The 57,671-nt window shown below is 72.8% G+C and carries 48 protein-coding genes, 2 rRNA genes and 1 pseudogene (1 of these 51 running past the window's edge); 11 read left to right on the top strand and 40 right to left on the bottom strand.

Annotated elements, in window-relative coordinates; all coding sequences use genetic code 11:
- The 7 genes from EV567_RS25450 to EV567_RS25420 form a co-directional block, all read right to left on the bottom strand.
- Positions 1–108: the 5' end (the start) of a DNA polymerase thumb domain-containing protein gene (locus tag EV567_RS25450; protein WP_130444039.1), read on the bottom strand. Its footprint begins 861 nt before the window's first position; only the first 108 of its 969 coding nucleotides appear in the window; it begins with the start codon at positions 106–108; its stop codon lies off the left edge, out of view.
- On the bottom strand, positions 105–3,638 hold the full coding sequence (locus EV567_RS25445) for a DNA polymerase III subunit alpha (protein WP_130444037.1): 3,534 nt from the start codon (positions 3,636–3,638) through the stop codon (positions 105–107). The genes EV567_RS25450 and EV567_RS25445 overlap by 4 nt, the downstream gene beginning before the upstream one ends.
- Positions 3,639–3,829: 191 nt before the next feature.
- On the bottom strand, positions 3,830–4,912 hold the full coding sequence (locus tag EV567_RS25440; RefSeq protein ID WP_130444035.1) for a S1 family peptidase: 1,083 nt from the start codon (positions 4,910–4,912) through the stop codon (positions 3,830–3,832).
- Positions 4,913–5,166: 254 nt separating this feature from the next.
- Entirely contained in the window at positions 5,167–6,072 is a 906-nt protein-coding gene (locus EV567_RS25435) for a S1 family peptidase (RefSeq protein WP_130444033.1), read from the bottom strand.
- A gap of 441 nt (positions 6,073–6,513) precedes the next feature.
- Complete coding sequence (locus EV567_RS25430; RefSeq protein ID WP_130444031.1) at positions 6,514–7,491, bottom strand: LLM class flavin-dependent oxidoreductase; 978 nt, start codon at positions 7,489–7,491, stop codon at positions 6,514–6,516.
- Positions 7,492–7,532: 41 nt separating this feature from the next.
- Entirely contained in the window at positions 7,533–9,290 is a 1,758-nt protein-coding gene (locus tag EV567_RS25425) for an FAD/NAD(P)-binding domain-containing protein (RefSeq protein ID WP_130444029.1), read from the bottom strand.
- Positions 9,291–9,874: 584 nt separating this feature from the next.
- Positions 9,875–11,089, bottom strand: coding sequence for a DUF5685 family protein (locus EV567_RS25420; protein WP_130444027.1), 1,215 nt, complete (start codon positions 11,087–11,089; stop codon positions 9,875–9,877).
- Between the two features lie 325 nt (positions 11,090–11,414).
- Here EV567_RS25420 and EV567_RS25415 point away from each other — a divergent pair, with 325 nt between their 5' ends.
- On the top strand, positions 11,415–11,852 hold the full coding sequence (locus tag EV567_RS25415) for a cell division protein SepF (RefSeq protein ID WP_130444025.1): 438 nt from the start codon (positions 11,415–11,417) through the stop codon (positions 11,850–11,852).
- Between the two features lie 36 nt (positions 11,853–11,888).
- On the opposite strand, the gene EV567_RS25410 is transcribed toward EV567_RS25415, so the two are convergent.
- Together EV567_RS25410 and EV567_RS25405 are read right to left on the bottom strand one after the other, a co-directional pair.
- On the bottom strand, positions 11,889–13,061 hold the full coding sequence (locus EV567_RS25410) for an acyl-CoA dehydrogenase family protein (RefSeq protein ID WP_130444023.1): 1,173 nt from the start codon (positions 13,059–13,061) through the stop codon (positions 11,889–11,891).
- Between the two features lie 166 nt (positions 13,062–13,227).
- Entirely contained in the window at positions 13,228–14,853 is a 1,626-nt protein-coding gene (locus EV567_RS25405; protein ID WP_130444021.1) for an MFS transporter, read from the bottom strand.
- A gap of 270 nt (positions 14,854–15,123) precedes the next feature.
- Here EV567_RS25405 and EV567_RS25400 point away from each other — a divergent pair, with 270 nt between their 5' ends.
- Both EV567_RS25400 and EV567_RS25395 read left to right on the top strand, forming a co-directional pair.
- Positions 15,124–16,326 (top strand): hypothetical protein, encoded by a 1,203-nt coding sequence (locus EV567_RS25400; protein WP_407071621.1) that lies wholly within the window; start codon positions 15,124–15,126, stop codon positions 16,324–16,326.
- Between the two features lie 201 nt (positions 16,327–16,527).
- Positions 16,528–17,556 (top strand): phosphatase PAP2 family protein, encoded by a 1,029-nt coding sequence (locus EV567_RS25395; protein ID WP_130444019.1) that lies wholly within the window; start codon positions 16,528–16,530, stop codon positions 17,554–17,556.
- Between the two features lie 100 nt (positions 17,557–17,656).
- Here EV567_RS25395 and EV567_RS25390 read toward each other — a convergent pair whose 3' ends face one another.
- Together EV567_RS25390 and EV567_RS25385 are read right to left on the bottom strand one after the other, a co-directional pair.
- On the bottom strand, positions 17,657–17,872 hold the full coding sequence (locus EV567_RS25390; RefSeq protein ID WP_130444017.1) for an I78 family peptidase inhibitor: 216 nt from the start codon (positions 17,870–17,872) through the stop codon (positions 17,657–17,659).
- 447 nt (positions 17,873–18,319) lie between these two features.
- Positions 18,320–19,069, bottom strand: coding sequence for a transglycosylase family protein (locus tag EV567_RS25385; protein ID WP_130444015.1), 750 nt, complete (start codon positions 19,067–19,069; stop codon positions 18,320–18,322).
- 518 nt (positions 19,070–19,587) lie between these two features.
- Here EV567_RS25385 and EV567_RS25380 point away from each other — a divergent pair.
- Together EV567_RS25380 and EV567_RS25375 are read left to right on the top strand one after the other, a co-directional pair.
- Positions 19,588–20,367 carry a hypothetical protein gene (locus EV567_RS25380; RefSeq protein ID WP_130444013.1) on the top strand — a complete coding sequence of 260 codons (780 nt, stop codon included), beginning with the start codon at positions 19,588–19,590 and terminating at the stop codon, positions 20,365–20,367.
- Positions 20,368–20,419: 52 nt separating this feature from the next.
- Positions 20,420–20,866 carry a hypothetical protein gene (locus EV567_RS25375; RefSeq protein ID WP_130444011.1) on the top strand — a complete coding sequence of 149 codons (447 nt, stop codon included), beginning with the start codon at positions 20,420–20,422 and terminating at the stop codon, positions 20,864–20,866.
- Positions 20,867–20,956: 90 nt separating this feature from the next.
- On the opposite strand, the gene der is transcribed toward EV567_RS25375, so the two are convergent.
- The 4 genes from der to EV567_RS25355 form a co-directional block, all read right to left on the bottom strand.
- A complete protein-coding gene (gene der, locus EV567_RS25370; protein ID WP_130444009.1) occupies positions 20,957–22,435 on the bottom strand; it encodes a ribosome biogenesis GTPase Der in 1,479 nt (492 codons plus the stop codon).
- A gap of 71 nt (positions 22,436–22,506) precedes the next feature.
- A complete protein-coding gene (locus tag EV567_RS25365; RefSeq protein WP_207228854.1) occupies positions 22,507–23,199 on the bottom strand; it encodes a 1-acyl-sn-glycerol-3-phosphate acyltransferase in 693 nt (230 codons plus the stop codon).
- Positions 23,157–23,843: a (d)CMP kinase gene (gene cmk, locus EV567_RS25360; protein ID WP_130444007.1), complete on the bottom strand. Its 687-nt coding sequence runs from the start codon at positions 23,841–23,843 to the stop codon at positions 23,157–23,159. Before cmk ends, EV567_RS25365 begins: the two co-directional genes overlap by 43 nt.
- A gap of 115 nt (positions 23,844–23,958) precedes the next feature.
- A complete protein-coding gene (locus EV567_RS25355) occupies positions 23,959–25,044 on the bottom strand; it encodes a prephenate dehydrogenase (RefSeq protein ID WP_130444005.1) in 1,086 nt (361 codons plus the stop codon).
- A gap of 348 nt (positions 25,045–25,392) precedes the next feature.
- On the opposite strand from EV567_RS25355, the gene EV567_RS25350 reads away from it, so the two are divergent.
- The gene (locus EV567_RS25350) at positions 25,393–25,848 is read left to right on the top strand and encodes a Rieske (2Fe-2S) protein (RefSeq protein WP_130444003.1); all 456 of its coding nucleotides are present in this window, start codon (positions 25,393–25,395) and stop codon (positions 25,846–25,848) included.
- A 124-nt stretch (positions 25,849–25,972) separates the two neighbouring features.
- Here EV567_RS25350 and EV567_RS25345 read toward each other — a convergent pair whose 3' ends face one another.
- From EV567_RS25345 to EV567_RS25305, 9 genes are all read right to left on the bottom strand, one after another.
- Positions 25,973–27,094 (bottom strand): pseudouridine synthase, encoded by a 1,122-nt coding sequence (locus EV567_RS25345; RefSeq protein WP_130444001.1) that lies wholly within the window; start codon positions 27,092–27,094, stop codon positions 25,973–25,975.
- A complete protein-coding gene (scpB, locus tag EV567_RS25340) occupies positions 27,094–27,747 on the bottom strand; it encodes an SMC-Scp complex subunit ScpB (RefSeq protein WP_130443999.1) in 654 nt (217 codons plus the stop codon). Before scpB ends, EV567_RS25345 begins: the two co-directional genes overlap by 1 nt.
- Positions 27,744–29,033 carry a ScpA family protein gene (locus EV567_RS25335; RefSeq protein ID WP_130443997.1) on the bottom strand — a complete coding sequence of 430 codons (1,290 nt, stop codon included), beginning with the start codon at positions 29,031–29,033 and terminating at the stop codon, positions 27,744–27,746. Before EV567_RS25335 ends, scpB begins: the two co-directional genes overlap by 4 nt.
- 18 nt (positions 29,034–29,051) lie before the next feature.
- Positions 29,052–29,642: a hypothetical protein gene (locus EV567_RS25330; RefSeq protein ID WP_130443995.1), complete on the bottom strand. Its 591-nt coding sequence runs from the start codon at positions 29,640–29,642 to the stop codon at positions 29,052–29,054.
- Entirely contained in the window at positions 29,627–30,619 is a 993-nt protein-coding gene (locus EV567_RS25325) for a ParA family protein (protein WP_242621006.1), read from the bottom strand. Before EV567_RS25325 ends, EV567_RS25330 begins: the two co-directional genes overlap by 16 nt.
- Before the next feature lie 545 nt (positions 30,620–31,164).
- A complete protein-coding gene (gene ald, locus EV567_RS25320; protein WP_207228853.1) occupies positions 31,165–32,289 on the bottom strand; it encodes an alanine dehydrogenase in 1,125 nt (374 codons plus the stop codon).
- Between the two features lie 134 nt (positions 32,290–32,423).
- Positions 32,424–34,481 (bottom strand): tetratricopeptide repeat protein, encoded by a 2,058-nt coding sequence (locus EV567_RS25315; protein WP_130443991.1) that lies wholly within the window; start codon positions 34,479–34,481, stop codon positions 32,424–32,426.
- Positions 34,482–34,637: 156 nt separating this feature from the next.
- The gene (locus EV567_RS25310) at positions 34,638–35,264 is read right to left on the bottom strand and encodes an NUDIX hydrolase (RefSeq protein WP_130443989.1); all 627 of its coding nucleotides are present in this window, start codon (positions 35,262–35,264) and stop codon (positions 34,638–34,640) included.
- Positions 35,265–35,361: 97 nt separating this feature from the next.
- On the bottom strand, positions 35,362–37,047 hold the full coding sequence (locus EV567_RS25305; RefSeq protein WP_130443987.1) for a CTP synthase: 1,686 nt from the start codon (positions 37,045–37,047) through the stop codon (positions 35,362–35,364).
- Positions 37,048–37,591: 544 nt separating this feature from the next.
- On the opposite strand from EV567_RS25305, the gene EV567_RS25300 reads away from it, so the two are divergent.
- Positions 37,592–39,394, top strand: a complete 1,803-nt coding sequence (locus EV567_RS25300; protein ID WP_130444305.1) for a glycoside hydrolase family 15 protein — start codon at positions 37,592–37,594, stop codon at positions 39,392–39,394.
- Positions 39,395–39,421: 27 nt separating this feature from the next.
- On the opposite strand, the gene EV567_RS25295 is transcribed toward EV567_RS25300, so the two are convergent.
- From EV567_RS25295 to nadC, 3 genes are all read right to left on the bottom strand, one after another.
- The gene (locus EV567_RS25295) at positions 39,422–39,718 is read right to left on the bottom strand and encodes a DUF1330 domain-containing protein (RefSeq protein ID WP_130443985.1); all 297 of its coding nucleotides are present in this window, start codon (positions 39,716–39,718) and stop codon (positions 39,422–39,424) included.
- Between the two features lie 66 nt (positions 39,719–39,784).
- Positions 39,785–40,642, bottom strand: coding sequence for a PhzF family phenazine biosynthesis protein (locus EV567_RS25290; RefSeq protein ID WP_130443983.1), 858 nt, complete (start codon positions 40,640–40,642; stop codon positions 39,785–39,787).
- Positions 40,630–41,523, bottom strand: coding sequence for a carboxylating nicotinate-nucleotide diphosphorylase (nadC, locus tag EV567_RS25285; protein WP_130443981.1), 894 nt, complete (start codon positions 41,521–41,523; stop codon positions 40,630–40,632). The genes EV567_RS25290 and nadC overlap by 13 nt, the downstream gene beginning before the upstream one ends.
- Positions 41,524–41,759: 236 nt before the next feature.
- Here nadC and EV567_RS25280 point away from each other — a divergent pair, with 236 nt between their 5' ends.
- Together EV567_RS25280 and EV567_RS25275 are read left to right on the top strand one after the other, a co-directional pair.
- The gene (locus EV567_RS25280; RefSeq protein ID WP_130443979.1) at positions 41,760–42,128 is read left to right on the top strand and encodes a helix-turn-helix domain-containing protein; all 369 of its coding nucleotides are present in this window, start codon (positions 41,760–41,762) and stop codon (positions 42,126–42,128) included.
- A gap of 45 nt (positions 42,129–42,173) precedes the next feature.
- On the top strand, positions 42,174–43,823 hold the full coding sequence (locus EV567_RS25275; RefSeq protein ID WP_130443977.1) for a PucR family transcriptional regulator: 1,650 nt from the start codon (positions 42,174–42,176) through the stop codon (positions 43,821–43,823).
- 51 nt (positions 43,824–43,874) lie between these two features.
- Here EV567_RS25275 and EV567_RS25270 read toward each other — a convergent pair whose 3' ends face one another.
- The 5 genes from EV567_RS25270 to EV567_RS25250 all read right to left on the bottom strand — a co-directional run bounded on the left by EV567_RS25270 (position 43,875) and on the right by EV567_RS25250 (position 49,226).
- Positions 43,875–44,996, bottom strand: a complete 1,122-nt coding sequence (locus EV567_RS25270; protein ID WP_242620999.1) for a glycosyltransferase family 4 protein — start codon at positions 44,994–44,996, stop codon at positions 43,875–43,877.
- A 394-nt stretch (positions 44,997–45,390) separates the two neighbouring features.
- Positions 45,391–47,118, bottom strand: a complete 1,728-nt coding sequence (gene recN / locus EV567_RS25265) for a DNA repair protein RecN (RefSeq protein ID WP_130444303.1) — start codon at positions 47,116–47,118, stop codon at positions 45,391–45,393.
- 100 nt (positions 47,119–47,218) lie between these two features.
- Positions 47,219–48,124 (bottom strand): NAD kinase, encoded by a 906-nt coding sequence (locus tag EV567_RS25260; protein WP_130443973.1) that lies wholly within the window; start codon positions 48,122–48,124, stop codon positions 47,219–47,221.
- Positions 48,121–48,936, bottom strand: a complete 816-nt coding sequence (locus EV567_RS25255) for a TlyA family RNA methyltransferase (RefSeq protein ID WP_130443971.1) — start codon at positions 48,934–48,936, stop codon at positions 48,121–48,123. Before EV567_RS25255 ends, EV567_RS25260 begins: the two co-directional genes overlap by 4 nt.
- Positions 48,937–48,971: 35 nt before the next feature.
- Positions 48,972–49,226 (bottom strand): hypothetical protein, encoded by a 255-nt coding sequence (locus EV567_RS25250; RefSeq protein WP_130443969.1) that lies wholly within the window; start codon positions 49,224–49,226, stop codon positions 48,972–48,974.
- Between the two features lie 42 nt (positions 49,227–49,268).
- Here EV567_RS25250 and EV567_RS25245 point away from each other — a divergent pair, with 42 nt between their 5' ends.
- A complete protein-coding gene (locus tag EV567_RS25245; RefSeq protein ID WP_130443967.1) occupies positions 49,269–49,616 on the top strand; it encodes an SCP2 sterol-binding domain-containing protein in 348 nt (115 codons plus the stop codon).
- A gap of 36 nt (positions 49,617–49,652) precedes the next feature.
- Here EV567_RS25245 and EV567_RS25240 read toward each other — a convergent pair whose 3' ends face one another.
- The 4 genes from EV567_RS25240 to EV567_RS25225 all read right to left on the bottom strand — a co-directional run bounded on the left by EV567_RS25240 (position 49,653) and on the right by EV567_RS25225 (position 53,884).
- Positions 49,653–50,531, bottom strand: coding sequence for an ABC transporter ATP-binding protein (locus tag EV567_RS25240; protein WP_130443965.1), 879 nt, complete (start codon positions 50,529–50,531; stop codon positions 49,653–49,655).
- On the bottom strand, positions 50,528–51,547 hold the full coding sequence (locus tag EV567_RS25235) for an iron chelate uptake ABC transporter family permease subunit (RefSeq protein ID WP_242621005.1): 1,020 nt from the start codon (positions 51,545–51,547) through the stop codon (positions 50,528–50,530). The genes EV567_RS25240 and EV567_RS25235 overlap by 4 nt, the downstream gene beginning before the upstream one ends.
- 92 nt (positions 51,548–51,639) lie before the next feature.
- Positions 51,640–52,683 (bottom strand): iron ABC transporter permease, encoded by a 1,044-nt coding sequence (locus EV567_RS25230; protein WP_130443961.1) that lies wholly within the window; start codon positions 52,681–52,683, stop codon positions 51,640–51,642.
- A gap of 139 nt (positions 52,684–52,822) precedes the next feature.
- Positions 52,823–53,884, bottom strand: a complete 1,062-nt coding sequence (locus tag EV567_RS25225) for an HAD-IIA family hydrolase (RefSeq protein WP_130443959.1) — start codon at positions 53,882–53,884, stop codon at positions 52,823–52,825.
- Between the two features lie 73 nt (positions 53,885–53,957).
- Between EV567_RS25225 and EV567_RS25220 the strand changes: the two genes are divergently transcribed.
- Positions 53,958–55,241, top strand: a complete 1,284-nt coding sequence (locus EV567_RS25220) for a DUF1015 domain-containing protein (RefSeq protein ID WP_130443957.1) — start codon at positions 53,958–53,960, stop codon at positions 55,239–55,241.
- A gap of 88 nt (positions 55,242–55,329) precedes the next feature.
- Here the strand turns inward: EV567_RS25220 and EV567_RS28005 are convergent, their stop codons facing one another.
- The 4 genes and pseudogenes from EV567_RS28005 to EV567_RS25205 form a co-directional block, all read right to left on the bottom strand.
- Entirely contained in the window at positions 55,330–56,061 is a 732-nt protein-coding gene (locus EV567_RS28005; protein ID WP_207228855.1) for a tetratricopeptide repeat protein, read from the bottom strand.
- A gap of 54 nt (positions 56,062–56,115) precedes the next feature.
- A pseudogene (locus tag EV567_RS28640) lies at positions 56,116–56,901 on the bottom strand (hypothetical protein); the annotation flags it as partial.
- 478 nt (positions 56,902–57,379) lie between these two features.
- Positions 57,380–57,496 (bottom strand): 5S ribosomal RNA (rrf, locus tag EV567_RS25210).
- 102 nt (positions 57,497–57,598) lie between these two features.
- Positions 57,599–57,671: ribosomal RNA gene (locus EV567_RS25205) — 23S ribosomal RNA — on the bottom strand; the annotation flags it as partial.

Raw genomic sequence — 57,671 nt, 5'->3', positions numbered from 1 at the left:
CGGCAGCGCCTCGACGACGGGCGTGAACTCCTCCAGCAGGCCGAGAAGTTCGGGAAACGCCGTCTCGTGCGCCGACGGCAGCTGGAAACGTACGCAGAGGATGGTCATCCCGCACTCCCCGGACTCTGGTGCCACAACTTCCTTCCCACCGCGGGCCCTTCGCCCGCGGGACGCAGATCCGCCCAGGGGTGCATCTCGTACCCCGTGGGCAGGCGGATGCGCCGCCGCTCCATCGCGTCCTGGGCCGCGGAACCGGCCGGCGCGGGCAGCCCGTCCGAACCGGAGAGCCGCCTGTGCGCCGGACCGTCGGCACCGGCTTCGGCGTCGGCGTCGGCGTCGGGCGCGGGGCCGGGAGGTTCCGCGAGCCGGGACGCGACCCCTTCGAGTCCCTCCTCGCGCCGCACCTCCAGCAGTTCGGCCAGGTTCCAGGCGGCGGCGCCCACCACGCTGAGGCTGCGCGGGCCGCGCCGCTGCACCGTCCCGCGCACCAGCAGCAGCCAGGAGTGGAAGACGGTGTGGGCGCAGACGTCGTGGGAGTCGTCGAAGAAGGCGAGGTCGACCAGGCCGGTGCCGTCGTCGAGGGTGCTGAAGATGACCCGTTTGCCGGAGCGGATCGGCGGGGTCTGGGTAGCCGCCTTGGCGCCCGCCACCAGCACCGTCTCCCCGTGCCGCGTCTCACGCAGCCGTCGCGCCGACACCACGCCCAGTTCGCGCAGGAACTCCCGGTGGTCGTCCATCAGGTGGCGTGAGGCGTCCATGGACAGCACGCCCAGTTCGGCGCTGAGCCGCTCCGCCGAGGTGAGGTCGGGCAGCCCGGCCGGAGCGGTCTTCCGCCCGCCCGCCAGCGGGAGTTGGCCGCCGCCGCCCCGGGAGCCCCGGTGCAGCTCGGCCAGGTGCAGTTGCAGATCACGGCGGTTGGCCCCGAAGTCGTCCAACGCGCCCACCTGGGCGAGGCGTTGGGCGAGCGGCCGGCTCGGCCGCGCCCGCTCCCAGAAGTCGAGCAGCGAGGTGTAGGGCTGCCCGTCCGCGATCCGCCGCGCCTCGGCCTCGCTGATGCCGTGCACGTCGGAGAGGGCGAGCCGAAGCCCCCACACGCCGGAAGGCCCGGCCGACCCGGAGTCAGACACCAGTTCGATACGATGTCCGGCCCCCGACCGGTTCACGTCCAACGGCAGGACCGGCACCCCCCGCCGCCGCGCGTCCGCCAGCAGCAGCCGCTTGGGGTACATCCCGGGGTCGTGGGTGAGCAGCCCCGCGTAGAAGGCGGCCGGGTGGTGCGCCTTCAGCCACGCCGACTGGTACGTCGGCACGGCGAAGGCGACCGCGTGCGCCTTGCAGAAGCCGTACGAGCCGAAGGCCTCGACGATCTCCCAGGTGCGCTGAATCGTTTCCGCGTCGTAGCCCTTCGCCGCCGCCCGCTGGGCGAACCACACCTTGATCCGCCCCTGCGACTCCGGTTCGGACAGCCCGCGCCGCACCCGGTCCGCCTCGCCGCGCCCGCAGCCGGTCATGACGGCGACGATGTCGATGACCTGCTCGTGGAAGACGACGACCCCGTAGGTGCCCTTCAGCGCCTCCTCCAGGTCGGGGTGCGGGTAACGCACGGGCGCGCGCCCGTGCCGGGCCTCGATGAACGGCCGCACCATGTCGGCGGCGACCGGGCCGGGCCGGAACAGCGAGATGTCGACGACCAAATCGTGGAAGGTCGCCGGCTGGAGCCGTCCGACCAGGTCCCGCTGCCCCGGCGACTCGATCTGGAAGCAGCCGAGCGTCTCGGTGGACCGGATGAGCCGGTACGTCTCCGGGTCCCCCTCCGGGAGCGCGTCCAGGTCGATCCGCTCCCCCGTCGCCCGCGCCACCTCGGCGACCGCGTGCGCCATCGCCGACTGCATCCGCACGCCGAGCACGTCGAGCTTGAGCAGTCCGAGGTCCTCGACGTCCTCCTTGTCGAACTGGGACATGGGGAACCCCTCGCCGCTGGTCGGCACGACCGGCGTGCGGGAGAGCAGGGAGGCGTCGGAGAGGAGCACGCCGCAGGGGTGCATGGCGACGCCGCGCGGGAGGGCGTCGAGGGACTCGACCAGTTCCCACAGCTTCCCGTACTTCTCCCGTTCCCCGGCGAGCGCCCTGAGTTCGGGCAGTTCCTCCAGCGCCGCGCGGGCGTCGCGCGCGCGGATGTGCGGGAAGGACTTGGCGACGCGGTCGATGTCGGCGGGGTCCATGGACAGGGCGGCACCGACGTCCCGGATCGCGTGCCGGACCCGGTACGTCTCCGGCATCGAGACCGTCGCGACGCGCTCGGCGCCGAACCGGCCGATGATCGCGCGGTAGACCTCCAGCCGGCGCGCGGACTCCACGTCGACGTCGATGTCGGGCAGCACGACCCGTTCCCTGGACAGGAACCGCTCCATCAGCAGCCCGTGCTCGATCGGGTCGGCGTGCGCGATGCCGAGGAGGTGGTTGACGAGCGAGCCCGCGCCGGATCCGCGCGCGGCGACCCGGATGCCCATCCGCCGTACGTCGTCCACGACTTGGGCGACGGTGAGGAAGTAGGAGGCGAAGCCGTGGTGGGCGATGACGTCGAGTTCGTGGTGCATCCGCTCCCAGTAGTCGCGCCGTCCGTCGTAGCCGCGCAGCAGCATCCCCGCCGCCGCCCGGGAGGCCAGGGTCCGCTGGGCGGTGCGGCGGCCGGCGCCGACGAGGTGCGGCTCGGGAAAGTGGACGGTCCCGATGCCGAGGTCGTCCTCGGGGTCGACCAGGCACTCGGCGGCCGTGGCCCGGGTCTGCTCCAGCAGGCGGTGGGCGGTGTCGCGGCGGAAGCCGGCGGCCTCAACGATCCGCTCGGCGGCGCGCAGCATGGCGTCCGGCCCCTTGAGCCAGGCCTCCCCCGAGTCCAGTTCCCCGGTCGGGTCGATGGGCACCAGGCGGCGGGCGGCGTCCAGGACGTCGGCGACCGGGCCCTGGCCGGGGTCGGCGTAACGGACGGCGTTGCTGAGCACCGGGCGGATCCGCTGTTCGGCGGCGAAGCCGACGGTGCGGGCGGCCAGGCGCAGCGAGCCGGGTCCGGTGCCGGTGCGGCCGTGCCAGACGGCCTCCAGGCGCAGGGCGTCGCCGTGGACCTCCCGCCAGGGGGCGAGGAGTCTGGCCGCGCGGTCGGGGCGGCCGGCGGCGAGGGCGCGGCCGACGTCGGAGGCGGGGCCGAGCAGGACGGTCAGGCCGTCTCCCCGGTTGTCCGCCCAGGGCAGCAGCGGGGCGCCCTCGCTCCCGTGCGCCGCCGTGACGATCCGGCACAGGTCGGCCCAGCCGCGGGCGCCGTCGCGGGCGAGGAAGGTGACGCGGGGGGCCGACTCGTCGAGGAAGGCGCCGCCGCGCACGGGGGTGCGGCGCCTCTCCCGTCGTACGTCGCTCTCGTGGCGGGGCGGCGCGGCCACCGCGAGGTCCGCCCCGAACAGCGGGCGCACCCCGGCCCGCGCGCAGGCCTTGGCGAAGCGGACCGCGCCGGCGACGGTGTCGCGGTCGGTGAGGGCGAGGGCGTCCATGCCCCGCTCACCGGCGCGCTCGGCCAGCCGCTCCGGGTGCGAGGCCCCGTATCGCAGGGAGAACCCGGAGGCGGTATGCAGATGCGTGAAGCCTGGCACACGCACCTCCCGCGATCCCGCTCTCGAACATCAGTTCCCTAATCCCTCACCCCCACCATAGACCAATTCCCGAACATCTGTACGACGACCGTTCGAGCGTCTCCCACCTGCGGAAACGCACCGAAACAGCCGCAAACGCACCGAGGTCCCGCCCCCGGGCAGGGGGCGGGACCTCGGTGGCGCCGGGAGGGTCAGCCGATCTGTGCGCCCGTCGCCGAGAGCGCCTCCGTCACCGGCTGGAAGAACGTCTCCCCGCCGGCGGCGCAGTCGCCGCTGCCGCCGGAGGTGAGCCCGATCGCGCTGCTCCCCGAGAAGAGGGAGCCGCCGCTGTCGCCGGGCTCGGCGCAGACGTCGGTCTGGATGAGGCCGCTGACGACGTCGCCGTTGCCGTAGTTCACGGTGGCGTCCAGGCCGGTGACCGTGCCGGAGTGCACCTGGGTGGTCGAGCCGCTGCGGGTGACCTGCATGCCCACGGTGGCCTCGGCGGCGCCGGTGATCTTCTGCGTGGAGCCGTCGTAGAGGTTCACCTCGCTCGGGTGGGCGACGTCGGCGGTGTACTTGACCAGGCCGTAGTCGTCACCGGGGAAGCTGGAGGTCTCGTTGGCGCCGATCCGCTTGCCGGAGGAGTCCGACCAGGTGGTGACGGACTCGGTGCAGTGGCCCGCGGTCAGGAAGTAGGGCTCGCCGCCCTTGACCACGTTGAAACCGAGCGAGCAGCGGCTTCCCCCGCCGGTGATGGCGTCGCCGCCCGCGATGAAGGGCTTGTACTCCCCCTTGGTGCGCTGGAGCTCCACCGTGGCGCCGAGGCTCTCGGCGACCTTGGTGAGCTTGGCCCACTCGGCGCCGGAGACCGTGCGGTCGGCGGTGACGACGACCTTGTTGGCGGTGGGGTCGGTGACCCAGGCGGTGCCGGGGACGGCCGCGTCCCTCGCGAGGGTGGTCCGGGCGCTGCGGAGTTCGGCGAGGGAGTTCTCCACCAGTCTCGCCTTGGCCCCGGCCGCCTCGACGGCGTCCGCGGCACTCTCGTCGAGCACGTTCACCACGAGGCTCTTGGTCTTGGCGTCGTAGTAGGTGCCCGCCGCGTCGGCGCCGAGCTCCCGGCCCAGGGTCGAGGCGAGCTTCCCGGCGGCCAGGGCCGTCAGGAGGCGGGGCTGCGGAGCCTGCGGGGTCTCACTCGCGTTCGCGGTCTGGAAGGTGACGCCCGCGGCGACGAGCGCGGCAACGCCCGCTCCCGCCATGACGGCCCGTCGCCCGGCTATGCGTCGGTGCTTCAACTCACGTCCTCCTGTGGGGGGTCGGCGCGCGCGGCGGCAGGCCGCCGCGGGCCGGAAGGTGGGGTGACGGCCGCCCACTCTTCCGAACCGCGCAGGGGGCACACAAGGTCGACCGGCGGACGCGCACACGGTGAGCACAGCGCGCCCTCGACGCCTTCACTCCCCGGTCACAAAAGGCCGAGCCCCCGCACGCGTTCGCGTACGGGGGCTCACCTGCCGCCTCGGTCCGTGCGGGCCGCTGCCCGCCGGCCGGTCTAGAAGACGCTGACGCCGTAGGCGTTCAGGGCCTCCACCACGGGCTGGAAGAACGTCGTGCCGCCCGAGGTGCAGTCGCCGCTGCCGCCGGAGGTCAGACCGTAGGCCACGCCGTTGCTGCCGTAGAGCGAGCCGCCGGAGTCGCCGGGCTCGGCGCAGACGTTGGTCTGGATCATCCCGTAGACGACGTCGCCGCCGCCGTAGTTGACGGTCGCGTTGAGCGCGGTGACGCGCCCGCTGTGGGTGCCGGTGGTCGAGCCGTCGCGGTAGACGGTGGTGCCCACGGTCGGGTTGGCCGCGCGGGTGATGTCGACGCCGCCGGCGGTGCCCGCCTTGGCGATCGAGGTGTTGGAGTACCGGACGATGCCGTAGTCGTTCGTCGGGAAGCTGGAGCCCGTCGTCGGACCGAGCACCGTGCTGCGACCGGAGTTGGAGTACCACGTGCCCGCGCCGTCGGTGCAGTGGCCGGCGGTCAGGAAGTAGTAGTTGCCCGCGCTGTCACGGACGTTGAAGCCGAGGGAGCAGCGCCAGCCGCTCGTGTAGATGGCGTCGCCGCCCTGGATGTACTTCTGGAACCGGCCTTCGGTGCGCTTGATCGTCAGCGCGTCGGCGTCGGCGCCGGCCTGCTTCTTGATCTTCGCTATCTCGGCCGGGGACACCGTGCTGTCGGCCGTGACGACGACCCGGTTGGTCTTGCTGTCGACGGTCCAGGCGGTGCCCGGGACGTCGGCCTTGAGCACCGCGCCGCTGGCGCTGCCGAGTTCGGCGGCGCTGAAGGTGGTGACGTCCGCCGCGCTCGCGTGGGGGATCGCGATGGCGGCCGCGGCCACGAGCCCGGTGGCGACGGCGGTCAGCCGGGTCCGTCTGGTGATGCCGCTGGTGGGGGTGGTGCGCTTGATCCTCACGTTTCGTTCCCTCCCAGGGGAAGTCGGGGGCCCGCGTGGGGTCGGGGCCCGTGAGGCGCAGTCAGAGGGCGCTCGTACGTCCGCAATCCGGACAGATAATGCCCCTGACAAGCGCTGAGGGGGAGTATTCGGCCGAACGGACGGTCGACGCAAGGGTGCCTTTCGGCCGCCGCCCCGCACACCGGCCGGGTGCCGGGCCCGGGTGACGATCGCTCACATCAGGGCGCGCACCTCCGCCTCGGCACGGGCGGCCCTCCCCCGTTCGCCGTGATCGTCACCCCGTCCCCTTCGGCCACCCACGCCCCGGGAATGTCCGGAAGTCGTCCCTCCGGATGATCGGCCGGCGGCCGGTACGTGCTGTCGGCACCGGTGTGCGCGTCCGCCGGCGCGGGCTTCTCCGCGGTGGAACGCGTCCACCGGCTCGCTCGGAACTCCGTGGGTTCACGCGGCTCCCCTGGGCGCCGCGTACCGGTGGGCGGGGCGGGTCAGGCCCAGGTGCTCGCGGAGTGTGCTGCCCGGGTAGAAGGTGCGGAACAGACCGCGGTGCTGGAGCAGCGCGACCGTGCCGTTGACCAGCCGCTCCAGATCACGGCGGGGTTCGACGGGGGTGAGGTGGAAGCCGTCGGCGGCCCCTTCCCGGTGCCAGGTCCCGATCAGTTCGGCGAGGTCGACGGGGCCGCCCCGGTACAGCGGGCCCAGGTCGCTGTACCGGGGGCCGCCTCCGCCGTGGCCCGGTTCGGCGGCGTGCTCGCCCTCCCCGAGGTCGATCAGCAGACCGGCCAGGACGCGCAGGGAACCGGGGTCCCGCCCCGACTCCGCCGCGGCGGCGCGCAGTTCCTCCCGTACGGCGCGGGCCCGGTCGGCGTTCGCCGCCCGCACCAGGGCGACGTCGGCGTACCGGGCGGCGACGGCACGGGCGTGGCCCTCGGTCGCGTCGACGACCCGTACGGGCCGGCTCGACGCGGCCTCACTCCCCCAGCCGCCCCGGCCGGCCCCGGCCGGTCCGCTCGCCTCGCCGGCGCCGGCCGCTTCGGCCGCGTCCGCCTCGCGCCACAGCGCCTCCAGCGGCACGGGAGCGGAGCCGTCCCGGTCCTCGGCCGCGGGCGCGTCGAGCCGCCAGCCGGCCCGGCCCCGGCTGATCCGGTCGAGGGCGGCCACGGCGGCGACGGCGGCGCGGACGCGCGAGGGCCCGGTGTGGGCGGGGACCAGTCCGACGCGGTGCGTGACGGCCGCCGCCCGGGACAGCACGGCCGACGCGTCCGTCCCCGGGCTGCCGGGACAGTCGTCCAGCGTCACGAAGTCGAGCCCGCCGCGCTCGGCGAGCCGTACCAGTTCGACGTGGCGTCCGGCGTCGGCCGCCTCCGCCTGGTCCACGGCGGCGGCCAGGTGCAGCAGGCCCCGGCCGGGCGAGGAAGTCATCTCGGAGTACCCCTTCGGTCCCGATGTGGTCGGTCGGCGGCTCACGCGGCGGCGCGCAGCCCCAGGTCGCGCAGGAAGGCGAGGGCGGCCCGCGCGGTGGCGTCGTTCTGCCGGAACGCGGGCCCTCCGGTGCGCGGCCGGGTGAACGCGCCAGGCGTCCGCCCGTCGGTGTGCGGCCCGAGCGCGAAACGCCGCGGGTGCGGCCGGCCGGACCGGTCGAGGATCCGTCCGTCGGAGCGGTCCACCCGCAGCAGCCCGTCCGGCGTCTCCGCGGCCCCGTCCTCGTGCAGTGCGCGCAGCAGCGCGTCGCGGGCGCGCCGCACCGTCGGCTCGGGCAGCCTGGCCTCCACCAGGGCCCGCGCCTCGACGGTGAAGCCGGGCACGCTGGGGCTCGACGCCCGGAACACCCCGTCCTCGGCCCGCACGGCCATGTCCGCGCCGACGAACATCACCACCCCCGCCCGGGACAGCGCGAGCAGTTGCCGCAGCCTGGGTCCGGGCGGCCCGGAGGCCAGGTAGCTGAAGAACCCGTGCCACCAGGGCCCGATGCCCCCGAGCCGCACCAACTGGCCGTAGACGGACAGCAACGCCAGGAAGACGGCCAGGTCCGTGCTGTGGGCGGCGTCGTGACGGCGGCTCAGGTCACTCTCCACGTACTCCCGCAGCGCCTCCTGAAACTCCTCGGAGGAACCGTGGCGCACCCCGTCCAACGGCCGGTCCAGGGCGTCCAGATCGAGCCGGTCGCGCGGGTCGGGCACCGCGGACGCGACGAGCGCCTCACGCTCCACGGCCCCTTCGGACGCCGCGTACTTCTCCTCGAAGTCGGCCCAGGCGAGAGCGGTCCGCTCGGGGTGCGCGGTGAACAGCCGGTGGTAGTGGGCGAACCCCAGTTCCTTCTCCACCAGCGGCCACACGTCCCGCCGGAAGTCGAACCCGCCGGGCCGCGCGAGCAGCCCGTCGATCTCGGCGGGCCCCAGGAACCGGGGTAGCGGCGGCCGTTCCCCGCTCCAGTCGTAGCCGATCTTCGCGTGGTACGGCACCCCGCGCCGCGAGCCGACGTACAGCACCGGCTCACGGCCGGAGGGGACGTACGCGTCCCCCTCGTACCGCCCGCCGCGCCCCTCGGTGAGGAGCACCATCAGGTCCACGAAGGCGAGTCCGAAGCCACGCACCAGGACGGGTTCGCCGGGCCGCAGCGCGGACAGGTCGCTGTCGGCGGTGAAGTCCGGCGGCAGGTGGACGAGCCCGTGTTCGTCCGCGTACGACGCCAACGCGCGCTGCTCGTCGTCGGGTTCGGAATCGAGGTGACCGAGGGCGAGGACGACCAGGTCGGCCAGGAGCGGCCGGGGCCTGCCCTCCAGCCAGACCTGCTGGCGACCCTCGCGCGGCCCGCCGACCCGCACCGCGCGCCGTCGGTGGTGGTGGACGGTGACCTCGGGGGGCAGGGCGGCGACGGCCTGCTCGTGCACCCAGCGCAGGTAGGAGCCCTGGAGCTGACGGTCGGCGAACAGCCGTCCGTCAACGCCGGCCCACTCGTGCAGGGTGGGCCCGGGGCGCACGGGCCCGGCCATGTCCACGGTCTCGTCGGTGAACATGGTGACGTCCTCGGCGTGCGAGTTCATCAGCAGCAGCGGCGACTGCGCGGCCCGCCAGATGCGTCCCGCGCCGGGCGGATGCGGGTCGACGAGATGGAGGTCGAGGCCGGAACCGGCGTACAGCTCCGGCGCGTTGGCGGCGATCCGCTCGACGAGTCCGGTCCCCCGCGGTCCGGCTCCGACGATCACCAGCGACGGCCTCATCGTGCGGCTCCGCCGAACGTGCGCTCGTGCGGGGCGGGTTCGGCGGGGAGGCGGCCGGGGTCCGGAGGAAGGGCGTCCCGTGCGGCGACCGGCACGGGAGAGGGTGGAGGAAGGGCGGCTGAGGACATGCGAAGGCTCCGTGACGGCAAGTCGGACGGGTGTCCCTCCCGCCCGGACGGAGCCGGGAACGGTGAGGGCGGGTGCCTTCACACCGGTGCGCCGCGCGGCGCGCTACGGCCGAGCCCCTCAGCAGGGCCGTCCCCCGAGACTACGGCGGCGTTCGCCCTCACTGTCAAGGCTGTCCACAGTGTGAGCCGTACGTCTCAGTTCGTTGACGGGACATCGGATGCCTGCTCCACTTGGCCCATGCATCCGCAGCAGTGGCTGGTCACCCGCTCCCACATCGACTTCGGTCGAGTGTGGTCCTGTTCCTGTTGAGCCGACCCCCTGCCGCCCCGTTCCCGGGGCGTTCCCGGCGTTCAGCCGCCTGAGCTCACCCCTTCGCCTTCACCCCGCGCGCCTTCCCCTCCCTCAGCGCTCTCCGCACCGCCCCGGGGTCCACCCGCGGGCGGGACGCGGCCGTGTCAGCAGTCGCAGCCGCAGCCGTCGCAACAGCAGCCGTCTCCGCACTTCCCGCAGCAGTCACAGCAGTCGCAGCAATCCGAGCAGTCGTCGCAGTCGCACCTGTGGCAATAGCCTTCCTTGGGCTCCCGGCTCCAGGGACCTTCGTGCTCGCCGCAGCACAACTGGCACGTGCAGGCGAGGCCCGCCCAGACGGCGCACCCGGCCAGCAGGCCGCGCCGGTCACGACGCGGCGGCTCCGGCGGCGACGGCGGCCCGCCGGGCCCGGCCGGCGCGAACGGGTTGCCCGGCGGCGGCCCGAACTCGCCGTCCGCACGGGCGTGCCCGCACGCGGCCGTGCCGAAGGCCCGGTGAACGGCGTTGCCCAGCTCGTGCACCAGCAGCACATGGGCCAACTTCGCCTCCGCGCCGGGCTTTTCCGAGTCCTTCCCGGGCGCCCACACGACCTCGCGCAGCGCGAGCCGGATGCCGTGCACGGCGTCGTCGGCGAGCCGCCGCGCCTCAGGCAGGGACGTCCCGGTCGCGGTGAGCGGGTTCCACGCGCCCGCGGCGGCGTCGGCCTCCCGGTCCTCCACGGCGTCCAGCAGATGCGCGAGCCGCCCGAAGAGCCGGCCGGCCTCGGCGAGCGGTTCCGCGTTGCCCGGCCGGCCCGCCAGCACGGCGGTGTGCGCGAAGGCCGCCGCGGTGGCCGTCTCGGTCGGTTCGGTGACCGTGAGCAACGGCGTCCCGGGTCCGGCGAGCGCCTCGACGCCGGTCTGCCGGTCCACGGCGTCGACGAGGACGGCCGTGTCGAACCCGACGGCGGATCCGGTGCGGGCCCCCGCCGCGCCCCAGCCCGCGGCCACCCGGCGCGCCGCCGAGGCCACCGGACGGCGGGCCAGCAGCCCGTCCCCGTCGGCCACATGGTCGCGCACCTTCGCTGAGGCCAGCACCAGGGACACGGCGGCCGCGAGCCGCGCGCCCTCGCCCCGCGCCACGGACGCCGTACGCATCCCGCGCAACGGGCAGGGCCCCGCCGTGCGCCGTGCCCCTGCTCCCTGCCCGGCCTGAGCCTCCGTCAGGACGGATATGAGCAGCCCGTCGTAGTTGGTGACGACCCGGGCGAACTGCCCGTGGTCCTTGCGCAGCGCGAGACACAGTCCGCACAGGTGCGCCATCCACTGGGCGCTGAGGCCCTCCCCGAGCCGGTGCCGGCACGGCCTGACGATTCCGAACACGCTCGATCCCCCGTGATCCTCGGTGCGTTGAGTGACGCCGAACCGTGCGCATCGTAGCCGTGGGTGACAGGCGGCCACGGTTCGCCCCTGTTCACCCGTACGCTCCGCCCGTCACCCGGTCGCCGAGAAGAATCATATTTCACTCTCAGTCAGCATCGGTGTACGGCGGGACCCTTGGGGCACCTGGACTCTCGACGGATCGGCTGTGCACCAGTACCGTCACAAACCCCCCGCGCGGCGTCTATCCACTTGGCGCGACATCCGCATCATGGACGACCATGGGGAATGCGGAAAGCAAGAATGACCGCAGTGAGAGGAGGCGTCCATGGGATCGGTACGCAAGGCGAGTGCCTGGCTTGGCCTCGTCGACGACAACGATGACGAGCGTTACTACGACGACGACTATTCCGAGGGGACCGACTCCGGCGACGCCTGGGTCACCGATCCCCGGGTGAAGGTCGCCACCGACTCGGCCGAGGAGAGGGGCCGTCGGATCGGCACCGTGACCCCGGACAGCTTCCGGGACGCTCGGGCGATCGGCGAGCTGTTCCGCGAGGGCGTCCCGGTCATCGTGAACCTCACGGCCATGGAGGCCGGCGACGCCAAGCGCGTCGTCGACTTCGCGGCCGGCCTGATCTTCGGGCTGCGCGGTTCGATCGAGCGGGTCTCCACCCGGGTGTTCCTGCTGACCCCGAACAACACCGAGATCGTCAACGGCGACCCGGCCTCGCACCGGTCGGACGGGTTCTTCAACCAGAGCTGAGGCAGGGCCGCTCGCCGGCCCTGCCTCCGCCCGGGGTCAGCGGAAGGCGTCGAGTCCGGTGAGCGCCTTGCCCAGCACCAGCTGGTGCATCTCGACGGTGCCCTCGTAGGTGAGCACCGACTCCAGGTTGGTCGCGTGCCGCATGACGGGGTACTCCAGCGAGATCCCGTTGGCCCCGAGGATCGTCCGCGCCGTACGGCAGATCTCGATGGCCTCTCGTACGTTGTTGAGCTTGCCGAAGCTGACCTGCTCGGGACGCAGGCGGCCGGCGTCCATGCGCCGCCCGAGGTGGTGGGCGAGCAGGATCCCCTTGTGCAGCTCGACCGCCATGTCGGCGAGCTTGGCCTGGGTGAGCTGGAAGCCGCCGATCGGCCGCCCGAACTGCTCCCGTGTCCTCGCGTAGTCGAGCGCGGTCTCGAAGCAGGACCGCGCGGCTCCCATGGCCCCCCAGACGATCCCGTACCGGGCGTGGGACAGGCAGCTCAGCGGGCCCTTCAGCCCCACCACCCCGGGCAGCACGGCGTCGGCCGGCAGCCGTACGTCGTCGAGGACGAGCTCGCTGGTGACGCTGGCCCGCAGCGACCACTTGTGCTTGATCTCCGGGGCGGAGAAACCGGGGGCGTCCGTGGGGACGACGAATCCCCGGATCCCGTCGTCGGTGTGCGCCCACACCACGGCCACGCCGGCCACGGAGCCGTTGGTGATCCACATCTTGCGGCCGGTGAGGATCCAGTCCGAGCCGTCCCTCTTGGCGTGGGTGCGCATGGCGGCGGGGTCGGACCCGTGGTCGGGCTCGGTCAGCCCGAAGCAGCCGATGACCTCGCCGGCGGCCATGCGGGGCAGCCACCGCTGCTTCTGCTCCTCGCTGCCGAAGCGGTGGACGGCGTACATCGCGAGCGAGCCCTGCACGGAGACGAGCGAGCGGATGCCGGAGTCGGCGGCCTCCAGCTCCAGACAGGCCAGCCCGTACTGCACCGCGCTCGCGCCGGCGCACCCGTACCCCTGGAGCGACATCCCGAGCGCCCCGATCCCGCCGAGTTCGAGGGCCAGCTCCCGGATCCCGGGCAGCTCCCCCTTCTCGTACCACTCGGCGACGTACGGCAGCACCCGGTCCGCGGCCCACGCCCGCACGGTGTCCCGCACGGCGAGATCCTCGGAGTCCAGCAGCTCGTCGACGCCCAGGGGATCAGCAGGATCGAACGACACCATGACGACACCCTCCACCAGCCCAAGAAAACTAACACCGCTAGTCTCCCACCCCACCCCAACCCGCCACCACCACCCACACACACCGCTCCCCGCGCGCACGACCCACCACCCGCACCCGCCGACGGCGAGCGCGCCCCACGGGCGACGTCCACCTTTCAGTGGGCGGTCATGGGCGGCGCGCGGGTGGGGAAACTCCCCCGAAGCTCAGCGCAGCGTCCCCCGCGTCCCGAGGCGCCGGCACCTCCACCGCGGGCGCCTCGCACTGCATCACCCGCGGCAGCCGCAACGCCATCACCGCCCCCAGCAGCAACAACCCCGCGCTCACCAGCAGCGTCACATGCAGCCCGTGCACGAAGGAGTCCCGGGCCGCCCGCCGCAGCACCTCCCCCGCCGGCCCCCCGAGCCGCGCCGCCACCCCGTACGCCTCCCCCAGCGAATGCCCCGCCGCCGCCGACGCGTCGGAGGGCACCCCGGGCACCGACGACAACCCCGGCGCGTACGCCGCGTTCATCACGCTGCCCAGCAGCGCGATCCCGATCCCCGCCCCCAGCTGGTACGACGTCTCCCCGATCGCCGCCGCACCCCCCGCCTGCTCCGGCGGAGCCTCGCTCAGCATCGACTCGTACGCCGCGAACAGCGTCGTCTCCAGCCCGAACCCGAGCAGCACGAACCCGAACAGCAGCAGCCCGGCGTTGTCCGCCTGGCCCATCGCGGTGAGCGTCACCACGGCCGCCGCCGTGAGAACGAACCCCGCGAACACCATCCGCCGCGGCCCGAACCGCCGCAGCAGCCGCGCCCCGGCGAGCCCCGCGGCCATCGCCGCGAACGTCAGCGGCAGCAGCCGCAGCCCCGTCTCCAGCGGCGACAGCCCCAGCACCAGCTGCAGGTACTGCGCCGCGATCAGTTCAAGGCCCACCAGCGCCAGCATGGCCAGCACGATGCACCCCACCGACGTGCTGAACGCCGGCCGCGCGAACATCCGCAGGTCCACCAGGGGATGCCGGCGCCGGCGCTGACGCCGTACGAACAGGACGATCAGCGCCGCGCCCGCCACCAGCGGCGCCACGGTCAGCGCGCCGAGCTCCCCGCCGCCCAGCCGCTTCACGCCCAGCACCACGCCGAACAGTCCGGCCGCCGCCGTCAGCGCGCCGACGACGTCCCACGGGCCGTCCGCCGCGCCGCGCGACTCGGGCAGCAGCAGCCGGCCCACCGGCAGGCTGACCAGCATCAGGGGGATGTTGACGAGGAAGACCGAGCCCCACCAGAAGTGCTCCAGCAGGAAGCCGCCGAGCAGCGGCCCGACGGCCGCGCCGACGGCGGCCACCGCGCTCCAGACGCCGATCGCGAGCGCCCGCTCCCGCCGGTCGGGGAAGACCTGCCGCAGGATGGACAGCGTCGCCGGCATGATCATCGCGCCGCCCACGCCGAGCAGCCCGCGCGCGACGATGAGCACCTCGGCGGTGTGGGCGAAGGCCGCGATCGCGGAGGCGACGCCGAACAGCGCGTAGCCGAACAGCAGGATCCTTCTGCGGCCGACCTTGTCGCCGAGCGTGCCGAACAGGATCAGCAGCGAGGCGCAGACGAGCGGGTAGGTGTCGACGATCCAGAGCAGCTCGATCGCGCCGGGCCGCAGATCCTCGGTGACGGCGGGCACCGCGACGTGCAGCACGGTCGCGTCGACGGCGACCAGGAGCAGGCTGACGCAGAGCACCAGGAGCACGACCCAGCGGTTGGCACCGGCCCCGGCCGCCCGACGGCGCAGCCCGACGGCGGCCGTGGTCGTCCCGGACATGTACGTACCTCCCAGGTGTTTCCTCGGATTCGCCTCGGGTTCGGCGGTCTCGCGGGGGTGCGGCCTCCCCGCGACCCGGCCGGAGAGGAGCGGTGCTCTCCGGCCCGCGCTGCGAACGACGAGTATTCGCAGCGTACGCGAGTTCACGGGCCGGCCACGTGGCGGACCTCTCAGAGGGCGGGGCGACCTGTGTGGTGTACGCCACGTGACGCGACCGCCCTCACGCCACGGCGCTCCGCCGCTCTGCCCGCCCGGTCGATAATCGGGCGCGTGACCGAACTCGAAGCACCCACGACCGCCCGGGCGCCTCGGGCGGCGACCGCCGGCTCGGCGTCCCTGCGCCGGGCGGCCCCGGCTCTGCTGGGGTACGCGGCCGTGCGGATCCTGTGTCTGCTCACGCTGGCCGTGTGGAGCGCGGCGCGCGGAAAGAGCGCGTACACGCTGCTGACCGCCCGCTGGGACGCGCTGTGGTACACCCGTGTCGCCGAGCTGGGGTACGGCTACGAGGTGCGCCTGCCGAACGGCGACGTGCACTCCAACCTGGCCTTCTTCCCGCTGCTGCCGTGGCTGGAGCGTCTGCTGCACGCGGTGACGCCGCTGTCGTACGCCGACGCCGGCTTCGTGGTGTCCCTGCTCGCCTCGCTCGCCGCGGCCTGGGGGATCTCCGCGGTCGCGGACCATGTGTACGGCGGCCGGTACGGCCGTCGGGCCGGGGTGTGCGCGGTGTTGCTGTGGGCCGCCCTGCCGGTGGGGATCGTGCAGTCGATGGCGTACAGCGAGTCGCTGTTCACGGCGCTGGCCGCGTGGTCGCTGTACGCGGTGCTCACCGGCCGGTGGGTGACCGCGGGTCTGCTGGCGTCCGCGGCCGGGCTGACCCGGCCGGTGGGGCTCGCGGTGGTGGCGGCCGTTTGGGTGACGGGTGTGCTCGCGTTCGCGAGGGAGCGCGGCGGAGCGCGTACCGGCGCTCGCGCGGGGCGTGCACGGCGCGCCCTCGGGCTCGCCCTCGCTCCCCTCGGCACGGCCGGTTACGTGCTGTGGGTGGGCCGTCGCACCGGCGGGGGCCTGTTCGGCTATCTCGACGTGCAGGCGGGCTGGCGCAACGGCTTCGACGGCGGCTACGCCTTCGCCCGCTTCGTCGCCGACAAGTTCACGGCGTTCCCGTCGGCCCTCGCCGGGCTCGGCCTGGTGGTCGGGGTCGCGCTGCTGATCCGGCTCTACGTCGTCTGCGTCCGGCAGGGGCAGCCGGTCCCCCTGCTGGTGTACACGGGCGTGGTCCTCGCGCTCGCGCTGTGCGCGTCGAGCTACTTCGGGTCGAAGCCGCGGCTGCTGATGCCGGCGTTCCCGGTGCTGTTCCCCCTCGCCCTGACCCTCGCCCGGCTGCGGACGCGGACGTCGGCCCCGGTGGTGGGCGCTGTCGTGGCGGTGGCGGCCGCGTACGGCGCCTGGTGGCTGAACGGTTCCGGTCCGCCGTGATCACCGCGAATCGATCAGGCTATTTATAAGTTTCCTAAAACAACCCTCCAGAACGATCAAAAGAATTGAAGGGGATGACCGGACGGGATTGCGTAATCCGTAGGAATATCGGCCCCGTTGAGAGCAATCCCACATCACATCGTCATCACAAACCCGTGGAATCGGCCGGGAACAGAGATCACTCGCTGTAACGTCGATTGGGTGCGTACCGAACCAACCCCCACCCGACGGCTGGACCGGGTGTTCGCCAGGCTCGACCGAGAGCCCGAACGCCCGTCACACATCGATGTGCCGAGGATGAGCCGGCACAGGATCGTGCTGTTCTCGGCGACCCTGGCCTTCTACCTGGCGATCGTGTGGCTCGTGGTGATCACGTCGTGGCTGGTCCGCCTCGACTGGCAGGTCATGTTCTTCCGGCCGTACCAGCAGTGGTCGGGGATCCACTGGTTCGTCGACTACTACGTGGTCCTCGGCCAGCGCGGCCCGACCGCGGTGATGGTCGCCGCCTGGCTGGGCTGGAGATCCTGGCGGCAGCACACCCTGCGCCCGCTGCTCACGCTGGGCGCGTCGCTGCTGCTCCTGAACATCACGGTGGGGGCCGCCAAGATCGGCATGGGCCGCCTCGGCCCGCACTACGCCACCACCATCGGCTCGAACGAGATGGGCCTGGGCGGCGATATATTTCCCAGCGGCCACACCGCGAACGCGGTCGTGACCTGGGGAATCCTGGCCTATCTGGCCTCCACCCCGAGAGCGCGGCGCTGGCTGTCCGCGCTCTCCGCGGTGACCTCGCTCGGCGTCGGGCTGGCCACCGTCTACCTCGGCACGCACTGGCTGAGCGACGTGGTCCTCGGCTGGGCCGCGGGGCTGCTGATCCTGCTCGCGCTGCCCTGGTTCGAGCCGCTGATCGCCCGCTCCGAGGTCCGCGTCTTCGAGCTGCGCGACCGCTGGCGCGCCCGCCGCGGGGGCAGGTCCACCTTCCCGGCGCCGGTCCCCGTGCCCGTGTCGCTCATCGCGCGCACCGCGACCGCGGACGAGGCGCAGGTGTCCTGCGACGCCTCGGGCACGACCCGTTCGCCCAGGTCGACGCTGCATCTGGCGCCCGGGTCGCACGGCATCCGCTCCGAGCGCGCTCCGTTCAGCCCGGCCGGCAGCCGCCGCCCGCCGCACTCCGACCGCCTGCCGCGCGGGGCGACCACCTCGGCGGCCCGCCCGGTGACGGGCGGCTGACGGCCCACGCGGGCGCCGGTACGCACCTCGCGGCCCGCACGGCGAAGGCCCCGGTTCCTCATCCAGGAACCGGGGCCTTCGTGATCTCTGCGGAGGCGGTTCAGCCCTTCCAGGCGCGGTTCACCAGGCCGTCGCTCACTTCGAGGTTCAGCCGGCCCACGCGGTACTCCATGGTGATGACCGTGCCGGGCGCGAGCGAGCGCACCGTCGTCCATCCCCGTTCACGGGCGAGCCGCTCGGCGCTCTCGGCGTCGAGGCCGACGTATCCGTCCGGGCTGTCCTGGGGCTCCTCCACGGGAGCGGGATTCGGTGCCATACCGCCCACGCTAGGCGGAGCGCGCGCTCGCGGGAAGCCCGGACAGCGAAGCCCGGACCGGAGATGCGGATCACCCCGGTCACACTTCTGTCACAGGACCACGACACATGTTTGAGGCTTCGGGAATCACCTCGCGGGGCACTGGACCGTCACCCGTACGAGCGGTTTCCTGCGCCTTTCACGCCTATTCGAACGCAATTCCCGCGCGTCACCCGGACGCCCCTGAAAAGGCGGCGGAAAGCGCCCGGAGAACTCTCCCGCCGAGCCCGTTCCCGTCACATTCCGCAGACCTCGCCGACGCCTTCCCGCCATGGGAAATGCACGGCTCCCTCACATCTTGTCCGTACTTCCCCCGTCGGAGCGGGCGGGGGCGCGAGCCTCCTGGCGGCCGGCGAGCCGGGACGGCCCCGCCCGGTCGGGGGCGGGGCCGGTGGGGCGGAAGCCGGCTCAGAAGGCCAGGCGCAGGCCCGGCATGATCAGGTCGGGGTCGCCGCCGATGGCGTCCTTGTTGGCGGCGTAGAGCCGCTGCCAGGTGGTCCCGTTGCGGGCGGCGATGACGCTGAGCGTGTCTCCCTCGCGGACGGTGTAGTCGCCGCCGCGGGAGCTGCCGCGGCTGCTGTGGCCCGACCCCGTCGAACGCTGCGGGCTCTCCGCGCTGTGCGACTTCTCCGAACGCTTCGCCGAGCCGCCGGCGGACGACGACGAGTACGAGGAGTTCGAGGACTTCTTCGACTTGTAGCGGTGCTCCTTGGTGCCGGACGAGCCGGACCCGGTCGAGCCGGAGCCGCCCCCGTGGGACGAGGGAGCGCTTCCGGACGCCCCGGCGCGCCCGGAACAGACGGGCCAGGCGCCCCAGCCCTGGGAGCGCTGGACCTTGGTGGCGACGGAGATCTGCTGCGACCTGCTGGCCTTGTCGGCGGTGGAGGCGTACTGCCCACCGCCGTACGCCCGCCAGGTGGAGGCGGAGAACTGCAGTCCGCCGTAGTAGCCGTTGCCTGTGTTGATGTGCCAGTCGCCGCCGCTCTCGCACTGGGCGATGCGGTCCCACACCCCGCTGTCCGCGGCCGCGGCGTTGCCGCTCGCTGCCAGCAGGCCGAGCGGGGCGAGGAGCACCGCTCCTGCGATGACCGCCGTCGTCCGGGCCCTGTCGGCGCCGGTGCGGGCGGTGGAGCGGGTGTTATCGGCACATTCGGACATGTAGATCCCTCTCTGCGGACCCGGGTCTCCCCCGGAGCGGGGCGCACCGTCCGCGCAAGGACGCGGTGGTGGCGCTCCGCCCCGTCCGCCGGCGGTCGTGCTGCGCTGTCCTGCTCTGCGCGGCCGGCGGACGTTCCCGGGCGGTGCTAGCTGCACACGGCGGAGGAATCTATGGACTCTGACGGTTCGTTAACAACCAACTGAAGGTTTTCGCAGGCCAGTTGGTGGTTACCTTGGGTAACACCCTTGATTGAACGCACCACTTAATGCGTTGATGTCGCCATACGCCCGCCATGCCGCCCATGACGTCTGTGACTCAGCTCACGGAACCAACTCCCGTTGCCATCCCGTTACTTGACGCTGAGTGTTCGTTTCCGCACACCTCGTGACCGTGTGCGCAGGGCGGTTCGATTCGGTTGGGCCGACAGCGTGACTCCCGCCACAGATCCGCCGTTGTCTTCTGCATGAGCCGGGGACTCACCCGGCCCGCCAACGCACCGCATCCGAGGGAGCCACCCGTGCCGCGCATGCTCGACGTCAGCGACGAGGTACGCGCCGAGATCGGCGACGAAGAAGCCGACCGGCTGCTCGCCGGAGAGAACGCCCCGGGCAGTTACGACTGCACGTCCTGCCGCACCCCGGGCGACTCCGCGCACGAGCGCACCAGCACCGTCCTGTTCATCGGGGACGAGACCGCCGTCCTCGCCTTCGCCCACTCCACCTGTCTGCCCTCACAGGTCGTCCAGGTCACCGAGGAGCAGCTCCAGGGCGCGGTCCGCTCCATCAGCGGCGACGCGGCCCGGGTTCCCGCGCAGGCCGCGCCCGAGCAGGCCGTCCTCGGGGTCACCAGCGGACTCGTCCTGATCGCCGGGGAGTTGCACCCCGCCCTCGTCGTCGAGCCGACCACGCCGATCGCACGCCCGGGCTCCTCCGGCCTGGGCGACGACTTCCTGCCGCTCCTCATCGAGCAGGGCTTCATGCCGCTCACCGAGCTGTCCGAGGCGCCCCCGGTGCAGCACGGCTGGTCCGTGCTGCTGGCGATGGGACAGCTGCACGCCGTCCTCCAGCCCTCCGCGGGCGGGGGCCAGCCGGTGGCCTGGTGGCAGGCGCACCAGCCGCTGCAGGTGACGGACGGGTGGCGGGCGGCCGCCAACAAGCACCAGCAGGTGCTGATGTTCGCCGCGCCGGCGGGCTCCATCGGGCGTCAGCCCCGGGAGGACCTGCTGCGGGACGCGCTGGACAAGGCGGCGGCGGGCGGCAAGCTCGTCGGCGCGGCCCTGCCGCTCGCGGGCACCTGAGCCGGGCGGTCCTTCGGCGCATCCCTTCCCGCGCCGGGTCGTTTGGACATACGTGCACACCTACGACGTTCCGCGCCGCCAGGCCTTCCAGTCGGTCCAGTCCTCCCGGCCGGCGGCCCAGGATCCCCAGGGCGGCCCCTCGGCCACGCCGATCTACGACGCGCTCTACGCCGAGTACGTCAAGTCGTTCCGTTCGCTGCCGGGCGATCGCAGCGGGGAGGAAGACCTGGGGTTCACCGCCTTCGGGTACGTCCCGCACAGCACCGGGTCGTTCAGCAGCGGATCGCTCGGCAACTCGTTCAGCAGCGGCTACAGCGCCTACAGCGCGGGCGCGCAGAGCGCCCGCACCGGGCTAGGGCAGCAGTCGCAGTGGCAGCGGGTCGGCCCGCTCACCCCGGCCGGCCGGCAGCCGCAACCGCAGCCACAGGCCCAGCCGCAGGCGCCGACGACCACGCACCACGTCCCCGCGGCCCTGCCGCCGGCCCGAAGAGGCTACTGAGCGGCAGCAGGGCCCGGCGCGGCCTCGGCGGCGCCCGCACACGGCCGGAGGGCGGCCCCCGCGATGGGGAGCCGCCCTCCGGCCGTCATGTCACTTCTTCCTGCCGCGCTTCTCGCGCACCCGCACCGAGATGTGGATCGGCGTGCCGTCGAAGCCGAACTCCTCGCGCAGCCGGCGCTCGACGAAGCGCCGGTAGCCGGCCTCGATGAAGCCGGACGCGAAGAGCACGAACCGCGGCGGCTTGGTGCCGGCCTGGGTGCCGAACAGGATGCGGGGCTGCTTGCCGCCCCGGATGGGGTGCGGGTGGGCGGCGACCAGCTCGCCCAGGAAGGCGTTCAGCCGGCCGGTGGGGACCCGGGTCTCCCAGCCTGCCAGCGCGGTCTCGATCGCCGGGACCAGCTTCTCCATGTGCCGCCCGGTGCGCGCCGAGACGTTCACCCGGGGCGCCCACGCCACCTGGGCGAACTCGGTCTCGATCTCGCGCTCCAGGTAGTAGCGGCGCTCCTCGTCGAGGGTGTCCCACTTGTTGTAGGCGATGACCATCGCACGGCCCGCCTCCACGGCCATGGTCACGATCCGCTGGTCCTGGACCGAGATCGACTCGGAGGCGTCGATGAGGATGACCGCGACCTCGGCCTTCTCCACGGCGGCGGCGGTGCGCAGGGAGGCGTAGTAGTCGGCGCCCTGCTGGAGGTGGACGCGCTTGCGGATACCCGCGGTGTCGACGAACTTCCAGGTGACGCCGCCCAGTTCGATCAGCTCGTCGACCGGGTCGCGGGTGGTTCCGGCCAGCTCGTTGACGACGACGCGCTCCTCGCCCGCCACCTTGTTCAGCAGCGAGGACTTGCCGACGTTCGGGCGGCCGATGAGCGCGATACGGCGCGGTCCGCCGACCACCGTGCCGAAGCTCTGCTCGGGCGCCTCGGGCAGCGCCTCCAGAACGGCGTCCAGCATGTCGCCGGTGCCGCGGCCGTGCAGCGCGGAGACGGGGTGCGGCTCGCCGAGGCCCAGGGACCACAGGTAGGCCGCGTCGGCCTCGCCGCTCGGGCCGTCGACCTTGTTGGCGGCCAGCACGACCGGCTTGCCGGCCTTGCGCAGCAGCCGTACGACCGCCTCGTCGGTGTCGGTCGCGCCGACCTTGGCGTCGACGACGAAGACGACGGCGTCGGCGGCCTCGATGGCGTACTCGGCCTGGGCGGCCACGGAGGCGTCGATGCCGAGGACGTCCTGCTCCCAGCCGCCGGTGTCGACGACCTTGAAGCGGCGGCCCGCCCACTCGGCCTCGTAGGTGACGCGGTCGCGGGTGACGCCGGGCTTGTCCTCGACGACGGCCTCACGGCGGCCGATGATCCGGTTCACCAGGGTCGACTTGCCGACGTTGGGGCGGCCGACGACGGCGAGCACGGGCAGCGGCCCGTGACCGGCCGCCTCGATGGCGCCCTCCACGTCCTCCAGATCGAAGCCCTCTTCGGCGGCGAGCTCCATGAACTCCGCGTACTCGGCTTCGCCGAGCGCCCCGTGATCGTGCTCGAAGGCGTCCGAGCCGCCGGGCTGGATGTGGTCGTTCATGAAGTCCGTACCTCGTTCATCGTGGTGATCGGTGGACCTGACTCGGCAGGTGATCCACTACTCAGTGTCGCCTAGCGCCCGGTGAGACGCCTGGCGTTTTCCAGGTGGGCGGCGAGCTGCTTCTGGATGCGCTCGGTCGCCTCGTCCAGCGCCTTGCGGGTGCGCCGCCCACTGCCGTCGCCCGCCTCGAACGGGTCGCCGAAGACGACGTCGACCCGGGACCGCAACGGGGGCAGCGCCTTGAACAACCGTCCGGGCCGGTCGGTGCTTCCCAGCACGGCGACCGGCACGATCTGCGCGCCGCTGCGCACCGCGAAGTAGGCGAGCCCCGCGCGCAGCGAGGCGAAGTCGCCCTCGCCCCGGGTGCCCTCGGGGAAGATGCCCAGCACCCCACCGTTCTCCAGCACGCCGAGGGCCCGGGTGATCGCCGAGCGGTCGGTCGTCTCGCGGTCCACCTTGAGCTGGCCGATCCCGGTCAGGAAGGGGTCGAGGGGGCCGACGAACGCCTCCTTCTTGATCAGGAAGTGCGTGGGCCGGGGCGCCACGCCCATGACCATCGGTCCGTCGATGTTGTGGGAGTGGTTGACCGCGAAGATCACCGGGCCCGTGGCGGGCACCTTCCAGGCTCCCAGCACCCGCGGCCGCCACAGCCCGTACATCAGCCCGACGCCGATCCGGCGTCCGACCTCGGCGCCCTTCTCCGAGGGCACGGACGGCTGAGTCACTTCCCCGCCCGCTTCTCCTCGACGAGGGTGACGACACACTCGATGACCTGGGCCAGCGTCAGCTCGGTGGTGTCCACCTCGACGGCGTCATCCGCCTTGGCGAGCGGGGAGGTCTTGCGGGAGGAGTCGGCCGCGTCCCGCTTGATCAGCGCCTCGCGGGTGGCGTGCACGTCCGAGCCCTTCAGCTCGCCGCTGCGGCGGGCGGCGCGGGCCTCCGGGGACGCGGTGAGGAAGATCTTCAGATCGGCGTCGGGCAGCACGGTGGTGCCGATGTCACGCCCCTCGACGACGATCCCCTTCTCGGCGGAGGCCGCCAGCGACCGCTGGAGCTCGGTGATCCGGGCCCGCACCTCCGGCACCGCGCTGACCGCGCTGACCTGGGAGGTGACCTCCGGAGTGCGGATCGGGGCGGCCACGTCGGTGCCGTCGACGGTGATCGTCGGGGCCGCCGGGTCGGTGCCTGAGACGATCTCCGGCTTGCCTGCGACGGCGGCGATCGCCGTGGGGTCCTCGATGTCGATCCCGTTGGCCACCATCCACCACGTGATCGCCCGGTACTGCGCACCGGTGTCCAGGTAGCTCAGCCCCAGCTGGGCGGCCACGGCCTTGGACGTGCTCGACTTGCCCGTTCCGGAGGGACCGTCGATGGCGACGATCACGGGCTGGGCGGCGCCGTTTTCCACGGGGGGACACCTTCCTGGTGCGAGGCGGAGGACTGCGGGGCGAGAACACGCCCCGCACAAGGTTACTGGGTACGGCTCACTCGTCCGGCCGCACGTCACGGCGGCGCCGGGCAACCTACTGCCGCACCGCCCACCCCCGCTCCGTCAGCGCGGCGGACAGCACCCCCGCACTGCGCGGCTCGACCATCAGCTGCACCAGTCCCGCCTGCTGCCCGGTCGCGTGCTCGATGCGTACGTCCTCGATGTTGACCCCGGCCAGCCCGGCGTCGGCGAAGATGCGGGCCAGCTGCCCCGGCTGGTCGTCGATCAGCACCGCGACCACCTCGTACGCCCGCGGAGCGGACCCGTGCTTGCCGGGCACGCGCACCTGCCCCGCGTTCCCGCGCCGCAGGACGCCCTCGATGCCGCCGGCGCCCTCACGCCGCTTGGCCTCGTCGGAGGACTGCAGCGAGCGCAGCGCCCGTACCGTCTCCTCGAGGTCGCCGGCGACGTCGGTGAGCAGGTCGGCGACCGGCCCGGGGTTGGCGGAGAGGATGTCGATCCACATCCGGGGGTCGGAGGCGGCGATCCGGGTGACGTCCCGGATGCCCTGCCCGCACAGCCGTACGGCGGCCTCCTCGGCGTTCTCCAGCCGGGCGGCGACCAGGCTGGAGACGAGGTGGGGCATGTGGGAGACGAGGGCCACCGCCCGGTCGTGGGCGTCGGCGTCCATCACCACCGGGACGGCCCGGCAGTGCGAGACGAGCTCCAGGGCGAGGTTGAGCACCTCGGTGTCGGTGTCCCGGGTCGGCGTCAGCACCCAGGGCCGGCCCTCGAAGAGGTCGGCGGACGCGGCGAGCGGGCCGGACTTCTCGCGGCCCGACATGGGGTGCGTGCCCAGGTACATCGACAGGTCGAGGCCGAGCGCCTCCAGCTCACGGCGCGGACCGCCCTTGACGCTGGCCACGTCGAGGTAGCCGCGGGCCACCCCGCGTCGCATTGCGTCGGCGAGCACGGAGGAGACATGGGCGGGCGGCGCGGCGACGATGGCGACGTCCACGGGGCCTTCGGGGGGCGCGTCCGCGCCCGCGCCGAGCGCCGCTGCCGTGCGGGCCTGCTCGGGGTCGTGGTCCTCCAGGTGGACGGTGACGCCGCGCTGGGCGAGGGCCAGGGCGGCGGAGGTGCCGATCAACCCGGTTCCGATGACGAGCGCGGTCCTCACCGGGCGACGCCCCCGCCCGGGGCCGCGCCCCGTTCCATGTGGCCGGCCTCGTCCCGCTCCCGCTGGACGGCCCCCCGGGCCGCTCGTACCGCCACGGTGCTGCTCCTCGTTCACATAGCTGTCGGCTCTGCGTCCAGCGTAGTCAGCCCGTCCGTGGGGGGTGCGCGCCGCCCGCCCGCTGAGACGGGCGGCGGGAGCCGTTCATCACATCCGAAATGTTCGTTTTGTGGCACTTATCCGGAATTGCTTCTCGATCAGTGCCCTCGGTGCCACGATTGTTGTCCGCGTCACAGCACCTTCCGCGCCTTTCCGCACTTTCCGTACTCACCGCACCTTCGGAGTGACGACATGACCCATCCCGCCACCCGCCGTACGGTCCTCCTCGCGACGGGCGCGGCGGCTCTCGCCGTCGGCTGCAGCGACAAGGGCGACGGCGGTTCGACCCCCGAAGCCTCCAAGAGCCCCGCCGCCGGGACCGCGGGCACCCCCGGGACCGAGTCCCCGGCCGCCTCCGCGGGCCGTGAACTGGCGGCCACGGCCGACATCCCCGTCGGCGGGGGCACGATCTTCAAGGAGCAGAAGGTCGTGGTCACCCAGCCGTCGAAGGGCGACTTCAAGGCCTTCTCCGCGATCTGCACCCATCAGGGCTGCACGGTCACCAGCGTCGCCGACAAGACGATCAACTGCGCCTGCCACCGGAGCAGCTTCAGCATCGAGGACGGCGCGGTCACCGCGGGCCCGGCGACCAGGCCGCTGCCGGCGGAGAAGATCACGGTGGAGGGCGGCGCCATCAAGCTGGTGTGAGCCCGCCGAGGAGCCGCGGGGCCCCCGGCGGCCGGGGGCTCTCCGCCCCCTTTTGTGGTCGAGGCGACCTTCTGTGGTCGAGGCGACTGCAAAAGGGGGGCGCGGTTCGGTCACGACCTCCCGGTCAGAGGTCGACCTCCTGCATCAGCATCCCGACCTCGGTGTTCGACAGCCGGCGCAGCCAGCCCGACTTCTGGTCGCCCAGGGTGATCGGGCCGAAGGCGACGCGCACGAGCTTGTCGACGGGGAAGCCGGCCTCCGCCAGCATGCGGCGCACGATGTGCTTGCGGCCCTCGTGCAGGGTGACCTCGACCAGGTAGTTCTTGCCGGTCTGCTCGACGACGCGGAAGTGGTCCGCGCGCGCGTAGCCGTCCTCCAGCTGGATGCCGTCCTTGAGCTTCTTGCCCAGGTCGCGCGGGATCGGGCCCACGATGTGCGCGAGGTAGACCTTCTTCACGCCGTACTTCGGGTGGGTCAGCCGGTGGGCCAGCTCACCGTGGTTGGTGAGCAGGATGACGCCCTCGGTCTCGGTGTCGAGCCGGCCGACGTGGAAGAGCCGGGTCTCGCGGTTGGTCACGTAGTCGCCGAGGCACTGGCGGCCCTCGTTGTCCTCCATCGTGGACACGACACCGGCCGGCTTGTTCAGCGAGAAGAACTGGTACGACTGCGTCGCGACGGTCAGGCCGTCGACCTTGACCTCGTCCTTCTCCGGGTCGACCCGCTTGCCCTGTTCCAGCACGATCTCGCCGTTGACCTCGACCCGTGCCTGCTCGATCAGCTCCTCGCAGGCGCGCCGGGAGCCGTAGCCCGCGCGCGCGAGGATCTTCTGCAGCCGCTCGCCCTCCTGCTCGGCGCCGGGGAAGGTCTTGGGCAGCTTGACGTCCTTCTTGCCCGCGTACCGCTCCCGGTTGCGCTCCTCCATCCGCGCGTCGTACTCGCGGGAGGTCGCCGGGGCCGACCGGCCGCGCCCGCCGGCCGGGGACTGCCGGGGGCCGCCCTTCGCGCCACCGCGCGCGGAGGCGCCGCGCCCCGACTTCGGCCCGTCCGGGGAGGCGCCGGGGCCCACGTCGTAGCGCCGCTCCTCCGGGCGCGGCTTCTTGGGCCTGCCGCCCTGCCTGTCGTCGCGGTTGTTCCCGGCACCGCGGTGGTTGCCGCGGCCACCGCTGCTCCCGCCGCGGCCGCCGCTGTTGCCACCACGGCTCCCGCCGTTGTTTCCGCTGCTGTTCCTGCCGCTGCTGCTTCGCATCAAAGTTCCGTCTTGTCGTCTGCGTCCTCGGAATCCGGGGCGTCCGGATCGAACGACGGGACCCCCTCCAGTGTCTCGGCCTCGATCGCCTCAGCCTCCGGGAGGAAGGGCGCGAGCTCCGGGAGCTCGTCCAGGCCGCGCAGGCCCATCCGCTCCAGAAAGTAGTTCGTCGTCCTGTACAGGATCGCACCTGTTTCGGGTTCCGTGCCCGCCTCCTCGACGAGACCCCGTTGGAGGAGGGTGCGCATGACCCCGTCGCAGTTCACCCCGCGCACGGCGGAGACCCGGCTGCGGCTGACCGGCTGCCGGTAGGCGACGACGGCCAGCGTCTCCAGCGCGGCCTGGGTGAGCCGGGCCTGCTGGCCGTCCAGGACGAAGCGCTCCACGGCCGGGTCGTACTCGGCCCGGGTGTAGAACCGCCAGCCGCCGGCGACGAACCGCAGGTCGAAGCCCCGCCCCTGCACGGTGTACTCGTCGGCGAGTTCGCGCAGGGCGTCCGCGACCTGGCGGCGCGGCCGTTCCACGATCTTCGCGAGGTGCTCCTCGGTCGCGGGTTCGTCCACGACCATCAGGACGGCCTCCAGGGCGGGCTTGAGGTCGAGGTCCACGACGGCACGGGATCCGCCCGGGGCGCCGGCGGTGTCCTCAGTCACGGCGTCTTCTCCTTCTCGGACTCCCCCGGCACTTCGGGGGGCCGGTCGAACTCGTCGGTCACTGCGGGCGTCTCGTTCCCGTCCCCGCCGGTCCACCGCACCAGCAGTTCGCCGAGGGCCGTCTCCTGGTCCAGGGCCACCGCCTTCTCCCGGTACAGCTCCAGCAGGGCCAGGAAGCGGGCGACGACCGTGAGGGTGTCGTCGGTGTCCTCGACGAGCGCCCGGAAGCTGGCCTCCCCGAGTTCCCGCAGCCGCGCGACGACGATCCCGGCCTGTTCCTGCACGCTGACCAGCGGCGCGTGGATGTGGTCGACGTACACCTGCGGCTTGGGCCTGGGCTGCATCGCCTTCACCGCGAGCCGGGCGAAGCCTTCCGCGCCGATGGTGATGACGACCTCGGGCAGCAGCTCGGCGTGGTGCGCTTCGAGGCCGACGGTACGGGGGTGGCGGCGGGCCTCCTCCTCCAGCCGCTCGTTGAAGATGTCGGCGATCCGTTTGTACGCGCGGTACTGGAGAAGCCGCGCGAAGAGCAGGTCGCGGGCCTCCAGCAGCGCGAGGTCGGCCTCGTCCTCGATCTCGGCGGCGGGCAGCAGCCGGGCCGCCTTCAGATCGAGCAGCGTCGCGGCCACGACCAGGAACTCGGTCGTCTGGTCCAGGTCCCAGTCCGGCCCCATCGCCCTGATGTGCGCCATGAACTCGTCGGTGACCTTGGACAACGCGACTTCGGTGACGTCCATCTTGTGCTTGGAGATCAACTGGAGCAGCAGATCGAACGGCCCCTCGAAATTGGCGAGCCGAACCTTGAACACCCCATCGCCCACCTCCCCCTCGGGCGCGGCCCCGACCTGAGAGGCCGCCTCCGCGACCACGGCCCCGTTCGCCCCGCCTCCGTCCCGCCCGGCGAGCGAGGCCTCCGACCGACCGTCACCACGACCGGCATCCGACAGCGACTCGGTCTCGACGTCATCAAGGACAGCGGGCGCGCCCGAGCGCACCGGCCACGCCTCGTCGCGGTCCACAGCGGGCGGCACCCCGCCCCCGGGCCCGGTACCGTGCCGCCCGGCGGACAGCGGCGGCTCAGCCCCGGCGGCGTTCCGGTCCGTGGGCACGGCCGAGGGCTCCGGGCGGGCCTCGTCGCGGTCCGTGGCCGGCGGTGGCTCACTGCCGGGCCCGGCTTCGTTGTGGTCGGCAGGCGCGGGATGCTCGGCCGGCCGGGTGGTGGGGGGTGCCGGGCCTCGGCCCAGGGGGCGGCGGACTCCCGGCGAGGGGGTGTTGTTCGAGGTCATGGCCTCCGCAGGCTACCGCTACCGGCCGCGCAGCCGGCGTACGAGGATGCTGGCGTCGCCGCGGGCCTCCAGGTCCGCCAGGACCACGGCGACCGCCTCGCGGACGATCCGTCCCCGGTCCACGGCCAGCCCGTGTTCACCGCGCAGCACCAGCCGGGCGTGCTCCAGGTCCATCAGCTCCTCGGCGGAGACGTACACGGTGATCTTCTCGTCGTGTCGCTCCCGGCCGCTGGGCCGGCGGGCCGCGGCCCGGCCGCGCTTGCGTGGCTGGGCGGCCTCTCCGGCGGCGGCCGGTCCTTCCTGCGCCGCGCCCTGACGCCGCGCGGGGCGCTCCCCGCCGGCGGTCCGGCTGCGGGACTCCCCGGCGTCGCCCTGCTCGGCGTCGGCCGCCACGTGCTCGGCGCCCTCGCCGTCACCGCCCTGCGCGGGCACGGCCTGCGGCGCGTCCTCGGCCGAGGCCGCCGCTGCCGCCGTGTCGCTCTCCCCGGCGGGAGCGGGTACCCGCGCCTCGCCGTTGGCCTGGCGTCGCGGTGCGGACGGCTGGAGCGCCATCCCCCCTGTCGTACGGAAGAGTTCGTCGGCCCCCGGCAGACTCACTCGGCGTGACACCGGGCGAGCACCTCCCTGGCGAGCTGACGGTAGGCGGCGGCGCCGACGGAGTTGGAGGCGTAGGTGGTGATCGGCTCACCGGCGACCGTGGTCTCCGGGAAGCGGACCGTGCGCCCGATGACCGTGTGGTACACGTGGTCGTCGAAGGCCTCGACCACACGGGCGAGGACCTCGCGGCTGTGGACCGTGCGCGAGTCGTACATCGTGGCGAGGATGCCGTCGAGCTCCAGCTCCGGGTTGAGCCGCTCCTGGACCTTCTCGATGGTCTCGGTGAGCAGCGCGACACCGCGCAGCGCGAAGAACTCGCACTCCAGCGGCACGATCACCTTGTGCGCGGCGGTCAGCGCGTTGACGGTGAGCAGGCCGAGCGAGGGCTGACAGTCGATGACGATGAAGTCGTAGTCGTCGAGGAGCGGCTTCAGCGCCCGTTGCAGCGTCGACTCGCGCGCGACCTCGGAGACCAGCTGGACCTCGGCGGCGGACAGGTCGATGTTGCTGGGCAGCAGGTCCATGTTCGGGACCGCCGTCTTCAGGAGCACCTCGTCGGCCGCCATGCCCCGCTCCATGAGCAGGTTGTAGACGGTGAGGTCGAGCTCCATCGGATTGACGCCGAGACCGACCGACAGCGCGCCCTGCGGGTCGAAGTCGACGAGCAGCACCCGGCGTCCGTACTCCGCGAGGGCGGCGCCCAGATTGATGGTCGACGTCGTCTTGCCGACGCCGCCCTTCTGGTTGCACATCGCGATGATCTTCGCGGGTCCGTGATCGGTCAGCGGGCCCGGGATCGGGAAGTACGGCAGCGGGCGTCCGGTGGGACCGACGCGCTCGCGACGCTGGCGGGCGGCGTCGGGCGCGAGGGTGGCCGCGTACTCGGGATCGGGCTCGTACTCGGCGTCGGGGTCGTAGAAGTGCCCTTCGGGCAGTTCGTCGTAGTCGGCGAAGTGGTTGCGGGGCGCGCCACTTCCGTCGCCGGCCATGGCGTTCACGTGATGGCCATCCATGCTGTGGTGTGCTGGCTGAGCCAACTGGGGGCTTCTGTGGCTCTGATGGTCTGCGAAGGTTCGGACAGCGACGGAGCCGACAGCCTCGCGCCCCGTGGGGCCCGGGCCCCGCGTAGGCGTTCCTGAATGACCACCCCCGGGAGAAAATGTCGACTCATTCACAAGTCGTCTTACCTCCTTGGTGACCAGGAAACTTCTAGACAAGGTCAGCGTGGCACCATGCCGACGATTGGCGACTCTATGGCGTGTCGGGCGTCCGCAGCAACACAATCCGCCGGACCCGGCCCGATGTGTCGGCAATGAAACATCCCGCTGTCAAGGGCGTACGGCCGTCGCACGGCAGGATTCACGGGTGTGCGAATCGGCTCAAGGGTTACGTTCGAGGCGAGTTGGCCGAGAGCGGCAAAGTGACCATACACACACTCGGCCGGACCTTGTATGGCAAGGTCCGGCCGCGCGCACGCCCTTGAGGCGTCGTGTTGACGTATCGCCTTTACGAAAAGGTGACTTGGCGGAGCGTCTCAGCCGAGCAGCGAGGCGAGCTCCACGTGCTCGAGGCCGTGTGCCTCGGCGACCTCGCGGTAAACCACCTTGCCGTCGTGGGTGTTGAGGCCCCTGGCCAGCGCGGGGTCGCGGCGCAGCGCCTCCGCCCAGCCCCGGTCGGCGAGTTCGACGATGTAGGGCAGGGTCGCGTTGGTGAGCGCGTAGGTGGAGGTGTTGGGGACCGCGCCGGGCATGTTGGCGACGCAGTAGAAGACCGAGTTGTGAACCGGGAAGGTCGGCTCGGCGTGAGTGGTCGGGCGGGAGTCCTCGAAGCAGCCGCCCTGGTCGATCGCGATGTCGACAAGGACACTTCCGGGCTTCATCCGGGAGACCAGCTCGTTGGTGACGAGCTTGGGCGCCTTGGCGCCCGGGATGAGGACCGCGCCGATGACGAGGTCGGCCTCCAGGCAGGCCTTCTCCAGCTCGAAGGCGTTGGAGACGACCGTCTGGATCTTGGTGCCGAACACCTTGTCGGCTTCCTTGAGCTTGTTGATGTCCTTGTCGAGCAGGGTCACGTGGAAGCCCATGCCGATGGCGATCTGCGCGGCGTTCCAGCCGGAGACGCCGCCGCCGATGACGACGGCCCGGCCGGCCAGCACGCCGGGGACGCCGCCGGGCAGCACGCCGCGGCCGCCGTTGGCGGCCATCAGGTGGTAGGCGCCGACCTGCGGGGCGAGCCGGCCCGCGACCTCGGACATCGGGGCGAGCAGCGGCAGCGCGCGGTTCGGCAGCTCGACGGTCTCGTAGGCGATCGCCGTGGTGCCGGACTCGATGAGCGCGTCGGTGCACTCCTTGGAGGCGGCCAGGTGCAGGTAGGTGAAGAGCGTCTGGTCCTTGCGGAGGCGGTGGTACTCCTCGGCGATGGGCTCCTTGACCTTCAGCAGCAGGTCGGCGGTGGCCCACACCTCGTCGGCGGTATCCAGGATCCGGGCGCCGGCGGCCACGTACTCCGCGTCCGGGATCGACGAGCCGACGCCGGCGCCCTGCTCGACGACGACCTGGTGGCCGTGGCGCACCAGCTCGTGCACGCCTGCGGGGGTGATCGCCACCCGGAACTCGTTGTTCTTGACCTCGCGGGGGATGCCGACCTTCACGTGGATCACGGTCCTTGGCTCAGAGGGTGTGGGGCATGGAACGACAAACCCGGATGCCATGGGCATACGGGGACATACCGCAGGAGAACGTGCGGCAGAGCCAGTCTAATGAAGGTGTTCCCGCTGTCCAGCCTTTCAATGCATCAATCTTCAGCAGGAGTACTGCGGATTTCGCAGGCGTCGGCCGTGTTTTCCGGCTCTGACTCGGTGCCGGGGGCCTCATCTCCCAGGATGCGCTCCGCCGCGCCCCGGTGCAGGCGGGCGGCCGCCGGGTCACCGAGGTGCTCGCAGGTGTCGGCCAGCCGCAGGTGCAGCGCGGCCCGCAGACGCGCGTCCTGCGCGCGGTGGGCCCACTCCACCGCCTCCTGACAGGTGCGCAGCGACTCCTCGGGCCGGCCCGCGTACTCCTGGACGCGAGCCAGCTCGCTCAACGCACGCGCCTGCGCGCCGACGTCGCCGCTCTTGCGGTGCACGGCCACGGCGGCCCGCCAGCCGCGCTGCGCCTCCCCGTAGCGGCCGGCGTAGGTGTGCGCGGTCGCGATACGGCCGTACAGGCGGGCGGCGTCGGCGCGCTCGTCCCGGGCCAGCCGCTGGGCGAGGGCCCGGCCGAACCAGTCGGCGGCCCGCTCGTAGTCGCCGAGCTCCAGATGCGCGCCGCCCACGGATTCCATCGCGCGGCCGGTCGCGTACGGGTCGTTCGCCTGGCGTCCGGCGTCCAGCGCGGCCCGGTAGCGCACCAGGGCCTGGGCGGTGCGCCCGGTGCGGGCGTCGACGTCGCCCAGGTTCAGCAGGGCGGCGGCCTTCTCCCGGGGCAGCCCGCGGCGCTCGGCGACGTCCAGCACGAGCTGGTGGACGCCGTACAGGTCGGGCGCGGCGTCATGGGCGCCGAGGTGGGCGACCATCGCCTTGACCAGCTGCGCCATCAGCCGCCTTGCCAGGGTGTCCAGCTCTCCGTCGGCGACCGCGAGCCGGGCGGCCCCGAGCAGCGCGGGCCGGCGCGCCTCGAGCCACTCGGCGGCCGCCTGCGGGGAGGGGAAGCGCAGGGCGCTGGGCATGCCCTGGAGCTTCTCGCGGGCCTGCGGGTTGTCGGTCTCGGTGACGGCACGGCAGGACTGGAGCAGCCGCACCGTCCGCTCCAGCATGCGGGCGCGGGCCAGCTGGAGCTCGGCCGGCCGCTCGTGGGCCTCGGCGGCCGCGCGCAGCAGGGGGTGCAGACAGCCGGGGATCTCGTACTGGGGCGGTGTGCAGGGCACGGGCCGCAGCAGGCCGAGGGCGGCGAAGTCGTCCAGGGTGCTGCGGGCGGCGCCGATCGAGCAGCCGGCGAGCGCGGAGGCGGTGTGGGCGTCGACGAGCCCGGCCGGGGCGAGGGAGAGCAGGCGCAGGGTGCGGGCGGCGGTGGGGGCCAGCCCGTGGTGCACGAGTGCGAAGAGACGGCTGAGCGGGGTGCCCTCGTCGCCCTCGGCGTGGAGCTGCTTGGCGAGGTCGGCGACGGCCGACTTGGGGCGGGCGGCGAGCCAGCCGCCGGCGAGGATCAGTGCCACGGGGTGGCCCTGGCAGGCCTCGACGAGTCCCTCGGCGGAGCGCGGGTCGACGGTGATGCGGACCGAGCCGATGCGGCGGGTGAGCAGTTCCAGGGCGGACTTGGTGTCCAGGCCGCCCAGGGTGCAGGGGCGCACGTCGGAGATGCCGGTGAGCGGTCCCGCGGAGACGGCGACGACCAGGCACTCCGGGGTGTCCGGGAGCAGTGCGTCGACCTGCTCGGCGCCGGCCGCGTCGTCGAGGAGGACGATGGCGCGCCGTTCGGCGAGCGCTTCGCGCAGACAGGCGGAGAGGTCCTCCTCGGACGCGCCCGCCGGGGCCGGCCGCTCCAGGGCGGCGAGCAGTGCGCGAGCGGCCCGCTCGGCCGGGACGGGGGTGCCGTCGGCGTCGGCGAGGCGGGCGCGCAGCACGCCGTCCGGGTAGCGGCCGGCGACCCGGCGGACGAGTTCCCCGGCGAGGGCGCTGCGGCCGGAGCCGGGCCCTCCGGCGATGAGGAGGACCCGCGCGCGGGGCGGCTTGTTCCCCGCCAGGGTGTCCAGGCCCGCGCGCTCGATGTCCGCGCACAGCTCCTTCAACTCCCGGGTACGGCCCAGGAAATGGCCCTCCGTCGCAGCGTGTCCCGACAGCTTGACGCCGTCTGTGTCCACTGCCTGATCCGTCACGGGCCACCCTCCCGTCCACCGCGCACGCGAGCCCGCCGGACCATTCGGATCGGGCGATTCCAGAGCCTAGTTCACGCTCTGCGACCTACCGGGAGGAGCGCGGCGGAGACGTCGCCCGATCGGATCAACCGATCGTCACACCGGTCTCTGGGCCGTTCAGGCTTCGAACGGGCGGGCCGGCCAGGGGGCCTCCGCCGGGCGCAGCGCGTCCAGGCCGTCGGCGGCGCGGGCGGCGACCAGCGAGAGGACGCCGACGACGAGGCAGTTGTTGTGCACGTCGCCCGCGAGCACCGCGCGCACGAGGTCGCCGACCGGCACGCGCGCGTGCTCCATGTCGGCCTCCTCGTGCTCGACCTCGAAGCGCCGCCCCTCGGCCTCGGACAGATTGCGGGCGAGGAAGATCCGTACGGCCTCGTCGCAGCCGCCGGGCGTGGTGTAGACGTCGGTCAGCACCCGCCAGTCCTCGGCCTTGACGTGCGCCTCCTCGTACAGCTCGCGCTGGGCGGCGTGCAGCGGGTTCTCGCCGGGCACGTCGAGCAGGCCGGCCGGGATCTCCCACAGCTTCTCCCGGACGGGGTGCCGGTACTGCTTGATCAGCAGCACCCGGTCCTCGTCGTCGAGGGCGAGGACGGCCACCGAACCGGGGTGGACCTGGTAGTCGCGGCGGACCACCGTGCCGTCGGGCATGACCACGTCGTCGGTGCGCACGGAGGTCTTGTTGCCCGTGAAGGGGGTCTCGGTCGCCCGGATCTCCCACTCCTCGGCGGTGTCCTTGATCGTCATGCCTGTCCTTCCGTGTCCTGCGCGACCTGCCGAAACGAAACCGGGGTGCACTCCCTTGAAGTAAGGGACGCACCCCGGCCACCGTACAACCGGTGTGTTACTTCGCGGTCTTCTCCGCGCGCTGGGCCTGCTGGCGCTCGACGGACGCCTTCACGAGGCCGGCGAACAGCGGGTGCGGGCGCGTGGGACGCGAACGCAGCTCGGGATGGGCCTGCGTGGCCACCAGGTAGGGGTGGACGTCGCGGGGGTACTCCACGTACTCGACGAGCTTGCCGTCCGGTGAGGTGCCGGAGAACAGGATGCCCGCCTTCTTCTCCAGCTCCGCGCGGTAGGAGTTGTTCACCTCGTAACGGTGACGGTGGCGCTCCTCGACGTACTCCTTGCCGTCGTACACCTCGCGCACGATGGAGCCCTCGGCCAGCTTCGCCGGGTACATGCCCAGACGCATCGTGCCGCCCATGTCGCCCTCGCCGGCGACGATGTCGAGCTGCTCGGCCATGGTGGAGATGACCGGGTGGGCGGTGGCGGAGTCGAACTCGGTGGAGTTGGCGTCGGGGATGTCGGCCAGGGTCCGCGCGGCCTCGATCACGATGCACTGGAGGCCGAGGCAGAGGCCGAGCAGCGGGATCCTGTTCTCGCGGGCGTACTTGATCGCGCCGACCTTGCCGAGCACGCCGCGGTCGCCGAAGCCGCCGGGGATGCAGATGCCGTCGACGTCGCCGAGCTGCTGCGCGGCGCCCGCCGGGGTCTTGCAGTCGTCCGAGGTGACCCACTTGATCTTCACGCGGGCCCGGTGGGCGAAGCCGCCGGCGCGCAGCGCCTCGGTGACCGAGAGGTAGGCGTCGGGCAGGTCGATGTACTTGCCGACCAGCGCGAGGGTGATCTCGTGGTCGGGGTTGTGGACGCGGTCGAGCAGGTCGTCCCAGGTCGTCCAGTCCACGTCGCGGAACGGCAGGTCCAGCTTGCGCACGACATAGGCGTCCAGGCCCTCGCCGTGCACGGTCTTGGGAATGTCGTAGATCGAGCGGGCGTCGGGGCAGGCCACGACCGCCGCCTCGTCCACGTCGCACATCAGCGAGATCTTCCGCTTGATCGCGGTGGGGACCTCGCGGTCGCAGCGCAGCACGATCGCGTCCGGCTGGATGCCGATGTTGCGCAGGGCGGCGACGGAGTGCTGGGTGGGCTTGGTCTTCAGCTCGCCCGAGGGGCCGATGTAGGGCAGGAGGGAGATGTGCACCACGAACACGTTGTCCCGGCCGACCTCGTGGCGGACCTGGCGGACGGTCTCCAGGAACGGCAGCGACTCGATGTCGCCGACCGTGCCGCCGACCTCGGTGATCACGACGTCGACCTCGTCCGTCGCCATCCGGCGGATGCGGTGCTTGATCTCGTTGGTGATGTGCGGGATGACCTGCACGGTGTCGCCCAGGTACTCGCCGCGCCGCTCCTTGGCGATCACGGTGTTGTACACCTGGCCGGTGGTGACGTTGGCGGAGCCGTCCAGATCGCGGTCGAGGAAGCGCTCGTAGTGGCCGATGTCCAGGTCGGTCTCGGCGCCGTCGTTCGTGACGAACACCTCACCGTGCTGGAAGGGGTTCATCGTGCCGGGGTCCACGTTGAGGTAGGGGTCCAGCTTCTGCATCACGACGCGCAGGCCACGGGCCTTGAGCAGCATGCCGAGGCTGGAGGCCGTCAGACCCTTGCCGAGCGAGGAGGCGACACCCCCGGTGACGAAGATGTGCTTGGTCGTCGTGGTGCTGTTTCGGAAAGCAGCGGGCGGCATGGCCAAGAGGGGGCTCCCGTGGTCGCGGTATGGGGGTGCGGTACGGCGCCACGGAGGCTTTCACCAGCGGATTCCGCCGGAGGTCTCCGGGGGTGCCGTCGCTGCGGTTCGGGGGTTTCGTGCCCACCGGTCCACGGGCTACCAGGGTATCAGCGCCTCGGGGAGATGGCTTCCGGCCACCCTGCGCGCACGGACCGCCACGGACGTGTGCACACACACGCGCCCGTCACCCGTTGCTCACCCGTTCGGCTCACCCGCGTTGCCCGGAGCGGCACCCAGATCATCTACGTGCGTCGTATCCTGCTCGGACACTCACTGCCGAGCCCGTCCTTCCGAACGCGGCACCACCCCCGTCCGTATCCATCGGAACAACGAGAGTTCGTCAGTTCGTTGAGCAGAGATCGGCGTTTTTGCCAACACGGCTGGGCGACTGCTTTGCTTCAAGGCTCAACGACGCAGTACGACGTAATCACAACATCCCCCTTGACCGCACTGAGCGACAGCCCCCTCGTGGGGTGACGTGGCCGTTCGACTGGAGTTGCACGTGGCCGGGCGCATCGAAGACTACGCACTCATCGGAGACATGCAGACAGCCGCGCTGGTCTGCCGTGACGGCACGGTGGACTGGCTCTGCCTGCCCCGCTTCGACTCGCACGCGATCTTCGCAGGGCTGCTGGGCACCGAGGAACACGGCTTCTGGCGCCTCGGCCCCGCCCACGCCGCCGACACGGAACCGCCCCGGGCGGTCCGGCGCGGCTACCGCGGCGACTCGCTCATCCTGGAGTCGGAGTGGGACACCCCGCGCGGCACGGTCCGGGTGACCGACTTCATGCCCCCGCGTGACGGCGCCCCCCAGCTCATCCGCATCGTCGAGGGCGTCTCGGGCCGCGTCCCCATGCGCTCCACCCTGCGCATGCGCTTCTCCTACGGCCGGGTCGTCCCCTGGGTGCACAAGCACGAGGGCCGCACGGTGGCCGTCGCAGGACCGGACTCCGTGTGGTTCGACGCGGAGGCGGAGACCTACGGCAAGTCGCTGACCACGTACGCGGACTTCACCGTCACCCCCGGTGAGCGGATCGCGTTCAGCATCTCCTGGCAGCCCTCGCACAAGGAGCCGCCGGCGCTGCCCGAGCCGGAGCAGTCGCTGGAGGCGACGGAGGAGTTCTGGCGCGAGTGGGTCGAGCACTGTACGTACCACGGCCCCTACCGCGAGGCCGTGATCCGCTCGCTGATCACGCTCAAGGCCCTGACCTACGCGCCCACCGGCGGCATCGTCGCCGCGCCCACGACCTCCCTGCCCGAGGACATCGGCGGCGTCCGCAACTGGGACTACCGCTACACCTGGCTGCGCGACGCGGCCATCACCCTGTCCTCGCTGCTGCGCACCGGCTACCGCGAGGAGGCCCGCGCCTGGCGCGAGTGGCTGCTGCGCGCGGTCGCCGGCGACCCGGAGAACCTCCAGATCATGTACGGCATCGCCGGCGAGCGGGAGCTCGGCGAGGCGGAGCTGGACTGGCTGCCCGGCTTCGAGAACTCCGCGCCGGTCCGGGTCGGCAACGGCGCCGCCCACCAGCTCCAGCTGGACGTCTACGGCGAGGTCACCGAGGCGCTGCACCTCGGCCACATGACCGGCCTCGCCCGCAACGACTACGCCTCGCTGCTCCAGCTGAAGCTGATCCGCTACCTGGAGAAGCACTGGGACGAGCCGGACGAGGGCATCTGGGAGGTGCGCGGCCCGCGCCGCCACTTCGTGCACTCCAAGGTCATGGCCTGGGTCGCGGTGGACCGCACGATCAAGCTGATCGAGTCCGGCGACGCGGACGGCCCGCTGGAGCGGTGGCGCGAGCTGCGCGACGACATCCACCGGGACGTGTGCGAGAAGGGGTACGACAAGGAGCGCAACACCTTCACGCAGTCGTACGGCTCGAAGGAGCTGGACGCCTCGCTGCTGCTGATCCCGCAGATGGGCTTCCTGCCGCCCGACGACAAGCGCGTCATCGGCACCATCGAGGCGATCCAGCGGGAGCTGTCCACCCCGGACGGCTTCATCCTGCGCTACCCGACCTCGGGCGGCGAGGAGGGCGTCGACGGCCTCCCCGGCGACGAGGGCGCGTTCCTCGCCTGCTCGTTCTGGATGGCGGACGACCTCGCGATGATCGGCCGCGTCGACGAGGCCCGCAAGCTCTTCGAGAAGCTGCTGGCCCTGCGCAACGACCTCGGCCTCCTTGCCGAGGAGTGGGATCCCCGCCTCCAGCGCCAGGTCGGCAACTTCCCCCAGGCCTTCAGCCACGTCCCCCTGATCGACACGGCCCTGCGCCTGACGGCGTCGGGGGCCTACGGAGGCTGAACGTGCGGGATCCCGGATCCCGTGTCCTCATCGGTCGAGGCCTTCGATGATGCGGAAGTCGCGCTCGACGCCGTCAGCGAGTACGGCCAGCGCCTCCTGGTAGGCCGCACTCGCTCGTGCGGCGACCGCCTGTTCGAAGCTGTCGAACTCGATCAGGATGGTGCGCTCGGCGATTCCGGCGTCGTGTGCGACGACCCGGCTGCCGCGGGAGAGCAGCCGCCCGCCCGCGGCCCTGACGGCTGGACCGGCCAGCTTGTCGTAGGCGGCAAGCCTCTCGGGGTCTGCGATGGTGCGGTAGACGCTGACCCAGTAGCCCTTGGCCATGGTGCCTCCCGTGTTCGGAATCGATGATCAGAAGCATGCTCGGATCCACAGCCGGCGCGCCATGGGTCAGCGCATGACCGTGCGCACGATCGCTGCCCGGCCGCCGACCCGGATCCGGTGTCCCGTGCGGTCGCGGTGGACGGTCGCCGTGATGGTGGACGGGCTGCCGAGGTGGTCACCCATGTCGACGGCGAGGCGGTGTGTGCCGAACCCGGCAGCACGCGCTGCCAGGCAGGCCGTGCTGTTGGCGTTGGCGATGTCTTCGGGGACGCCGATCGACGGGGCGAACATCCGGGCCGCTGCCCGGCCGTGTCGGTCCGGGGGCGAGTAGGCGTAGCAGCCCAGCAGACCGTAGCGGTCGCAGGCCGCGCGCAACATGATCGAGTCCGGCGTGAGTTCGGCCAGTGCGGCGCGGGATCGGATGGGCAGCAGAAGCCTCGGCCGCCCGTTCGACGCCACGCAGGCGTCGCCGGCGACCGCGTCCTGCGTCAGTCCGAGGCCGCCTGCGACTGCCCTCAGTTCGGGCCCACCGGCACTACGCAGGCTGACCGGGCCCGGGTCGAAGGACGCCGTCAGGCCGTCGCCGTTTCGGCTTGCCCGACCGTCGAAGCTGCGGCGGGCCGTACGCAGGACGGCGCGGTAGTCGTGGTCGCCTCCTTCCCGTTCGGCGAGCACGGCGAGGGCGGCGACGGTGCCGTGGCCGCAGGCGGGCAGTTCGTCCCGGGCGGTGAAGAACCGCAGTGTGTACGCGGGCCGGCGACGTTCGATCCCGGTCGCGCGGAGGAAGACGGCGTGCGATGTCCCCAACCCCGCGGGAATGCGGCGTCGCTCCTCGTCGGTGAACGGCGCGTCATCCAGAACGGCGGTCGGGCTGCCCCCCGCGCCGTCTCGCTGACACGCGTCGACGACCGCTACCTCGGGCATGGCGCCGGCCCGGTGGTCAGCAGCATGGTCAGGTCGAGTGCGGGCGCGCTGTGCGTCAACGCCCCGACCGAGACGAGGTCGACGCCCGTCCCGGCGACGGCGGGAACCGTGTCCAGGGTGACGGTGCCCGAGGCCTCCAGCAGGATCCGGGAAGCGTCGGCCCGCCCGGCCCGGACCGTCACGACCTGCTCGATGTCGGCCACCGGCATGTTGTCGAGCATGATCCAGCGGGCTCCGGCGTCGAGGGCCTCGACGGCCTGGGTGACGGTCTGCACCTCGACGTCGCTCTCCACGGTCCACCCGGTGCGCGCCATCCCGCGCTTGACCGCCTCGATCGCGGCGGTCACCCCGCCGGCCGCGGCGATGTGGTTCTCCTTGAGCAGGACCATCGCCGCGAGGTCCGGGCGGTGGTTGTGGCCGCCGCCGGCGGTGACCGCGTACTTGTCCAGGGCGCGCAGGCCAGGCGCCGTCTTGCGCGTGTCCAGGATGCGCGCCCTGGTCCCTGCCACGGCTTGGACGTAGCGGTCGGTCAGCGTGGCGATGCCGCACATGCGCTGCAGGAAGTTGAGCGCCGTACGCTCCCCGGTGATCAGGCTGCGCGCCGAACCGGACAGGCGCACCAGGACCTGGCCGTCGGCCAGTCGGGCGCCGTCGGCGACGGCCGGCTCGACCTTGACGTCGGGGTCGACCTGCGCGAAGACCTCGGCGACCACGGGGAGGCCGGCGGCGATGCCGCTTCGCCGGGTGCGGATCTCCGCCGTGGCCGCCAGGTCCTCGGGAAAGCTCCACTCGGTGGTGATGTCCTTCCCTGACGCGTCCTCGGCCAGGGCGGCGGCGACGGCGGCCCGTGCCGCCGCCCAGGGGAACTCGGTCGTGGTCATCTGGTCTCCGGCTCTGGGTGGACGTCGGCTCGGTGGCGGCAACCGCTGACGAGGCGGGCATCTTGCGCATGTGCCGGTCCTCCCGGCCGGTCCCGCCCCCGTTTCGATTTCCGAAGCGGTCACCGATGCTAGCGTGTCGGAATTCGAAGCATCAACCCTGGAGAGCTGGACATCCCGAGATGGCAACACCCAGACCTGGCAGTCCTGTTCGCGGCTCGACCACCGGCCGCCCCCTCATGGCCGCACTCGATCTGTTCGGGCGGCGGTGGAGTCTGCGCATCGTGTGGGAGCTCCGCGCCGGTCCGCTCGGCTTCCGCCCCTTGCAGAAGCGGTGCGACGACATGTCCTCCAGCGTGATGCGGCAGCGCCTGACCGAACTGCTGGATGCCCAGGTGATCCACCAACTGCCGGACAGCCGCTACGAGCTCACCCCGCTGGGACAGGAGGCACGCCACGCCCTGAACCCCCTCGCCCGCTGGGCGGAACACTGGGCGGCCGCGATCGACCCGCAAGGGACGGACCACACCGGCGGCCGGACCGCCGGCCACGTCTCACATCCGGACACCGTGGACGACGGGACGCCGGAGGGGGACTCCGCGGACTGACCACCCCGCGTGAGCCGTCCGGTCGCCAGGGGTAGCGTCCGCTGCATGGACAGCCCCACGGACCACCGTTTCGACAGCCAGGGCGCCGGCATCACCGTGCGGCGCGCGCTGGAGCTGCCCGGTCTGCGCAGCGGGCTGCCGGAGGTCCTGGCCGGCGCCGAGCGGCTCGGGCGTACCGTGCGCTGGGTGCACGCGGGCGAGGTCCCGCACATCGCCTCCCTGCTCAAGGGCGGCGAGCTGCTGCTGACCACGGGCTACGGCCTCGGCACCCGTCCGGCCGAGCAGCGGGCGTTCGTGCGCACCCTGGCCGAGCGGGGCATCGCCGCCCTGGTGATCGAGCTGGGCCCGCGCTTCACCCGCCTGCCCTCGGCCCTGGTGGAGACGGCGCGGACGACCGGCCTGCCGCTGGTCCAGCTGCACCGCGAGGTGGCCTTCGTGACCGTCACGGAGGAGGTCCACACCGAGATCGTCAACGGCCACTACGCCCTGCTCCAGCAGGCGGAGGAGGTGCACCGCCGGTGCACGCAGGCGCTGCTGGGCGGGGGCGGCATCCCGCAGGTGCTGGGCATCCTGGCCGACTTCAGCGGCAACCCCGTCTTCCTGGAGACGACGGACGGCCGGCTGCTGTACGCCGCCGGAGCCGGACCGGAGGGCGCCGATCCGCTCCAGGTCTGGGAGGGCTTGCGCGGCCCGCACAAGGACGTGCCGCCGCCCGCCGGTTCGGTGCTGGTGGACGTCCCCGGGGGCGGTCCTGGCCCGGGGGCGGGTTCGGCGCGGGCCCGGCTCGCGCTGTTGCCCGTGCGCGCCCCGCTCGCTCCGGTGCACCGGATCGCCGCGGAGCGGGCGGCGGGGATCCTGGCCGTCGTGCTGATGCAGGCGCGGCAGGAGGAGGAGCTCGCGGCGCGGGGCCGGGGAGACTTCCTCACCGATCTCGCCGAGGGGCGGGTCGCGGCGGAGGACGCGCCGGCGCAGGCGCGCGTCCTGGGTTTCAGGCCCGGGGCCGGCCCGCTGCTGCCGGTGGTGATGCGGCTGGGCGACGCGCTCTCGCCGGGCGGCGGCTGGGCGGTGCTGGCGCGGGCGGTCGCGGAGGAGCTGGCGTCGGTGGGCGTGCCGGCGCTGCTGGGCGTGCGCCCGGTGGAGGGCCGGGTGCCTCTGCTGCTGGGGCTGCGGTCGGAGTCGGAGCGGCCGGCGGTGGCGGACCGGGTGGCGGCGGCGCTGCGGGCCGGGGTGGAGCGGGCCGGCATCCTGCGGCCGGGGGCCCAGCCGCCGGTGGTGGTCGTCGGGGTGGCGGGCGGCTGGGCGGCGGCGTCGGCGGGGCTGCGGCACTCGGCGGAGACGGCGACGGCGGCGCAGGGCCTGCCGGACCGTCCCTGGTACGACGCCCGCCGTCTGGACATCGACCTGCTGCTGTGGCGGCTGCGCGACCATCGCGACCTGGCGGCCTTCGTGGACCGCGCGATCGGCCCGGTCCGCGACCACGACCGCCGTTCCAAGCCGCCCCTGCTGCCCACCCTGGAGACGTATCTCGCCCATGCGGGGCGCAAGGCGGAGACGGCCCGCGAACTGCATCTGAACCGCCAGACGCTCTACAACCGGCTGGCCCGCATCGGCGAACTGCTGGGCAGCGACCTGGACGACCCGCAGACCGTTCTGGCTCTGAGCCTGGCCCTCAGGGCCCGCCGCCATGTGCCGTGAGCGTCCTCCTGCACACTCCGCGGGCGAGGCGGGCGGCCCGGCGACACACGGTCAGATCATCGGCTGAGGTTGAGTCAACTCGTCGTAGACACTGAGGACTTGGGCGACGGTCTCGTCCTCCGTGGGCCAGGTCGCGGCCTGGAGCGCGCCCAGGCGGCGTAGCCGTTCGCAGTGGCCGGGGTCGGCGAGGAGGTGTACGACGGCGGCGGCGAGAGCGTCCGCGTCGCCGTGCGGGACGAGTTCGGCCGCGTCGCCGACGAGCGCGCGCACACCGCCGGTGGAGACGGCGACGAGCGGCACGCGCGCGTGCAGGGCCTCCTGGGCCAGGGCCGAGCGTGACTCCCCGTCGCCGGGCAGCAGCGCGAGGTCGGCGGCGGCGAGCAGTTCGCCCACGTCGTCCCGGCGCCCGATGAGCCGCACGGGCAACTCCTCGGCTTCGATGCGCCCTTGGAGCTCCGCCCGCAACGGCCCCTCCCCCGCGACGACGACCAGCGGCAGCGGATCGAGCCGGCGCCACGCGCGCGCGGCGTCCAGCAGGACGTCATGGCCGCGGTGACGGTCGAGAGAACCGACGGCCACCAGCAACGGGCGTCCGATCGCGCCGAGTTCGGCCCGCACCTTGGGCCCCGGCAGCTCCGGGTCGGCCCGCTCCCGCCGGGACACGGCGAGCGCCACGGCGGCGAGCCGCGCGTCCCGCGCGCCCGTGCGGCGGGCCCGGTCCACGAGATCGGAGGTCGTGCCGAGCACCACGGCGGCGGCTTTCGCCACCCGCCGCTCCAACAGCCGCAGCAGATGGGCGCGGGCGCCCTCGGCATGGGCCCGGCTGTGCCAGGTGACGACGAGCGGGGTGCGCCGCCCGCTGAGCGCGAGGACGGCCCGGAACGAGGCGTGCAGCCCGTGCGCGTGGACGAGGTCGGCGTCCGCGCAGGCCGCCCTCAGCGCCGCCACCGCGCCCGGGTCGCTGCTGCGCGGCACGTGCACGTGTGCGGCGCCGGCGTCCGTGAAGCCGTAGGCCTGGTCGGCCTCAGCGGGGGCGCACACCGTCACCCGCACGCCCCGTGCGACGAGCCCCGCGGCCAGCGAGCGCACGTGGGCGCTGCTGCCCGCGTTGCCGCCGCCCAGCACCTGCACGGTGCGCAGCGGCGACTGGCCGTGCGGTGGGTGGCTGCTCACGTGGCCGGAGCTCCTGGGTCGGCGTCGGACGGTCACGAAGATACGTACGGAAGAGCCGGGCGAAGGGGTGGACCGCTCGAACTCCTCTCGTCCTGTGCCAAGGATGCCAGCACGTACGGGTGTTCCGTGCCGCCGAGCTGCCGCGTTCCCGGCAACACCGCCCCTCTTGTCACCCACACGAGTGAAGGAAGGCGGGGTTCCGTTCGATGTCGCCCACCGAAGGGCGAAGGGCGGGACAGCGGCCCGTAGACCTCCGTCCCGCCCCTCACCAACCGTGTGTCCTGCGCGTCCGGCCGCTCGCGCCGCCGGCCCGCGCGCGAACGCGCCCCCATACGCGCCTCTTCCGCGCCCTTCGCGCGTCCGCGCGTCCCCCGCACGCGCCGCCGGTCGTCCCCTACACGTCCGCCCGCGCCGTCGCGAGCAGCTCCTCCGCGTGCGCCCGGGCCGTCTCGGAGTCCTCCTGGCCCGCGAGCATCCGCGACAGCTCCCGGATGCGCTCCTCGCCCTCCAGGACCTTCACGCCGGAGCGGGTCACCGACCCGTCGTTCGTCTTCTCCACCAGCAGCTGCCGGTCGGCGAAAGCCGCGACCTGCGGCAGATGCGTGACCACCACGACCTGCGCGGTCCTCGCGAGCCGCGCCAACCGCCGCCCGATCTCCACGGCCGCCTTGCCGCCCACGCCCGCGTCGACCTCGTCGAAGAGATACGTCGGCACCGGATCCGTGCCCGCGAACACGACCTCCACCGCCAGCATCACCCGCGAGAGCTCACCGCCGGACGCGCCCTTGGCGATCGGCCGCGGCGGCGCGCCCGGATGCGGGGCGAGCAGCAGCTCGACCTCGTCGACGCCGGACGGCCCGTAGGCGACGGCACGCCCGCCGACCTCCACGCCCTCCGCGTCCTCCGACTGCCTGATCTCGAACGACACCCGCGCGTGCGGCATCGCCAGCGAGGCCAGCTCGGCGGTCACAGCGGCGGCGAACCGGTCCGCGGCCTCCGTCCGCGCGTCCGTCAACGCCTGCGCCAGCCCGCCCAACTCGACCCGCAGCGCGTCCCGCTCCGCGGTCAGCTCGTCGATCCGCTCGTCGTCGCCGTCCAGATCGGTGAGCCGTACGACGCCCCGCTCGGCCCAGGTCAGCACCGCGTCGACGCCCTCGCCGGGATGGCCGTACTTGCGGGTCAGCGCCGTGAGAGCGGCCCGCCGCTCCTCGACCGCCGCGAGCCGCAGCGGGTCGGCGTCGAGATCGTCGGCGTACCCGGCCAGCTCGCCGGCCACGTCGCCGAGCAGGATGCCCAGCTCACCGATCCGGTCCGCGAGCGCGGCCAGCGCCGGATCGTGCGCCCGCACCGCCTCCAGGGCCCGCGCCGCGCCCGCGACGAGCGTGGCGGCGTCGATGCCCTCCGGGTCCTCGGGATTCCCGGCCAGCGCGGCGTGCGCGGCCGTCGCCGCCGAGGACAGCGCCTCCGCGTGCCCGAGCCGCTCCGCCTCCTCCGCCAGCTCCGCGTCCTCCCCGGCACGCGGCTCCACGGCGCCGATCTCCTCCAGCCCGAAGCGCAGCATGTCGGCCTCCTGGGCCCGCTCACGCGCGCGCGTGGTGATCTCGTCCAGCTCGACGGCCACGGCCCGCAGCCGCTTGTACGCCTCGGTGTACTTGGCGAGCGGCACGGCCACCGCGTCCCCGGCGTACCGGTCGAGGGCCTGCCGCTGCCGGGACAGCTTCAGCAGCCCCTGCTGGTCGGTCTGCCCGTGCACGGCCACCAGCTCGTCCGCGAGGTCGGCGAGCAGGCCCACCGGCACGCTCCGCCCGCCGACGTGCGCCCGTGAGCGCCCCTCGGCGGAGACGGTACGGCTGATCAGCAGCGCGCCGTCGTCGAGCTCGGCCCCGGCCTCCTCGGCCCGTACGACCACCGAGGCGTCCGCGGGCACGGCGATCCGCCCCTCCACGACCGCCTTCTCGGCGCCGATCCGCACGAGCGCGGCGTCGGCGCGCCCGCCCAGGAGCAGGCCGAGGCTGGTGACCACCATGGTCTTGCCCGCGCCCGTCTCACCGGTGACGGCGGTGAAGCCGGGCGACAGCTCGACGACCGCGTCGTCGATGACCCCGAGTGACCGTATCCGCATCTCCTCCAACACGGAGAAGACCTTACGAGGTCGGAGCCGGGGAGTGCGAGGCACCCTGTCACCCGGGTGAGTGGAGTTCAGCGCACGGCCCGCGAACCGCTCAGTGCCGTGCCCCCCGCCACCCGGCCACCGGCAGCGCGAACTTCGCCACCAGGCGGTCGGTGAACGACGCGTGGTGCAGACGGGCCAGCCGCACCGGCACCGACCCGCGCCGCACCTCCACCCGGGCCCCCGGCGGCAGCTCGAAGGTACGCCGTCCGTCGCACCACAGCACGCCCGGCGGGATGTGCGGCAGCAGCTCGACCGCGAGCACCGAGTTCGGCGAGGTCACCAGCGGCTTCGCGAACAGCGCGTGGGCGCTGATCGGCACCATCAGCAGCGCCTCGACCTCGGGCCACACCACCGGCCCGCCCGCCGAGAACGCGTAGGCCGTGGAGCCGGTCGGCGTCGACAGGACGATGCCGTCGCATCCGAAGCCGGTGACCGGCCGCCCGTCGATCTCCAGCACGACCTCGAGCAGCTTCTCCGCGCCGGCCTTCTGCACCGCCGCCTCGTTCAGCGCCCAGTCGGTGTGCACGATGTCCCCGTTGCGGTGCACGACGACGTCGACGGTCATCCGCTCCTCGACCTCGTACGCCTTCGACACCACCCGGTCGACGACCTTGTCGAGGTCGTCGCGCTCGGCCTCGGCCAGGAAGCCGACGCTGCCCAGGTTCACGCCGAGCATCGGCACCCCGGACGCCCGCGCGAACTCCGCGCCGCGCAGCAGCGTGCCGTCGCCGCCGAGGACGATGAGCAGCTCGCAGCCCTCCAGGCACTGCGGGGTGGCCTCGGAGACCAGCTCCACCTCGCTCGGCAGGGGCAGGTCGGCGGCCTCGTACTCGAGGACGCGCACCACGATGCCGGACCGCAGCAGCCCCTTGACCACCAGTTCCGCACTGCGGATCGCCGCGGGCCGGCCCGTGTGGGCGAGCAGGAAAACAGTACGCGCTCGGTTCTGTGTCAACGCGGCCCCTCCGCCACTGCACGCTCGACATCGGCCGGGTCCAGGGCGGGCGCCCCGGCCCGGAGCCACAGGAAGTACTCGACGTTGCCCGACGGCCCGGGCAGCGGACTGGCGGTGACCCCCTCCGCCCCGAGTCCGAGGTCCCACGCCTTCGCGGCCACGCCCCGCACCGCCTCCGCCCGCAGCTGCGGGCTGCGCACGACACCCCCGCTGCCCAGTCGTTCCTTACCCACCTCGAACTGCGGCTTGACCATCATCACCAGGTCGGCGTCCGGCTTGGTGCACCGCGCCAGGGCCGGCAGCACCAGCCCGAGCGGAATGAAGGACAAGTCCCCCACGACAAGATCCACAGGCTCCCCATCGATCGCTTCGAGCGTCAACTCGCGTACGTTCGTACGGTCCTTGACGGTGACGCGTTCATCACTCTGCAGGGACCAGGCGAGTTGTCCGTATCCGACGTCGACGGCGACGACGTGTGCGGCGCCCGACCGCAGCAGCACATCGGTGAAACCGCCGGTGGACGCGCCGGCGTCCAGCGCCCGCCGCCCCTCGACGACGAGCCCCCGGGGCATGAACGCCTCAAGCGCGCCGGCCAGTTTGTGCCCGCCGCGTGACACGTAGTCGGGATCGTCGGCGTCGGTCGCGACGACGATCGCGGCCGCCGTCTCGACCTGTGTGGCCGGCTTGGTCGCGACGGTCTTGCCGACCGTGACCCGCCCCGCGGCGATCAGCTGGCCGGCGTGCTCCCGCGACCGCGCGAGCCCCCGGCGCACCAACTCCGAGTCCAGACGACGGCGTGCGACTCCTGCCACGTTCGGTTCAGCTCCTGTGTTGTCCGTACGGTGGATCAAAGCGGGGCGTCGAGCGCGGTGAGCGCGTCGCGCAGTCCCCGGTGGACATCCTCGTACACCTCGACGTGGCCGTCGGTGGCGAGGTGGTCGGCGTCGGCCAGCCGGTCCAGACAGGCGTCCACCACGTCGTGGCCGGTGGGCGTGCGGGGCACGAGCAACGGGCCGGGCGCGCCGGGGCCGGCCTCGCCGCCGCGCTGGTCGCCCTCCGGTGGGCCGTGCGGGACCTCGTCGTCCGGCGCTGAGTCGTTCATGCCTCGACGCTACCGCGAACCGCTGAGGTACCGTCGGGCGCTATGGCCACGATCGAGGAGTGCCGTACGGCACTGGAGAAGCTGTCGGACAAGATGCGGGACGCCGACGGCGACGTCCGGCAGGCCGCGGCCATGGACCGCTCGGTCAGCTGCCATGTCACCGACCTGGACGTCACCTTCACGGGGCGCATGGCCGACGGCCGCATACAGGTCGACGACACCCTTCAGGGGCCGCCGCCGCAGAAGGCGCAGATCCGGCTGGCCATGACGGGCGACGACCTGGTGGCGCTGGTCGACGGCGAGCTGAACTTCGCGAAGGCGTGGGGCGCGGGCCGGGTGCGGCTGGAGGCGGGTCTGCGCGACCTGTTCCACCTCAGGAAGCTCCTGTAGCGGCCCGGCGTGTGGGCGCCCCCGCGAGCCGCCGGCTCAGGAGGTCTCGGCGGCCGCGACCTTCGTCACACCGCCCGCCCGCGCCTTCCGCGCCGCCGGCACCACCAGCGGGGTGCCCGTCTCCGGGTCGTCGATGACCTGGCAGCGCAGCCCGAAGACCTCCTCCACCAGCTCCGCGGTGACGACGTCGCCCGGCGCGCCCTGCGCGACGACCGTGCCGCCCTTGAGCGCGATCAGGTGCGTGGCGTACCGCGCGGCGTGGTTGAGGTCGTGCAGGACGGCGACCAGGGTGCGGCCCTGCTCCTCGTGCAGCTCGGCGCACAGGTCGAGGACGTCGATCTGGTGCTGGATGTCGAGGAAGGTGGTCGGCTCGTCGAGGAGCAGCAGCGGGGTCTGCTGGGCGAGGGCCATCGCGATCCACACGCGCTGACGCTGGCCGCCCGACAGCTCGTCGACGTACCGGTCGGCGAGTTCGCCGACGCCCGTGCGCGCCATGGACTCCCGTACGACCCGCTCGTCCTGCGCCGACCACTGGCGCAGGACGCCCTGGTGCGGGTAGCGGCCCCGGCCCACCAGGTCGGCGACGGTGATGCCGTCCGGCGCGATCGAGGACTGCGGCAGCAGACCCAGCGTCCGCGCGACCTTCTTCGCCGGCATCGACTGGATGACCTGCCCGTCCAGCAGCACCCGGCCCTCGTTCGGCTTCAGCATCCGCGACAGCGCCCGCAGCAGCGTCGACTTGCCGCACGCGTTGGGGCCGACGATCACGGTGAAGGAGTTGTCGGGGATCTCCACCGACAGGTCTTCGGCGATGACCCGCTGGTCGTAGGCGAGGGTGACGTTCTCGGCGGACAGGCGGTTCACGGTGCTCCTAGCGTTGTTCGTCCCGCTGCCGGCGGGAGTGCGGGAACTCATATCCGGCCCGACCGCCGCTCGGCGACCAGCAGCCACAGCAGGTAGACGCCGCCGAGGACGCCGGTGACCACGCCCACGGGAAGCTGTCCGTCGCCGAACAGCCGCTGGGCGGCCCAGTCGGCGGTGACCAGCAGGGCGGCGCCCATGCACAGGGAGGGCACCAGGTTCGGTCCCGGCGAGCGGGACAGCCGGCGGGCGAGCTGCGGCGCGGTGAGCGCGACGAAGGCGACGGGGCCGGCGGCGGCGGTGGCGGACGCGGTGAGCAGGACGGCGGCCACCATCAGCAGCAGCCGTACGCGCTCCACCCGGACCCCGAGGGCGTTGGAGACGTCGTCGCCCATCTCCATCATCCGCAGGCCCCGCGCGTTGGCGAGGACGAGCGGGACGAGCACGCAGAACAGCGCGAGCAGCGGCCACACCTGCTTCCAGTCGCGGCCGTCGAGCGAGCCGGTCATCCACACCACCGCGCGGGCCGCGTCCACGAGGTCGGCCTTGGTGAGCAGATAGCCGTTGACGGCGGTGGCGATCGCCGACACGCCGATGCCGACCAGCACCAGCCGGTAACCGTGCACACCCCGCTTCCAGGCGAGCAGATAGATGGCCGCGCCGGTCACGAGACCGCCGGCCAGCGCCCCCGCGGCGACCTGGCCGGCGGAGCCCGACAGCAGCACGATCACCACGAGCGCGCCGGCCGTCGCACCCTGCCCGAGGCCGAGCACGTCCGGGCTGCCCAGCGGATTGCGGGACACCGCCTGGAACACCGCGCCGCCGAGCCCCAGCGAGGCCCCGACCAGCAACCCGACCAGGACGCGAGGCAGCCGCAGCTCGTTGACGATGAACTCCTGCCCCTCGGTGCCGTTCCCGGCCAGCGTCTTCAGCACGTCCCCGGCGGAGATCGGGAAGTCGCCGGTGCCGATCAGCACCACGCTCGCGGTGAGCGCGGCGAGCAGCAGCAGCACGACGACGACCAGGGCACGGACGTCCACGCGCAGGGAGATCCCTCCGGGCCCGCGCAGCGCGCGGACAGCGCGGGAGGTCCGGGCGCCCTGCCCCGCCTGACCGGGCCGGGCCGTGTCTCGTTCTCGCGGTGCGGTGTGGGATGCGCTCTTCACAGCTGGGCCGTCCTCCGCCGTCGTACGAGAAAGATGAAGACCGGGCCGCCGATGATCGCGGTGATGATGCCGACCTGGACCTCCGACGGACGGGCGACGACCCGCCCGATCACATCGGAGCCGAGCAGCAGCACCGGCGACAGGATCGCCGCGTACGGCATGATCCAGCGCAGATCGGGGCCGGTGAAGGAGCGGACGACGTGCGGGACCATCAACCCGACGAACACGATCGGCCCGCACGCGGCGGTCGCCGCGCCGCACAGCACGGTGGCGGCGAGCATCGACAGCGCCCGGGTCCGGCCGAGGTGCGCGCCGAGCGCCCTGGCGGTGTCGTCGCCCATGGCCACCGCGTTCAGCGGACGGGCCAAGGCGAGCGAGAGCAGCGTGCCGACCGCGATGAAGGGAAGCACCTGCCGGATCGTGTCGTCTGTCGCCGAGGACAGCGAACCGACCGTCCAGAAACGCATCTTGGCGAGCGCCGCCTCATCCATGATCATCACGGCCTGGACGTAGCCGAACAGGGCGGCGCTGATCGCGGTGCCGGCGAGCGCCAGCCGCACCGGCGTGGCGCTGCGGCTGCCGCCGAGGAACCACACCAGCGCCCCGACCGCCGCCGCGCCGAGGAACGCGAACCACACATAGCCGCTCAGGCTGGTGACGCCGAAGTAGGTGAGAGCGGTGACCACGGCGGCCGACGCGCCCGCGTTGATGCCGAGCAGACCGGGGTCGGCCAGCGGATTGCGGGTGAGCGCCTGGAGCACGGTGCCGGCCAGCCCGAGCGCCGCCCCGGCCAGCAGGCCCAGCGCGGTCCGCGACAGCCGCTCGTCGACGACGACGTCGGCGTACGTCCCCGTGCCCTCGAACACGCCGTGCCAGACCTGCCCCATCGACAGCTCCTTGGCGCCGACGGCGATGCTCGCCACCGCCACCAGCAGCAGGACCGCGACGGAGACGACCAGTCCGACGGCACGTATCGCCCGGCGGGTTGGGGGCGCGGGGGCGGTCTCCGCGCGCTGTTCGGGAACACTGTCGACCAACACGCAGTTAGGTTAGCCTACCCTCCCAATCCGATCCGATCCCCGGTCACGAGCCGTACGCCGACCGCCTGGTCACCGGCCGGACGCCTGACTGCCCGGCCACCGGTCGGCCCCGGACGGGCCGCCTGGAGCGCGGACCGCCTCACAGACCCAGCCGTGCCAGCGCCTTCCCCGCATCGAGCCCGCACGAACCCTCACCCGCCGACGTCCACGCCGCCGCGCACAACGCCCGCAGCCCGTCCAGGACTTCGCCGTCCCCGTCCAGCCGCAGCCTCCCCCGCTCCCGGCCTCCCTCGTCCTCGCCGACGGCCCCGTCCGCCGTCGCCGTCCAGCCGCCGCACCGGAAACCGTCCCCGTCCGCCGTGACCTCCGGCTGGCCGGTGAGCATCCCCCGCAGATCGGCGTCCACATACGTCGGCCGGTGCTGCGGCGGCGCGGCCAGAAGCTGCGCCCCGTCGGTCACCCCGGTGAGGACCAGCAGCGAGTCGACCCCGCCGTTGAACGCGCCCTCGATGTCGGTGTCCAGCCGGTCGCCGACCACCAACGGCCGTTCCGCGCCCGTCCGCAGAATCGTCTCCCGGTGCATCGGGGGCAACGGCTTCCCCGCGACCTGCGGCTCGGCACCGGTCGCGATCCGCACCACCTCCACCGCGGCCCCGTTGCCCGGAGCGATCCCCCGCCCGCTGGGAATCGTCAGATCGGTGTTGGACGCGAACCACGGCACCCCGCGCGCGACCGCGTACGACGCCTCGGCGAACCGCCCCCACGGCAGATCCGGGCCGCCGAACCCCTGCACCACCGCCGCCGGATCGTCGTCGGCGGACTCCACCGGCACCAGCCCGCGCTCCCGCAGAGCGACCCGCAGCCCCTCCCCGCCGATCACCAGCACCCGCGCGCCCTCGGGCACCTGCTCGCTGATCAGCCGGGCCACCGCCTGCGCCGACGTGATGACCTCACCGGCCTCCGTAGGAATCCCCAGCTCCGTCAGATGCCCCGCCACCGCGTCGGGCGTCCGCAGCGCGTTGTTGGTGACGTACGCGAGCCGCATCCCGCCCTCACGAGCCCGCTCCAGCGACTCGACGGCGTGCGCGATCGCGCTCCCGCCCGCGTACACCACCCCGTCCAGATCGAGCAGCGCCGTGTCGTACGCCTCGCTCAGGGCCCGCCCACTGGCCTCGGGCCTCGTCCTGACGCTCGGGCTCATTCCGCATCGCTCCTCGTTCGCTCGCTGTTCCCTCGATCATCGCGCACGCCACTGACACACGTACGATGCCGGGATGAACACTGCAGGTCACTCGGAAGCAACGGCGCCCCGAGGCCTGGAACTCACCCCGTTCCGAGGCCTGCGCTACGACCCCGACCGGGTCGGCAGCCTCGCCGCCGTCACGTCCCCGCCGTACGACGTCGTCGTCCGCCCCGACGGCCTGCACCAGCTCCAGGACGCGGATCCGCACAACATCGTCCGGCTGATCCTCCCTCAGGCCACCACACCGGCCGTCCGCAACGAACAGGCCGCGACGACCCTCCGCGGCTGGCTCGCCGACGGCGTCCTGGCCCCCGACCCCGAACCCGCCCTGTACGTCTACGAACAGCGGCACGCCGACGGCATGCTCCAGCGCGGCCTCATCGGAGCCCTGCGCGTCTCCGAACCGTCCGCCGGCGTCGTCCTCCCCCACGAGGACGTCATGCCCCACGTCGTCGCCGACCGCGCCGCCCTCATGCGCGCCACGTACGCCAACCTCGAACCGCTCCTGCTCACCTACCACGGCAACGGCGCGACGGCGGACGTCGTGGACCGCACCGCCGAGCGCCCCCCGCTCCTGCACACCACCACCGAGGACGGCTACAGCCACCGCCTGTGGTCCATCACCGACCCGGACGAACTGGCCCGCGTCCAGGCCGACCTCGCCCCCCGTCAGGCCCTGATCGCCGACGGCCACCACCGCTGGGCCACCTACCGTCGTCTACGCGCGGAGCACCCCTCCCCCAGCCCCTGGGACCACGGCCTCGTCCTCCTCGTCGACACGCTCCGCTACCCGCTGCGGGTCCGCGCCATCCACCGGCTGCTGCACGGTCTGCCCGTCTCCGACGCGCTGGCCGCCGTCGACGGCCTGTTCCGCGTCCGCCGCCTGGACGTCCCGCTGCCGGAGGCGCTCACCGCCCTGGCGGACGCGGCCGCCGCGGGCAACGCCTTCCTCCTGGCCGGCGACGGGGACTTCCACCTCCTCGACCGCCCGGACCCGGAAGTCCTCGCCCGAACCGTCCCCGCCGACCGACCGCCGGCCTGGCGCTCACTGGACGCGACGGTCCTGCACGCGACGCTCCTCCACCACGTCTGGCACGTCCCCGAGGACGACCCGGCCCGCATCGCCTACATCCACGACACGGCCGCCACCGTGGAGAAGGCGGAGCGCGACGGCGGCACGGCCGTCCTGCTGCACCCGGTCCGCGAGGAGGTCGTGCGCGACCTCGCCCGCCAGGGCGTCACCATGCCCCGCAAGTCCACGTCGTTCGGCCCGAAGCCGGCCTCCGGCCTGGTCCTGCGCGCGCTGGACCTCTGACGCCGAGGCTCTCCCGACCCCGGTACGCGAAAGGGGCGGGACCCCGGTCGTGACGACCGGGGTCCCGCCCCTTCACCTCACATGCGCCTCAGCTCTGGGCGTCGTCGTCGCTCTCGGCCGGCTCGCCCTTGACCGCGTCCTCGTCGAGCGCGTCGACGAACTCGACGCCGTCCAGCTCTGCCAGCCGGTCGGACGCGTCCGTGCTGCCGTCCCGGTCGGCCTCGACGGCCTTGGCGAACCACTCCCGCGCCTCGCCCTCACGTCCGGCGGCGAGCAGCGCGTCGGCGTACGCGTACCGCAGTCGCGCGGTCCACGGCTGCACGGAGTGGGAGGCCAGCTCCGGGCTCTGCAGCGTCACGATCGCCGCGTCCAGCTGCCCCATGTCGCGCCGCGCGCCGGCCGCGACGAGCCGCATCTCGACCTGCGCGGCCTTGTCGAGCTTGTGCACCTCGGGGGCCCCGGCCATGTCCAGCGCCTTCTCCGGCCGCCCGAGCCCGCGCTCGCAGTCGGCCATGACCGGCCACAGCTCCACGCTGCCCGTCATCCGCCGGGCCGCCCTGAACTCGGCGAGCGCCTCGCTGAACTTCTGGTTGGCGTACGCCGCGAACCCGGCCGCCTCGCGGACCGCAGCGACGCGCGACGCGAGCCGCAGCGCCACCTTGCTGTACCCGTAAGCGCCCTCGGGGTCCTCGTCGATGAGCCGCGCGACCATCACCAGGTTCTTGGCGACGTCCTCGGCGAGCGTCTTGGGCAGGCTCTGGAGCTCCTGCCGCACGTCCTTGTCGATCTCGTCGCCGGTGACGTCTTCCGGGATGGGCAGCCGCTTGATCGGCTCCCGGTCGCGGTCACGGTCCCGCTCGTCACGGAACCGGCCACCGCCACGGCGGTCGTCCCGCCGGTCGTCGCGTCGGTCGTCACGCCCACGGAAGCCGCCCGGTCGCCCGCCGCGGTCGTCACGACGGGGGCCACCACGGCCACCGCGGTCGTCCCTGCGGTCGTCACGCCGGTCGTCGCGTCCGCGGAACCCACCGCGGTCGCCACCGGGACGGCTGTCGTCGCGACGGAAGCCACCGCGGTCGCCACCGGGACGGCTGTCGTCGCGACGGAAGCCACCGCGGTCGCCACCGGGACGGGAGTCGTCACGACGGAAGCCACCGCGGTCACCGGAGCGGCTGTCGTCACGACGGAACCCGCCGCGGTCACCGGAGCGGCTGTCGTCACGGCGGAATCCGCCGCGGTCGCCACCGGGACGGGAGTCGTCACGACGGAAGCCACCGCGGTCACCGCCACGGTCGTCCCTGCGGTCGTCTCGACGGTCATCGCGCCGATCGTCACGGCGGAAGCCGCCACGGTCGCCGCGGTCGTCACGGCGGAAGCCGCGGTCGCGGTCGTCGCGACGGCCGTAACCACCGCGATCGTCGCGGCGGTCGTCCCGACGCTCGTCGCGCCGGTCGCCGGTGCGGCTGTCGTCACGGCGGAAGCCACCGCGGTCACCGCCACGGTCGTCGCGCCGTGCGAAGCCGCTGCGCTGGTCATCGCGCCGGAAGGCCGGCCGGTCGCCACGGTCGCTCCGCTCGTCACGGCGGAAGCCGCGGTCGCGGTCGTCGCGCTGGAACGACGGACGGGAACCACGGTCGTCGCGCTGGAACGACGGACGGGAACCACGGTCGTCGCGCTGGAACGACGGGCGGGAACCGCGGTCGCCGTCACGACGGTCGTCGCGGCGGTCATCGCGCCGGCCGTAGCCGCCACGGTCACGATCGCCGTACCCGCCACGGGGGCTGTCGCCCCGCCGGTCGTCGCGGCGGTCGTCACGCCGGTCGTCACGACGACCGAATCCGCCGCGGTTGTCGTCCCGGCGGCCGTAGCCTCCGCGATCGTTGCCACCACGGTCGCCGCCGGGGCGGTCGCCGCCGCCGCGCCGATCGTTGTCGCGGCGGTCGAAGTCGCGGCGGAAGCCACCTCGTTCACCGCGATCGCCACGGACACCACCGTCCCGTCGCCGCTGGTCGCGCTCCGGTCGGTCGTCGGGAGAGTTGGTGGACATGGTGACTCCTGTCTTCGGTACTGCACAAGCATATAAAAAAGGACCCCTGGTCCCAGCGTGAACGCTGGGACCAGGGGTCCTTCCAAAGATTGTTCGGCGGCGTCCTACTCTCCCACAGGGTCCCCCCTGCAGTACCATCGGCGCTGTGAGGCTTAGCTTCCGGGTTCGAAATGTAACCGGGCGTTTCCCTCACGCTATAACCACCGAAACCCTAATGGTTTCGAGCGAACAAGCACACTCTTCAATTATGTTCAGCTCAAAGCCGGCAACAGTCGTTGCCTCAGAACTAACACAGTGGACGCGAGCAACTGAGGACAAGCCCTCGGCCTATTAGTACCGGTCACCTCCACACGTTACCGTGCTTCCAGATCCGGCCTATCAAC

It is taken from the genome of Streptomyces sp. BK239 (assembly GCF_004217285.1).
GTDB lineage: Bacteria > Actinomycetota > Actinomycetes > Streptomycetales > Streptomycetaceae > Streptomyces.
The sequence above is the reverse complement of the archived record's forward strand: the minus strand, read 5'-3'. Positions and strand labels throughout refer to the sequence as shown.

Coding starts and splice junctions, on each gene's coding strand:
- EV567_RS25430 (WP_130444031.1), bottom strand. CDS start 7,491: ATGACTTCCTCGCCCGGCCGGGGCCTGCTGCACCTGGCCGCCGCCGTG.
- EV567_RS25425 (WP_130444029.1), bottom strand. CDS start 9,290: ATGAGGCCGTCGCTGGTGATCGTCGGAGCCGGACCGCGGGGGACCGGA.
- EV567_RS25415 (WP_130444025.1), top strand. CDS start 11,415: ATGGGATCGGTACGCAAGGCGAGTGCCTGGCTTGGCCTCGTCGACGAC.
- EV567_RS25410 (WP_130444023.1), bottom strand. CDS start 13,061: ATGGTGTCGTTCGATCCTGCTGATCCCCTGGGCGTCGACGAGCTGCTG.
- EV567_RS25405 (WP_130444021.1), bottom strand. CDS start 14,853: ATGTCCGGGACGACCACGGCCGCCGTCGGGCTGCGCCGTCGGGCGGCC.
- EV567_RS25390 (WP_130444017.1), bottom strand. CDS start 17,872: ATGGCACCGAATCCCGCTCCCGTGGAGGAGCCCCAGGACAGCCCGGAC.
- EV567_RS25385 (WP_130444015.1), bottom strand. CDS start 19,069: ATGTCCGAATGTGCCGATAACACCCGCTCCACCGCCCGCACCGGCGCC.
- der (WP_130444009.1), bottom strand. CDS start 22,435: ATGAACGACCACATCCAGCCCGGCGGCTCGGACGCCTTCGAGCACGAT.
- EV567_RS25350 (WP_130444003.1), top strand. CDS start 25,393: ATGACCCATCCCGCCACCCGCCGTACGGTCCTCCTCGCGACGGGCGCG.
- EV567_RS25345 (WP_130444001.1), bottom strand. CDS start 27,094: ATGCGAAGCAGCAGCGGCAGGAACAGCAGCGGAAACAACGGCGGGAGC.
- EV567_RS25335 (WP_130443997.1), bottom strand. CDS start 29,033: ATGACCTCGAACAACACCCCCTCGCCGGGAGTCCGCCGCCCCCTGGGC.
- EV567_RS25325 (WP_242621006.1), bottom strand. CDS start 30,619: ATGGCCGGCGACGGAAGTGGCGCGCCCCGCAACCACTTCGCCGACTAC.
- EV567_RS25310 (WP_130443989.1), bottom strand. CDS start 35,264: ATGACGATCAAGGACACCGCCGAGGAGTGGGAGATCCGGGCGACCGAG.
- EV567_RS25305 (WP_130443987.1), bottom strand. CDS start 37,047: ATGCCGCCCGCTGCTTTCCGAAACAGCACCACGACGACCAAGCACATC.
- EV567_RS25295 (WP_130443985.1), bottom strand. CDS start 39,718: ATGGCCAAGGGCTACTGGGTCAGCGTCTACCGCACCATCGCAGACCCC.
- EV567_RS25290 (WP_130443983.1), bottom strand. CDS start 40,642: ATGCCCGAGGTAGCGGTCGTCGACGCGTGTCAGCGAGACGGCGCGGGG.
- nadC (WP_130443981.1), bottom strand. CDS start 41,523: ATGACCACGACCGAGTTCCCCTGGGCGGCGGCACGGGCCGCCGTCGCC.
- EV567_RS25280 (WP_130443979.1), top strand. CDS start 41,760: ATGGCCGCACTCGATCTGTTCGGGCGGCGGTGGAGTCTGCGCATCGTG.
- EV567_RS25275 (WP_130443977.1), top strand. CDS start 42,174: ATGGACAGCCCCACGGACCACCGTTTCGACAGCCAGGGCGCCGGCATC.
- recN (WP_130444303.1), bottom strand. CDS start 47,118: ATGCGGATACGGTCACTCGGGGTCATCGACGACGCGGTCGTCGAGCTG.
- EV567_RS25250 (WP_130443969.1), bottom strand. CDS start 49,226: ATGAACGACTCAGCGCCGGACGACGAGGTCCCGCACGGCCCACCGGAG.
- EV567_RS25245 (WP_130443967.1), top strand. CDS start 49,269: ATGGCCACGATCGAGGAGTGCCGTACGGCACTGGAGAAGCTGTCGGAC.
- EV567_RS25240 (WP_130443965.1), bottom strand. CDS start 50,531: ATGAGTTCCCGCACTCCCGCCGGCAGCGGGACGAACAACGCTAGGAGC.
- EV567_RS25225 (WP_130443959.1), bottom strand. CDS start 53,884: ATGAGCCCGAGCGTCAGGACGAGGCCCGAGGCCAGTGGGCGGGCCCTG.
- EV567_RS25220 (WP_130443957.1), top strand. CDS start 53,958: ATGAACACTGCAGGTCACTCGGAAGCAACGGCGCCCCGAGGCCTGGAA.